This is a genomic window from Metabacillus sp. GQ13, from assembly GCF_059758525.1.
In genome coordinates, this window is record NZ_JCAXET010000015.1 from 57,672 (window position 1) to 115,342 (window position 57,671).

Annotated in this window: 49 protein-coding genes and 2 pseudogenes (1 of these 51 only partly in view); 10 read left to right on the forward strand and 41 right to left on the reverse strand. The window is 34.7% G+C overall.

Annotated features, from left to right (window positions below):
• Window positions 1-230: 230 nt before the first annotated feature.
• A complete protein-coding gene (locus tag AC6CHR_RS18250; protein WP_498250440.1) occupies window positions 231-3,884 on the reverse strand; it encodes an endo-1,4-beta-xylanase in 3,654 nt (1,217 codons plus the stop codon).
• 349 nt (window positions 3,885-4,233) lie between these two features.
• Here AC6CHR_RS18250 and AC6CHR_RS18255 point away from each other — a divergent pair.
• Window positions 4,234-4,347, forward strand: a pseudogene (locus AC6CHR_RS18255) (helix-turn-helix domain-containing protein); the annotation flags it as partial.
• Between the two features lie 290 nt (window positions 4,348-4,637).
• Here AC6CHR_RS18255 and AC6CHR_RS18260 read toward each other — a convergent pair.
• The 5 genes from AC6CHR_RS18260 to AC6CHR_RS18280 all read right to left on the reverse strand — a co-directional run bounded on the left by AC6CHR_RS18260 (window position 4,638) and on the right by AC6CHR_RS18280 (window position 8,654).
• Window positions 4,638-5,552 carry a sensor histidine kinase gene (locus AC6CHR_RS18260; RefSeq protein WP_498250499.1) on the reverse strand — a complete coding sequence of 305 codons (915 nt, stop codon included), beginning with the start codon at window positions 5,550-5,552 and terminating at the stop codon, window positions 4,638-4,640.
• Between the two features lie 23 nt (window positions 5,553-5,575).
• Window positions 5,576-6,343 (reverse strand): ABC transporter permease, encoded by a 768-nt coding sequence (locus AC6CHR_RS18265; protein ID WP_498250441.1) that lies wholly within the window; start codon window positions 6,341-6,343, stop codon window positions 5,576-5,578.
• Window positions 6,336-7,259: an ATP-binding cassette domain-containing protein gene (locus AC6CHR_RS18270; RefSeq protein ID WP_498250442.1), complete on the reverse strand. Its 924-nt coding sequence runs from the start codon at window positions 7,257-7,259 to the stop codon at window positions 6,336-6,338. Before AC6CHR_RS18270 ends, AC6CHR_RS18265 begins: the two co-directional genes overlap by 8 nt.
• An 80-nt stretch (window positions 7,260-7,339) precedes the next feature.
• Window positions 7,340-8,032, reverse strand: a complete 693-nt coding sequence (locus AC6CHR_RS18275) for a response regulator transcription factor (RefSeq protein ID WP_498250443.1) — start codon at window positions 8,030-8,032, stop codon at window positions 7,340-7,342.
• Window positions 8,033-8,075: 43 nt separating this feature from the next.
• The gene (locus AC6CHR_RS18280) at window positions 8,076-8,654 is read right to left on the reverse strand and encodes a hypothetical protein (protein ID WP_498250444.1); all 579 of its coding nucleotides are present in this window, start codon (window positions 8,652-8,654) and stop codon (window positions 8,076-8,078) included.
• A gap of 266 nt (window positions 8,655-8,920) precedes the next feature.
• Here AC6CHR_RS18280 and AC6CHR_RS18285 point away from each other — a divergent pair, with 266 nt between their 5' ends.
• On the forward strand, window positions 8,921-9,139 hold the full coding sequence (locus tag AC6CHR_RS18285; protein WP_498250445.1) for a helix-hairpin-helix domain-containing protein: 219 nt from the start codon (window positions 8,921-8,923) through the stop codon (window positions 9,137-9,139).
• Window positions 9,140-9,314: 175 nt separating this feature from the next.
• Here the strand turns inward: AC6CHR_RS18285 and AC6CHR_RS18290 are convergent, their stop codons facing one another.
• The 4 genes from AC6CHR_RS18290 to AC6CHR_RS18305 all read right to left on the reverse strand — a co-directional run bounded on the left by AC6CHR_RS18290 (window position 9,315) and on the right by AC6CHR_RS18305 (window position 11,233).
• Window positions 9,315-9,950, reverse strand: a complete 636-nt coding sequence (locus tag AC6CHR_RS18290) for a hypothetical protein (protein WP_498250446.1) — start codon at window positions 9,948-9,950, stop codon at window positions 9,315-9,317.
• A 13-nt stretch (window positions 9,951-9,963) separates the two neighbouring features.
• Complete coding sequence (locus AC6CHR_RS18295) at window positions 9,964-10,371, reverse strand: permease prefix domain 1-containing protein (RefSeq protein WP_498250447.1); 408 nt, start codon at window positions 10,369-10,371, stop codon at window positions 9,964-9,966.
• Window positions 10,368-10,694 (reverse strand): PadR family transcriptional regulator, encoded by a 327-nt coding sequence (locus AC6CHR_RS18300; RefSeq protein WP_498250448.1) that lies wholly within the window; start codon window positions 10,692-10,694, stop codon window positions 10,368-10,370. The genes AC6CHR_RS18295 and AC6CHR_RS18300 overlap by 4 nt, the downstream gene beginning before the upstream one ends.
• 386 nt (window positions 10,695-11,080) lie before the next feature.
• Window positions 11,081-11,233 carry a hypothetical protein gene (locus tag AC6CHR_RS18305; protein WP_498250449.1) on the reverse strand — a complete coding sequence of 51 codons (153 nt, stop codon included), beginning with the start codon at window positions 11,231-11,233 and terminating at the stop codon, window positions 11,081-11,083.
• Between the two features lie 149 nt (window positions 11,234-11,382).
• Here AC6CHR_RS18305 and AC6CHR_RS18310 point away from each other — a divergent pair, with 149 nt between their 5' ends.
• Window positions 11,383-12,240, forward strand: a complete 858-nt coding sequence (locus tag AC6CHR_RS18310; protein ID WP_498250450.1) for a dimethylarginine dimethylaminohydrolase family protein — start codon at window positions 11,383-11,385, stop codon at window positions 12,238-12,240.
• Between the two features lie 249 nt (window positions 12,241-12,489).
• Here the strand turns inward: AC6CHR_RS18310 and AC6CHR_RS18315 are convergent, their stop codons facing one another.
• From AC6CHR_RS18315 to AC6CHR_RS18410, 20 genes are all read right to left on the reverse strand, one after another.
• Entirely contained in the window at window positions 12,490-13,284 is a 795-nt protein-coding gene (locus AC6CHR_RS18315; RefSeq protein ID WP_498250451.1) for a hypothetical protein, read from the reverse strand.
• Window positions 13,285-13,420: 136 nt separating this feature from the next.
• Window positions 13,421-20,848 carry a GLUG motif-containing protein gene (locus AC6CHR_RS18320; protein WP_498250452.1) on the reverse strand — a complete coding sequence of 2,476 codons (7,428 nt, stop codon included), beginning with the start codon at window positions 20,846-20,848 and terminating at the stop codon, window positions 13,421-13,423.
• 251 nt (window positions 20,849-21,099) lie between these two features.
• Entirely contained in the window at window positions 21,100-21,909 is an 810-nt protein-coding gene (locus tag AC6CHR_RS18325; RefSeq protein WP_498250453.1) for a helix-turn-helix domain-containing protein, read from the reverse strand.
• Between the two features lie 468 nt (window positions 21,910-22,377).
• On the reverse strand, window positions 22,378-22,872 hold the full coding sequence (locus AC6CHR_RS18330; RefSeq protein ID WP_498250454.1) for a hypothetical protein: 495 nt from the start codon (window positions 22,870-22,872) through the stop codon (window positions 22,378-22,380).
• 31 nt (window positions 22,873-22,903) lie between these two features.
• Window positions 22,904-24,187, reverse strand: a complete 1,284-nt coding sequence (locus AC6CHR_RS18335; protein ID WP_498250455.1) for a hypothetical protein — start codon at window positions 24,185-24,187, stop codon at window positions 22,904-22,906.
• A 156-nt stretch (window positions 24,188-24,343) separates the two neighbouring features.
• Window positions 24,344-24,517, reverse strand: a complete 174-nt coding sequence (locus tag AC6CHR_RS18340; protein ID WP_498250456.1) for a hypothetical protein — start codon at window positions 24,515-24,517, stop codon at window positions 24,344-24,346.
• Window positions 24,518-24,560: 43 nt separating this feature from the next.
• A complete protein-coding gene (locus tag AC6CHR_RS18345; RefSeq protein WP_498250457.1) occupies window positions 24,561-25,007 on the reverse strand; it encodes a hypothetical protein in 447 nt (148 codons plus the stop codon).
• Window positions 25,004-25,336 carry a hypothetical protein gene (locus AC6CHR_RS18350; protein WP_498250458.1) on the reverse strand — a complete coding sequence of 111 codons (333 nt, stop codon included), beginning with the start codon at window positions 25,334-25,336 and terminating at the stop codon, window positions 25,004-25,006. The genes AC6CHR_RS18345 and AC6CHR_RS18350 overlap by 4 nt, the downstream gene beginning before the upstream one ends.
• 30 nt (window positions 25,337-25,366) lie before the next feature.
• A complete protein-coding gene (locus AC6CHR_RS18355; RefSeq protein ID WP_498250459.1) occupies window positions 25,367-25,726 on the reverse strand; it encodes an immunity protein CdiI family protein in 360 nt (119 codons plus the stop codon).
• Window positions 25,727-25,736: 10 nt separating this feature from the next.
• Window positions 25,737-25,874 carry a hypothetical protein gene (locus AC6CHR_RS18360; protein WP_498250460.1) on the reverse strand — a complete coding sequence of 46 codons (138 nt, stop codon included), beginning with the start codon at window positions 25,872-25,874 and terminating at the stop codon, window positions 25,737-25,739.
• Between the two features lie 180 nt (window positions 25,875-26,054).
• On the reverse strand, window positions 26,055-26,714 hold the full coding sequence (locus AC6CHR_RS18365; RefSeq protein ID WP_498250461.1) for a hypothetical protein: 660 nt from the start codon (window positions 26,712-26,714) through the stop codon (window positions 26,055-26,057).
• Between the two features lie 82 nt (window positions 26,715-26,796).
• The gene (locus AC6CHR_RS18370; RefSeq protein WP_498250462.1) at window positions 26,797-27,018 is read right to left on the reverse strand and encodes a hypothetical protein; all 222 of its coding nucleotides are present in this window, start codon (window positions 27,016-27,018) and stop codon (window positions 26,797-26,799) included.
• A gap of 40 nt (window positions 27,019-27,058) precedes the next feature.
• Entirely contained in the window at window positions 27,059-27,469 is a 411-nt protein-coding gene (locus tag AC6CHR_RS18375) for a hypothetical protein (protein ID WP_498250463.1), read from the reverse strand.
• Between the two features lie 163 nt (window positions 27,470-27,632).
• Window positions 27,633-28,019, reverse strand: a complete 387-nt coding sequence (locus AC6CHR_RS18380; RefSeq protein ID WP_498250464.1) for a hypothetical protein — start codon at window positions 28,017-28,019, stop codon at window positions 27,633-27,635.
• A gap of 524 nt (window positions 28,020-28,543) precedes the next feature.
• On the reverse strand, window positions 28,544-29,482 hold the full coding sequence (locus AC6CHR_RS18385) for an alpha/beta hydrolase (protein WP_498250465.1): 939 nt from the start codon (window positions 29,480-29,482) through the stop codon (window positions 28,544-28,546).
• Complete coding sequence (locus tag AC6CHR_RS18390) at window positions 29,475-30,020, reverse strand: helix-turn-helix domain-containing protein (protein ID WP_498250466.1); 546 nt, start codon at window positions 30,018-30,020, stop codon at window positions 29,475-29,477. Before AC6CHR_RS18390 ends, AC6CHR_RS18385 begins: the two co-directional genes overlap by 8 nt.
• A gap of 205 nt (window positions 30,021-30,225) precedes the next feature.
• Complete coding sequence (locus tag AC6CHR_RS18395; RefSeq protein WP_498250467.1) at window positions 30,226-31,023, reverse strand: peptidoglycan-binding protein; 798 nt, start codon at window positions 31,021-31,023, stop codon at window positions 30,226-30,228.
• A 366-nt stretch (window positions 31,024-31,389) separates the two neighbouring features.
• Complete coding sequence (locus tag AC6CHR_RS18400) at window positions 31,390-32,097, reverse strand: hypothetical protein (RefSeq protein ID WP_498250468.1); 708 nt, start codon at window positions 32,095-32,097, stop codon at window positions 31,390-31,392.
• A gap of 271 nt (window positions 32,098-32,368) precedes the next feature.
• Window positions 32,369-32,590, reverse strand: a complete 222-nt coding sequence (locus tag AC6CHR_RS18405; protein ID WP_498250469.1) for a hypothetical protein — start codon at window positions 32,588-32,590, stop codon at window positions 32,369-32,371.
• A gap of 1,063 nt (window positions 32,591-33,653) precedes the next feature.
• The gene (locus AC6CHR_RS18410; protein ID WP_498250500.1) at window positions 33,654-34,391 is read right to left on the reverse strand and encodes a YybI family spore inner coat protein; all 738 of its coding nucleotides are present in this window, start codon (window positions 34,389-34,391) and stop codon (window positions 33,654-33,656) included.
• A gap of 770 nt (window positions 34,392-35,161) precedes the next feature.
• Here AC6CHR_RS18410 and AC6CHR_RS18415 point away from each other — a divergent pair.
• Window positions 35,162-35,947, forward strand: coding sequence for a GGDEF domain-containing protein (locus AC6CHR_RS18415; RefSeq protein ID WP_498250470.1), 786 nt, complete (start codon window positions 35,162-35,164; stop codon window positions 35,945-35,947).
• Between the two features lie 481 nt (window positions 35,948-36,428).
• Here the strand turns inward: AC6CHR_RS18415 and AC6CHR_RS18420 are convergent, their stop codons facing one another.
• From AC6CHR_RS18420 to AC6CHR_RS18430, 3 genes are all read right to left on the reverse strand, one after another.
• Complete coding sequence (locus tag AC6CHR_RS18420; protein ID WP_498250471.1) at window positions 36,429-37,322, reverse strand: carbohydrate ABC transporter permease; 894 nt, start codon at window positions 37,320-37,322, stop codon at window positions 36,429-36,431.
• Window positions 37,323-37,337: 15 nt separating this feature from the next.
• Window positions 37,338-38,192: an ABC transporter permease gene (locus tag AC6CHR_RS18425; RefSeq protein WP_498250501.1), complete on the reverse strand. Its 855-nt coding sequence runs from the start codon at window positions 38,190-38,192 to the stop codon at window positions 37,338-37,340.
• Between the two features lie 150 nt (window positions 38,193-38,342).
• Window positions 38,343-40,025, reverse strand: a complete 1,683-nt coding sequence (locus AC6CHR_RS18430; RefSeq protein WP_498250472.1) for an extracellular solute-binding protein — start codon at window positions 40,023-40,025, stop codon at window positions 38,343-38,345.
• Window positions 40,026-40,219: 194 nt separating this feature from the next.
• Between AC6CHR_RS18430 and AC6CHR_RS18435 the strand changes: the two genes are divergently transcribed.
• Both AC6CHR_RS18435 and AC6CHR_RS18440 read left to right on the forward strand, forming a co-directional pair.
• A complete protein-coding gene (locus AC6CHR_RS18435; RefSeq protein ID WP_498250473.1) occupies window positions 40,220-41,776 on the forward strand; it encodes a response regulator transcription factor in 1,557 nt (518 codons plus the stop codon).
• A 1-nt stretch (window position 41,777) separates the two neighbouring features.
• A complete protein-coding gene (locus AC6CHR_RS18440; protein ID WP_498250474.1) occupies window positions 41,778-43,487 on the forward strand; it encodes a sensor histidine kinase in 1,710 nt (569 codons plus the stop codon).
• A 596-nt stretch (window positions 43,488-44,083) separates the two neighbouring features.
• On the opposite strand, the gene AC6CHR_RS18445 is transcribed toward AC6CHR_RS18440, so the two are convergent.
• The 4 genes from AC6CHR_RS18445 to AC6CHR_RS18460 all read right to left on the reverse strand — a co-directional run bounded on the left by AC6CHR_RS18445 (window position 44,084) and on the right by AC6CHR_RS18460 (window position 46,821).
• Window positions 44,084-44,263, reverse strand: coding sequence for a diguanylate cyclase domain-containing protein (locus tag AC6CHR_RS18445; protein WP_498250475.1), 180 nt, complete (start codon window positions 44,261-44,263; stop codon window positions 44,084-44,086).
• 48 nt (window positions 44,264-44,311) lie between these two features.
• Window positions 44,312-44,806, reverse strand: a complete 495-nt coding sequence (locus AC6CHR_RS18450; RefSeq protein WP_498250502.1) for a general stress protein — start codon at window positions 44,804-44,806, stop codon at window positions 44,312-44,314.
• 198 nt (window positions 44,807-45,004) lie between these two features.
• The gene (locus AC6CHR_RS18455) at window positions 45,005-45,514 is read right to left on the reverse strand and encodes a YcxB family protein (protein ID WP_498250476.1); all 510 of its coding nucleotides are present in this window, start codon (window positions 45,512-45,514) and stop codon (window positions 45,005-45,007) included.
• A 323-nt stretch (window positions 45,515-45,837) separates the two neighbouring features.
• Window positions 45,838-46,821, reverse strand: coding sequence for a tRNA dihydrouridine synthase (locus AC6CHR_RS18460; protein WP_498250477.1), 984 nt, complete (start codon window positions 46,819-46,821; stop codon window positions 45,838-45,840).
• 705 nt (window positions 46,822-47,526) lie between these two features.
• Here AC6CHR_RS18460 and AC6CHR_RS18465 point away from each other — a divergent pair.
• The 3 genes from AC6CHR_RS18465 (at window position 47,527) to AC6CHR_RS18475 (ending at window position 50,014) form a co-directional block, all read left to right on the forward strand.
• On the forward strand, window positions 47,527-48,030 hold the full coding sequence (locus AC6CHR_RS18465; RefSeq protein ID WP_498250478.1) for a hypothetical protein: 504 nt from the start codon (window positions 47,527-47,529) through the stop codon (window positions 48,028-48,030).
• A 108-nt stretch (window positions 48,031-48,138) separates the two neighbouring features.
• Window positions 48,139-48,933, forward strand: coding sequence for a S8 family peptidase (locus AC6CHR_RS18470; RefSeq protein WP_498250479.1), 795 nt, complete (start codon window positions 48,139-48,141; stop codon window positions 48,931-48,933).
• A complete protein-coding gene (locus AC6CHR_RS18475; RefSeq protein WP_498250480.1) occupies window positions 48,920-50,014 on the forward strand; it encodes a hypothetical protein in 1,095 nt (364 codons plus the stop codon). The genes AC6CHR_RS18470 and AC6CHR_RS18475 overlap by 14 nt, the downstream gene beginning before the upstream one ends.
• A 645-nt stretch (window positions 50,015-50,659) precedes the next feature.
• Here the strand turns inward: AC6CHR_RS18475 and AC6CHR_RS18480 are convergent.
• Together AC6CHR_RS18480 and AC6CHR_RS18485 are read right to left on the reverse strand one after the other, a co-directional pair.
• Window positions 50,660-51,511 (reverse strand): DegV family protein, encoded by an 852-nt coding sequence (locus tag AC6CHR_RS18480; protein WP_498250481.1) that lies wholly within the window; start codon window positions 51,509-51,511, stop codon window positions 50,660-50,662.
• Between the two features lie 687 nt (window positions 51,512-52,198).
• Window positions 52,199-55,217 (reverse strand): annotated as a pseudogene (locus AC6CHR_RS18485) (defense-associated sirtuin 2).
• 315 nt (window positions 55,218-55,532) lie between these two features.
• Here AC6CHR_RS18485 and AC6CHR_RS18490 point away from each other — a divergent pair.
• Complete coding sequence (locus tag AC6CHR_RS18490; protein ID WP_498250482.1) at window positions 55,533-55,943, forward strand: hypothetical protein; 411 nt, start codon at window positions 55,533-55,535, stop codon at window positions 55,941-55,943.
• Between the two features lie 162 nt (window positions 55,944-56,105).
• Here AC6CHR_RS18490 and AC6CHR_RS18495 read toward each other — a convergent pair whose 3' ends face one another.
• Complete coding sequence (locus tag AC6CHR_RS18495; RefSeq protein WP_498250483.1) at window positions 56,106-57,464, reverse strand: DUF4179 domain-containing protein; 1,359 nt, start codon at window positions 57,462-57,464, stop codon at window positions 56,106-56,108.
• Window positions 57,433-57,671: the 3' end of a sigma-70 family RNA polymerase sigma factor gene (locus AC6CHR_RS18500; RefSeq protein WP_498250484.1), read on the reverse strand. The gene runs 307 nt beyond the window's last position; the window shows 239 of its 546 coding nt (coding positions 308-546); its start codon lies beyond the right edge, outside the window; it ends in the stop codon at window positions 57,433-57,435. The genes AC6CHR_RS18495 and AC6CHR_RS18500 overlap by 32 nt, the downstream gene beginning before the upstream one ends.

The window sequence follows — 57,671 nt, forward strand, 5'->3', positions numbered from 1 at the left end:
ATATTGATAGTTTCTGTGTGTAGAGTGACTACTTTCTGTTTTGAAAAAAGCCCTATCATTTAAGGTATAAGCAACTAATTTTTTACTACCTCTTGATTAGAAACCCTTATACTATTTCGATTCTAACTTTTTCATACTTTCGATTAGAGAGTACGTACCAACATATGAGTATTGGTAATTATGAATAATAAGAGGCTGTACATATGTCAGCCTCTTATTGGTTTGGATAATTATGCTCTTTTTCTTCTATTAAACAAAATGAAGCCTGCACCAACTACTAGTAAAATGGCACCTAACCCTAACATATTAAATGCATTGGTTGCTGTATCAGGTAAGGTATTTCCTGCTCCATCTACTTGTGGTACCTCATTATCAACTGGTTTAGCTACAACTGTTTCTTTGTCAATTGGTTTTGGTGTTGTTGGTTCTGGATCTGTTGGTTCAATTGGTTCTGGTGTTGTCGGTTCTGGATCTGTTGGTTCAGGGTCTGCCGGCTCTATTGAATCAACTAGAGTCAGAACCCCGAACACAGATGTGTCCTGATATCCAGCACCAGTCATGTCGTTCCATGTGGCAGCGCTTTGACGGGCACCTTCTTGACCATCATTGATCTGTACGTCAAAACCAATTTTCGTGTTGTTTTCCGGTGTGATCGTTGTTAACGGGATCTTCACTTCAATTGTATAGTTAGTTCCGGAAACCTTGGTTGCCGATTCGAAACCATCTGCAATACTTTCAGGGTTGAATGAAGTCTCATTGTCAAAGTTTACTCGATATTGTCCATCTCCATCTTCATATGAGGATGTCTTTGCATTATTCTCGTCCACGAAAACTTCTACCGAATCCTGCTCATATGCATTTATGCTTGATTTATCAAGCTGAGAATCGCTAACTTGAGTCAAAATATACAGGTTTTCATTATCCCAAAGGACTTTTGATACCCCGCTTGCTCCTTGCCAAGCCATTTGAAATCGATTAATCAGTAGTTCCGGTGCTTTGTTCCAAACATCATCTATCGCTCCATCGATCGAAGGTGTGCCAAACATAGCTGTTGCATGATTAGCTTCTTTCTCCTGAGGATCATAATCTGCAATAAATTTATCTGGATCGACCACCGCGTAGTATGCTGGTTTCGCTTGCAAGTCTTTATCGAATAACAATGGACTTTGGGCAGCCCTCCAGCTCGTCGCGTCATTCAATCCCCAGATTGTCACACGTGCGATGTCTTCCGCATGTTCTTTGTAGATTTTAAACAATTGTGCGTATAAATAAGCTTGCTCATTTGCTTGCTGTTCAGTAAGCTCATTGTCACTTCCAGCTGTAATATCAAGCTCAGTCACACTTACTTCATTCGTCACAGAGGCAAACTTCTCTAATGAAGTTCTTACATTATCTGGATTCGTATTTAAATTGTAATGTCCTTGCATACCAATACCATCAATCAGAAGTTCCCCAGCATTCTCTGCTGCATACTTCTCATTGATTTCTTTGACCATCTGGTAAATGGCTTCTGCTTTGTTCTGATTATCATCGTTGTAATCATTGTAATAAAGCTTAACATCCTTACCGTCAAGTGCTTCTTTTGCTGCTAAGAAGGCATGTTCTACGTAATCTGGTCCAATGGCTTTGTACCAACCGGACTGACGTAAAGCGCCTTTCCAATCTGTTGGGTTTGATGGATTATCGTTCATCGCTTCGTTGACTACGTCCCAAGAAATCACTTTATCACCAAAGTGTTGGACTACTGTTTTGACATGTGTTCTCAAATTTCCTAGTGCTTCCTCTCGACTCAAAGGCTCATCGTTTTCATCCGTATGCAGTGATTCCTCAGACTGCTGGTGCCAAACGAGTACGTGCCCAACCATCTCCAGTCCTGATTCTGATACTTGATTAACTAACGCATCTTCCGCAGTAAAATCAAATTGTTTGTCATCGTTATATGCATAACCTGGTTTCATTGCATTCTCTGCTGTGACAACATTGTGATGCATTGTAAGAAGATCAAGTCGATTACCTGCGAATTCATTAGCTGAGACAACGTTTCCAATTAAGAAATCGTCTTTATAAACATCTTTTATCGGTGTTAAATCCTTCTCAATTTCAACAGTTCCTGACTCAGTACGCTCAAAGCTAATATCATCAATATAGAAAGCAGCCGTAGCATTATTTGAGCTTTCCACATAAATGCTCACAAATCCATCGCCTGTACTGCTATAACGGTAAGTACCTTCGAACTGTACCCAACCATCCTCAGTACTAATTGTTTTTCCTTGAAGGTTATTATAGCTTGCACCGTCACCTTCACCAACCTGTGTAGATAGCTGAAGTTGTGAGCTATCCGGTGAATTCAACTTGACCCATGCTGAAATTTTATATTCATGACCCGTTTCAATAAATTCCTCTACACGTAATGATGGACCATTCCATGCGATTTGTCTGTCCTCAACTTTCAATGCATATGAACCATCATCAGTATGATTCTCTTCATCAGTTACAGTCAGTGTTTCCGTATCGCCTCTAGGCTCAAAGCCGGCTAATTCTTGATCCTCAAAATTAATTGTTGTGAATTCTTTAGCTGGTGGTCCTTGTTCCTCTGGCTCTTCTTCGTTACCTCCAGATGATGCTTCCTCAGTGATCAAGATATCCCCGATGTAGAATGGAACCTCTTTCCCTGCTTCGTTAGATTGAATGCGTAGGGCTGAATCTTCTTCGTTATTAACGGTATACTGACCCGTTAAAGTAAAAGCTTGTCCTGCCACATAATCTGCAGCTACATACAAGCCACTATAGCTGTCTACATTCTGAAGTAAAGCTTGTGCACCTACTGGAACACTCGCACTATCATTCACATAACCTGCGACTGTAATCGTATAGGTGTTGCCATTTTCCATGCCGAGATCACTGAATTTGATATCAACGCCATCGTAACCGTTCGTTCTACCGCTTACATGGATAGCTTTTCCCTCCTCATTCCCATCAAAAACGACATCTGAAACAGGTACTAATTGTGAGTTACCTGCATTCTTTGCAACACCTAAGCCACTATTAAAGGTTTCGTGATAAACTACTTCTAACTCTGTTTGGTCTCCTGGTTCAGGTTCTAGAGATGGTGCTGGTCCACCAATCATTTTCGCAATATCCACTAGATCTTGTTCTACTATATAGTGGCGCCCCATAAGATAATCGCCTTCATTAGGGTAACCAACTTTAAATGCATACCTAATGCCATGTTCTTGGTTCACTTCTTGTGTAATATCACTGTAGCTACCATAAGGGTATGCCATCAGAACTGGGTCTTTACCTGTGATACCTTTTAAATATTCATTTGCTTGCGAAATTTGTTCCTCAGCTTGTTCTTTCGTTATTTCACTTCTCTTACTACCATCACTTCCCCAAATAGCAGCGTCGTGATTTTTGGTGTGATTCTCTAGACTAAGATTTGGTTCATCCGCCAGAGTTTTCAATTGTTCTTCTGACATTCTGGTGCCGTCGCCTATCCAGTCACTGACAATAAATAAAACGGCTTTCATGTTATATTCGTTCAATACTGGAAGAGCATTGGTAATGAAGTCAGGAGTACCATCATCAAAGGTTATTAGAATCGGATTTTCAGGAGCCGTTTCTTTTCCTTCCATGATGTTCACGTAATCTTCTGCAGTCAAAGTATTGTAACCATTGTCATCAAGATACTCCATAGTCTGCTCAAACTTTTCAACGCTGGTATCCGTCCATTCATTGGAAGGATTATCGACAATTCGATGATACAGTAGAACTGGAATATCATCGCTCACCGCCGCTTCCGCAACCGGTGTTACCGAGCTAACTGGGACCACCAAAATTGCGACAAGAATGAATGAAAATAATCTTTTAAAACTCCTATTCATTTGCTGTATTCCCCCATAAAAAATAGTTAATATAACTAGTAAAACGCTTACATAAAATAAAAATAGGAACCGTACCCTTCTCTATTATGTTACCTTGTTATCTAAAAGCATTTAACCCTAAAAACTATAGATTATCCTTTGGAAATTAAAGATGTTTTCTAGTTGATTGTGCGTTTTGTACCTTTTTCTAAAGTTGGAGTGATTTGCAATTCTTCAACTTTAGAAAAAGGCTCCCTGAATCGCAGGAAGCCACAAAACCATACTATTAGATACCGGTATGGTTCTTATAGTAAAGGTGCAAGTTAGTAGAACACTTTATAAATTTTATAGTTTTAAGTTTATAGAGCATTTGAAAAATGGAAAAGCAAAAGCGATTCGATTTTCAACTTTAGAGGCAATTTGTAAAGCATTAGAGTGTCAACCTGGAGATATTTTAGAGTACAAAAGCGAAGAAGATACTTAAAGTACTTGAAAAATACGGATTGATTATGACCTGTTATCGGTATTGATATTTTTTAGTCACGGCTATTAAACTAAAAAATTTCCTATTCAACAATAGAAGTTATTGTGCTAACAGGTCAGTTTAATTGAATAATGGAGAATTTAATTATGCAGGAATAACAAGGTGCTGCTATAATAGCAAACCCCCTTTAGATACCGTTAAAGGGGGTTTTAAATAGATTATTATCGAATATATCCAAGTTACTTGTTATCAGCTCAAGCTTGCTTTACTATATCCTCCATCCAAAATTACTATATTTCATTTTTCTCCTCAGCTTTCCATTCACAAACGATGGATACTTGCCCATCATTCAGATGTCCAGTAATTGTCCCATTCATCTTATCCATTAAGCCTTTAACAATTGACAAGCCTAACCCAGTATTTTTACCTGAACGGGATTGATCTGCCATATAAAATCGATCGAAAATGCGGTCGACATCTTTTTCTGTTAATGAGTGTGCATCATTTTTAACAATCAGTCTAGCCATTGCATCTTTTTCCTCAAGACTTATGATGATATGACCATCTGAGTGGGTTATGGCATTGGAAATCAAATTTTCAATGACCCTTGTTACTGCTGATTCATCAGAGATAATGAATATATCGTTTTCTGGCATGTTAATAATTGGTTCCATATTTTTCTCATTAAAACGCTCGTAAGAACTCATTAATACATCTATTGTTAAATTCCTGATGTTCATTCGTTCTGACTTTATGTGAAGGTCGGTGGATTCAATAATGCTTAGCTCAAAAAAGTCACTTAATAAAGCCTCTAATCTTTTTGCTCGATTGTTTGCAATCGATAATAATTTCTTTCTTTCATCCGCTGTTACATCATCCGCTTCAGCCATCTGGATGTACCCTAAAATAGATGTTAATGGTGTTCTCAAATCATGGGACATATTAGCAACTGCCTGTCTCTGCTCATTTTCAAAATAGACTCTCTTTCTATTCTCTCTCACGTACAGATCAATAAGTTTATTAATTTCTACTCCAAGATTTTCAATATCTTTATCGATAAGTGACATATCGATTTTTTTGTTCGTTTTTCGATTGTTATAGATTTGTAACTGCTTGCTTATTTTTTTCACTTCTTTTTTTAGAGCGAATAAGCGAGTGAGCAAGGATACTGTCACAAAAAATATGATTATTACTACATACAACACTGCTCTCACCCGCTTATCTAAAATTATTTCAATTCTTTTCTTTTAAAAATGAATACACCACACAAGGTGATGATGATTATTGTTGTTACCCCAATAAGAATGGACTTTACAATTTCGCCATTTGTCATTTGAATTTTGAATACTTCGCTAAATTGACCAAAGATGGAATGCTCATAAATCATATTAATGAACGTTGACCTAGGAAGTTTTTCGATTGCAAACATAACAATTGTAAATAATATAGAAAAAATGATTGTTTTCCCACTGTCATCCGTAATAATGGCAATTACGATCATAATCGCTGTATAGCCTAGAAATTGAAGTGTAAATAAGCTAAACACTCTTCCTACATACATGATATTAGAAGGATTCAAGATATCACCGTGACCAAATAAGATGACTAAAATGATAGCTGTTACTAATGGAATCAGTATCGTAACAATGATGGAGCCAATTGAAAAAACAAGAAATTTCGCCATAAAAATATGAGATCTTTTATTACCACTTATTATTTGATTTTTGATTACACCGCTTTGTGAAAACTCAGTCGAGATAAAAAAACCGGCCAATGTACTAACAATTAAGTTGAAAAATAATGGCACGGTAAATGTTGATAAAGCATTTAGTTCACTTAACCCTGCACTGTCAAAGGCAGTACCCTCCATCTGCCACCAGCCAATTATGACAAGGTAATGTAATAGTGCACTTATTCCTGTTATCATTCCGGTTAATACCCAAAATGTTTTATTCCGTTGTAATTTATATAATTCCGTCCTGATTAGATTAGTCATTCTCTACACCCCCTACGAGCTTTGAAAAATAACGTTCAAGACTGTCACCTGTTTGTGAGAGATGTTCGATCACAAGACCATTGTCTGTTAAGACACGTGAAACTTTACGCACATCATCAAGATCACTGTAGAGTTTAATGGTGCCATCTGGCATAACCTCAAAATCAGTTGTAAATAGATTCTGTTCCAGTACGGTTGCCCCCATAGTTGGATGATCAACTTTTATTCGCAAATGTTGTTTGCACTTTTCATCCAGCTCTTTTGCTGTAAGCTCTTCAAGCAGTACCCCTTTATGGATTATGCCAAAACTAGTTGCGAGTTGATGGAGTTCACTTAATATATGGCTTGATATTAAAACGGTCAGTCCTTTTTCACGATTTAATTTTTTGATTAATCCCCTCAGCTCAACGATTCCCATTGGATCCAAGCCATTTGTTGGTTCATCTAAAATTAAGAATTCTGGTTCACTTAATAATGCAATTCCAAGTCCAAGCCTTTGCTTCATTCCAAGTGAAAAGTTTTTCGCCTTTTTCTTCCCTGTATCCGTAAGACCTACAAGATCTAGTGTTTTATTGATGCAGTCACTACCTGGAATACCTTTTTGTAATCGGTGGACTTCCAAATTTTCATATGCACTCATATTCGGTAAAAGTGCGGGATTTTCGATAATGGCACCGATTCTTTTCTGTCCATCTGTTAACTCTGATGGGTTATCACTTCCAAATAGTTCGATTGATCCACTTGTTGGGAAGGCAAGCCCCGTTACTAACCGTAGCATTGTTGATTTACCTGCACCATTTTGACCAATGAATCCATAAATTTCACCCTTTTTGATCGTGACATTGATATTTTCAATGGCAAAATCTTTTCCATATTTTTTTGAAAGGTTATTGGTTCTTAAAATATATTCACTCAACTTTTTAGCCTCCTTACTAGCTCTCCATTTAGTATGGGTCATAAATCATAAGAAAACCTAAGGCAAACCTAAAGAAAACCTTAAGATTTAATACGATAGCCCATTCCCCAAATGGTATCTATATAGTCTTCATTTGGATTCGCTTTGGAGAGTTTATTCCTTAAGTTACTCATATGGACATTTACCGTATTTTCATGCCCAAAGAAGGGCTCATTCCATACACTTTCGAATAGATTAGATTTTGAGAAGATTTTTTGTGGGGAGCTCAAGAGAAGGACTAGGATTGTATACTCACGGACTGTCAATGTAAGCCTTGTACCATTCACAATAACGCTTTTCGCTTCTAAATCAAGATGAATATCTTTATGAATTAACTGATCTCTCTTTGGGGCTTCATTGCTTTGTTTGTATCTTCTGAGCAGAGAATCAATACGTGCAGATACTTCTTCAACATCAAAAGGCTTTGAAATAAAATCGTCTGCACCAGATCGTAAATTATCAATTTTTGTCTGCTGTTCGCTTTTGGCGGAAATAATAATGACTGGAGTTGAGCCCTTCGTAGTGATTTCAACAAGAATGTCCTCTCCCTTAAGGCCTGGAAGCATTAAATCTAGTAAAACCAAATCCCACTTCTGTTTTTCTAAATAAATCATCGCCTCTGTTCCGGAATAGGCAGGTTGTGGGAAGTACTTACTTTTTTTTATAATTCTACATAGCAATTGATTAATATCATTATCATCTTCAACGACTAATATGTTTATTTGCTGTTCCATTTATAGTCTCCCTTCAAATATGTTACTAGTAAAATGAACCAAATCACGCACCAATCGATCGCAGTTGGAATGGAAAACGAACTTTATCATCTACCTTTCTATTAGTATAATCCTTTAGTTTCCCTTGATACATTAAATGAAGGTTAGATAATTTCTGCAAGTCATTTGGTGCAATTAGTGAGAGTGGCTTTTCGAAATCGGTGATTTTACCTTCTTCTAGTATTGATGCAACATACTGAGAACAGAAGAAAGCTTTTTTTCTGTTTATTGACTTATTGAATATAAACCCAAATAATCCGATAAAATTATAGCGATACTGTTCTTTTTCTGCTTCTATTTCTTGTATATAATGTTTCATTTTCTGGATTTGAGCCTCGGTTCCTTCAAATGAATAGATTGCACAGTCTGCTTGATTAAACAAACTTGTCTTCATGTCCTCTTTTACAAAACCACCAATAAAGGGGTTTCTTGAAGATTTTCTACCAAAACTATAAACCTCTAATAAATCAGAATCCAATGCGAATGAAGCATGATTATAGGTTTTCTTCGTATATAGCTTTATCAATTTTGTGAATAATGTACCTGTATTCGTTAAAAGAATATATCCCTTTTTGTCAGTCATAATCATCCCTCCCTACAGTTGTCAAAGAATCACTTTCTATTATCAATATACAGACTAAACAATAAGAAAAGCTTAATAGATTCCTTAAGAAAAGCTTAATTTTTCAAAATAAATCGTTTAAATTCAAAAGTTGAACGATATGCTTATATCAGGTTGCCCCTCGCTTATTCCTTGGTAAATAGTTTGACTTACAGGGTTTTTGTTATTGAATTAACAGACTATACTAAAATTAGAATAGAAAATTCAATAATGAGAGGAGTCTAAGCTTGGACATTTTCCATAAAACAGCACCTGAAAGTAACCTACCTAAGATTAGTAAGCCAGCAAATCGTGAGCTCCATAACGCAGGGTTTTACCGACTTGAGCAATTTACCAAAGTTACGGAATCAGATATTCTGAAAATCCATGGGGTTGGGCCGAAAGCGGTGAGAATACTGAATGATGTTCTTAAAGAGAAAGGGCTATCTTTTGCCAAAAAATCATAATACTCAGTTACCTCCTTTATCCATTCCCAATGTCTATAAAAATGACAAAAATCTCTCTATTTTGATTGTAAAACAGAGATTTTTGTCATTTTTATGATCGTGGTTATTTTTACACTCATACAGGTCATTCAGCGTACATTATCCTAACGATTTGCCGATTGTATGCCTCTGTCGATTACGATTCTAATTCCTTTTTATAGACGAAAAAGTACATACTCAATGGCCACCAAAGCACAGCAAAGATTGGATAGATTGCCCAAATTTCCTGTGGCGATGATCGTACATTCACACTAATAAAAAACACACTAACCAATAAGGTTGCATAGATAGAGAATCTAACATATGCTCTTCTTTTCATGTGATAAATTGTAAGTGGCCACCATAACACTGCAAATGCTGAGAAGATCACCCAAGGATACTGAGGGGAAAGAAATATATTTAGAATAAGATAATAAAGAATAATACTTGCACTACCTAACATTGCTACTCTCATTGTTTTTATTCGTTTCCCTAACATCACCATAATTGGACCCATCACAAGTGGGAGGACCACATATAAAACCCATGGATACTCCGGTGTATACATATAATTCTCCACGACCAGATAGATACAAATAAACAAGCTACTAAACATGGAAAGGAAGATGTATTTCTTCCTTGTTATACAGTACAAACCAACCGGAAACAAGAACAGTGCTATAGAGGGATAGATAGACCAAAAATAGCCCGAACTAGTTAAGAAATTAACAAGTAGTAAAAACCCAATAGTCAGCAAACTACCTGCTACAACAAAACCTTGATATGTCTTCATTTATTTCACTCCTCTACTTGATTCGCTTCCAATTGAAATACATCGTTAAAGGCCACCATAGTACAGCAAATGTCGGATAAACAAACCAAATGACACTTGGTGAATAATAGAAATTGATAAAGATAAATAATGATATAATAAGCAAACTTCCCCAGATCGAATACCCTAAGTTTAATTTTGTCATTTTCCTTTTATCAGATTTAACTGATTGAGTTATACCCAATTCATTCTTCAAATCTTCAATATCACCAAACTCTACAATGGCTTTATTAATCGCATCTTCTTCTGCCTTACCTTGCTCGATTAGATCCCACACTTTTTCTTCAAGGTTCTGCATGACCTCTTGCATAATCCCATTTTTTTGCTCACTCTCGGGTACATCATTAAATAACTCATCAACATGCTCTTTTAATTGCTTCAACTTAATCCCTCCATAAATAGATCAATAATCTCTTTTGTTGCCTTCCATTCTTCTACCGTTTCTTTTAAAAATGCTTTTCCAAGTGTTGTAATTTTGTAATACTTCCTCTTTCCACCTTTTGATACGCTCCCAAAGTAAGATTCAATTAAGTCCTTTTTTTCAAGTCTTTGAAACACAGCATATAACGTTGCTTCTTTTATTTGAAACCGATTATCTGTACGGAGGCTGATCTCTTTAGATATTTCATAACCATATCTATCCTCTTCTAAAATTAAACGCAAAATAATCGAATCCAAATGCCCACGAATAATATCACTTCTCATGAAAATGCCACTTCCTTACACTTAACTATTCTATCTGATAGAGTAATCATACAACCAAAGTACTCTATCTGTCAAAGTAATTTTTCAATCGCTACAAATAATTTAAATTGGAGCGAGGATTTCAAATTGAAGATGCACAGTGTTAAAACAATAACATCTCTTATTAACTGGTCGCAGATGTTCTTTTGTGTATACAATGTGTTGAAAACGTGTTAATCAATGGATTAACACGGGTTATCCTTGTTTTAGGTTAATGAAATTATTTTATTACATTTTACAAATTCAGTGGTTTTTCGGATGTAAAAACGACCTAACTCGTGAGCTAAGTCATTGTGTTATCTTTTATTCTCCTCTTCCTCAAACACTTCCACTTTCCAACATTGCAATTATGGAAGCTCCATGTCCTCTTTATCCACTATCATCATATGTTCTATATCCACTTTACCATCTGAAAATCCGTAACCATTTAAAGAGTGTTCTGGAAAGGTTTCTTGATCTTTTTGATCAAATGGAGCATATGCCAGCCCAACCTTCCCCATTTACTGCATATTCCTCTATTTCTTCTATAGATTTTTTACTTTTGTCTCTTTCAAAGGGTGCAAAGGAATTTTCTTAGTGTCTAATTGTAATAATAACGTGTGTTTAGGAAAAAACTAGTTAAAAAAGTGAAGATAGGGTGGCAAAAAAAATGGAAGAACGCGCAAAACCAAACAACGGGGCTTTTTGTATGAGTGAATATGATACATTAAAACGAGTAATCCTTTGTCAGCCTCAATATATGACAATCCGCGAAGTCATTAATGAAACACAAGAGCATTTTAAGAATGAAGGTATCCATATTGAACGCGCGCTTGAGCAGCACACTGAATTTGTCAAAACTCTTAAACAAAATGACATCGATGTGATTTTATTACCTTATCATAAAAAATATCCTGAACAGGTTTTTACTCGGGATATTGGTTTTACACTAGGACAGACAATCTTTGTTGCTAACATGGCCACAGATGTTCGTGTAGGTGAGGAAAACGTTTTAAAACAATGGCTAGAGGATGAAGAAATCTCCTATTATAATTTAGTCAAGGAACGAATTGAAGGTGGAGATATTGTAATAGATCAGGATACAATATACGTAGGACTAAGTAATCGGACGAATCAAAAAGCTGTTGATCAATTACAGCGTCTTTTAAATGAATTTACTGTCGTGCCTATCCCATTTACAGAAAAATACCTGCATTTGGATTGTATATTTAATGTCGTTTCACCTGATGTAGCTCTTATTTACCCGAATGCCTTATCACAAAAAGACATCGAGTTTTTTGCTTCTCGATATGATTTAATTGAAGTATCTGAAGAGGAACAATTTCAATTAGGTACAAATGTATTGTGTATCGGCAACAAACGAGTATTAAGCTTGCCAGTTAATAAGAATGTAAACAAACAACTTCGTGATCGGGGCTTTGAGGTTATTGAAGTTGATATTACAGAAATTATTAAATCTGGTGGATCATTTCGTTGTTGCACTCTACCTTTGCTAAGAGAAAGGTAAAATTAAATATAAAAATGCCCGTATAATGAACTTCATCTTGAAAGTTGTAGGTTGTTTATATGGGTTTTAGAAGAAATCTTATATAGAACGAGGAAATTCAAAAAGGAAAAGACTGCTCGTACTTAAGCAGTCTTTTCTAAACCTTTTACTTTATGCGAATCGTTTTTTAAGCGTAAACAACACTATAGTTCGATAATGATGTAGTCGTTGAAAATGAATATGAACCTTTTTTGTACGTTTGTATGTTCCTTACAAAGTCCTTTTAGCTATTTTTCTAGAAGCCAAAACAAACAATAAACCCATCCCAACTAAGAGAGCACCAAATAACAATATATCTCCGACTGATGTAGCTGTATTTGGTAACGTAACTCCACCTTGATTGTTTTCTCCCTTACCTTCAGAATGATTGTCGCCATTTACATTTTGTAAATTGTCCTCGTTATCGCTGTCTTCTCCTTCATTTCCTTTCATATCATCTGGATTTTCATCATCTACTTTGTCTTTATCCCCATTCGATTTGCCATCATCAGGATTTTCATTATGATCTGGTTCTTCATTATCTGTATTTGTACCACCGTCTGGTTGTTCATTATCAGGTTTTGAATCCTCATCTGGTTTATCCTCATCTGGGATTGTACCGTCATCTGGGTTTTCCTCATCCGGATTTGTACCATCTCCGGGGTCTGTACCTTCGTCTGGTTTATAGTCTGGATGATGAATGACTTCCTCTTCTAGAGTAGTTCCTTCAGATACTACCTTTACATGAAAAGGATCAGTAACTGTTAGTTCTTCCTTTGTTGTAAACGTAATGCTGTAGTTTCCTTTTTCATCTGCTAGAAACTCATCAATATACATTAAATGCTCAGAAGTTTGTTCCTTCACTTTCATAACTGTAATCGTTAACGTTTTATTAGCAATTGATGGAGATTGTCCGCTCACTTTATATGTTCCATCTCCATTATTTACAGTAGCCGCTAGTACTGACATTGGTATACATAAACATAGAAACAATCCTACAACCATCATTGAAATGATTTTTTTCATCCTTTACCTCCAAAACAATCTGTCATTAAAACTTCAACCAGTGGAGTCTGGATTTCTCCAACCTTCCACTGGTAATCTTGCAAAATACAAACCTCTTTAACCCTGTTACGCTGAATAATATAAAATAGAAACTATTTTACAGGGCCTTTTGGCGTAAAACTGGACGCTTCGCTTTTTCATCCCAGATCCAAATTGTTTGGAAGTTCCAAGCAAATGTTTCTTCATAAAAGCGTTGAGTCTCATATATATCCTGACTAACACCAAGTCCTTTTTCATTGCTTTGTGACTCTTCTGTTACCCCTTCTTTATCTACAGTCATAGTAGCCGTTGCATAATTGTTCGTTAAACTAGCTGTATGACCACCCAGTACACGGCCAACGATACGATTAGCACTTGAAGGTGTTGTGACAGATCCATTTAAAGCAATTGTGTTTTTTACGACAGTTTCGTTGTAGGCATAACCAGTAATTCCGCCAGCATTGCTTTTTTCGGCATGAACATTTCCTGCAGCATACGAATTTTCAGTGATGCTTCCAGAGTTTGCAATCCCTACTAATCCACCTGCTTGACTTGCTTTCGATGTTACATCTGCAGCTGAATAGCTATTTAGAATGACTCCTTCGGTATAACCGACTAAACCACCAACTGAATGACTACCAACTACCTTACCTGTTGTATAGCTATTTTCAATTGTTCCGTTGTTGAATTCTGCCAATATACCTGTTTGTGGTGTGCCAGCAATCCCAGTAACCTTCGCATGTTCAATTCCCACATTTTTAATCGTTCCATCATTAAAATGGAAGAGCGCTCCAGTAGCTGAAGTGAAATTCGAAATGACATAACCATTGCCATCAAAGCTACCAGTGAATAGAACCTGTTTAGCAATTGGTTCGATTGTATTGCTCGCTAAGTCTAAATGATTTGCCAGTATATACTTTTCAGTTGGAAAATCATTTATGACCGCTAAATCTTCAGCCGAATCAATGATGTAATGTCCATTTTCATCTTGCTTAAGATTTGGGGTATTAGGTCCTGCAGAGCTTTCAGTATTTTCCGGATTAGCCTTTAATACCGGACGTTCAGCAACTTTATCCCAAGCCCATACCTGATCAAAATCCCAGCCTAGACCAGTTTCAAAAGTTGACTGTGATTTCAATTCCTTACTCGTTTTACCAATTCCTTTTTCATTATCTGGTCCATCCTCTCCTACGCCTTCTTGACTTGCAAGCATGCGTTCATCAGCAATATTATTCTTTAATGTAGCTGTATCACCTGATTTAACACGTCCAACAATTCGATTGGCTGCACTTGTCGTAATCGCATAAGGATTTAATGCCGCATTGTTTTGTATAACAGTCTTTTCATAAGCATAGCCACTTAAGCCACCCGCATTGCTTTCACCTGCACTTACCGTACCAGCTGCATAACTAGTTTCTGTTGTACTACCTTTCTCTGTAATGCCAACTAAACCGCCTGCTTGTTTACCAGTTGCTAAAACCTGTGAGGTCGAGTAACTATCTTTCACAATTCCAGTGGAATAACCAACTAAACCACCAACTGTATTTTTACCTGTTACCCAACCTGTTGAATATGAATTCTCCACAGATCCGTTGTTTGTATTGACGAGAATTCCTACTTTGCTGTTTGATGTCGTGATTTTTGCATCTATCATAGCAAAGTTTTTTATTGTTCCGTTATTTTCTTCAACTATTCCACCTATAGTAGATTGATAATGAACAATAGATTTTCCATTCCCGTCCAACGTTCCACTGAACGTTGGGATTGAAATCGGATTCGTTACCCCTTCAAAGTCAAGGTCAGCTGTTAGAATATACTGTTCTTCAGGATACTGATTGATATTTTGTAAGTCTTCAATCGTTTCGATCATGTAAGAACCACTTTTATCCTTCTCAAGCTTTGGTGCATCAACTGGGTCAGTTGGCACCTGTTCGCCATTGACCTGTAGCTTAGGTCTTTCATTTATAGCATCCCATGCCCAAACGCTATTAAAATCCCAGCCTAGGTCTTCTTCAAATGTACCTTGATTCTTTAAGTCTTCGGCTGTTATCCCAAGACCTTTTTCATTATTTTCCTTCTCCTCCGTTGTCCATTCCTTATTAACAACCATGTCCTCATTGGCAATATTGTTGCTTAATGTAGCTGTTTCTCCAGCTAGCACTCTACCAACAATTCGATTTGCTGCTGTTTCAGTGGTAACCGATGGATTTAATGCTGCATTGTTTTGAATAACAGTTGTATTGTATCCATAGCCGCTAAACCCACCTGCATTACTTATAGCAGAATGGACAGTACCACTTGCAAAGCTTGTCTCAGTCGTACTTCCACGACCTGTGATTCCAATGAGACCACCTGATTGTTTTTGTGTGGCTGTGACATCTGCAGTTGAATAGCTATTTTTCACAAGCCCATAAGAATAGCCGACTAATCCTCCGACGGTACTTTTACCAGTAATTTGCCCCGTTGAATAGGAGGTTTCAACTGTTCCATTGTTTGTATTGACAAGTATTCCGACATTATTCTTTTCTGATTGGATATCTGCATTTTCCATGGCAATGTCTTTAATCGTTCCATTGTTGACTTCAATTAATCCACCATTTTCAGATTTGTAGTTCAATAATGTATTTCCATTTCCGTCGAGAACACCAGAAAAATGACCAATCGTAATCAATTCTGAAGCATCAGCAAAATCTAGATTGTTCATCACTATATATTGTTCTTTTGGATATGCATTTAACTGTTGTAAATCTTCCAATTGATTAATCATATAGAAGCCATTTTCATCCTGCTCCAATGCTGGACCTTCCTCAATAGGCTCTTCAGGGTCTTCAAGCTCACTATGAATTCTTAACACAGGAATTTTATTTTCTTGATCCCAAATCCATACATTGTCAAGATCCCAGCCCAATACTTGACTATAGGTTGTCTGGCTATTAATCTCTTCTTTTGACAATCCTTTTCCTTTTTCAGTTGTCGGAGATTCTTCTGTAATTCGTTCTACATCTACCTCCATCTCAGTACTAGCATAGTTATTATTCAACGTTGCCTTGTTTCCTGCTAATACACGACCTACAACACGATTTGCACTTGTTGGTGTCTTCACTGATGGATTTAAAGCAATGACATTTTGAACAACCGTTCCGTTGTATCCATAGCCGGTAATTCCTCCAGCATTACTTGATTGTGCAACGACAACTCCTGTCGCATAAACATTTTCAGTTGTGCTACCTGTATTCGTGATCCCAACTAAGCCTCCTGCTTGCTTAGAACTAGCTGTTACATCAGCATTCGAATAACTATTTCGAATCATCCCATTGGAATATCCAACTAATCCACCTACAGTATTTTCTCCAACAACGACTCCAGTTGAATAGCTATTTTCGACTATGCCATTATTGACATTAACTAACACACCTGTTTGTGGTGCACCCTTTTCACCTGTTATATCGACGTCGACCATCGCAATATTTTTAATCGTCCCGCCATTCATATGGAACAATGCCCCTGTTGCTGATTTGAAATTGGTTAATTTTTTACCATTCCCATCAAAAATACCCATATACGGGACATCGACAGCTAGTGACGTAAATACATCCCCATTAAAATTCAGGTCATTCATTAATAGATAATTGGCATTAGGGAATTTATTGGTTTCTTTTAAATCTTCAATTGTTGTAATCTTGTAAAAACCATTCTCGTCTTTTTCTAATGCTGGTTGATTTCCTTGATTACTATCTGTGGTTTCTCTATTTTGTTTTAATAGAGGACGTTCGCTCCTCTCATCCCATGTCCAAATTGTTTTAAAATCCCAGCCTGCTTCTTCATAGATCGCTTGATTTTTTAGCTCTTCACTACTCTTACCAAGACCTTTTTCATTATTAGGACCTTCGTTCGTAATCGTTTCTTTACTTACCATCATTTTGTTAGTTGCGATATTGTTTACTAGTGTTGCTTTTTCACCATTTAATACCCGAGCTACAATTCGGTTTGCACTACTTGTCGTAATAACAGACGGATTAAGTGCGAAGCTATTTTGAATGAGTGTATTGTTATACGCATAACCACTAATACCTCCAGCATTGCTGCTTCCTGCCGTTACTGACCCTGTAGCATAGACATTTTCAGTGATACTGTCTCTATTGGTAATACCAACTAAGCCGCCCGCTTGCTTTGAAGATGCTTTAACACTGGCAGTAGAGTAACTATTACGAATCACTCCGTTTGAATAACCAACTAAGCCACTAACGTTGGACACACCATTAATTGAACCAGTTGTGTATGAGTTTTCAACTGTTCCATTATTTAAATCAACGAGTATTCCTGTATCATTTGTAGAAGAATTAATATTTGCATCTAATATGGCAAGATTCTTAATCGTTCCATCATTGACACTAAATAATCCAGCACCACTTTCGGAAGCAATTTGAACGCCTTTAATATGATGGCCATTTCCATCAAACACCCCAGTAAATGGGATTCCATCAGAGCCAATTGCCTGTAACACATCATTATTTCCAATAATATCTTTTGTCAGTTGATAATATTTGTCTGGATAATATTTAATCTTTTCAAAGTCTGATAAATGATCAATTTTGTAAGGTTTCTCCTCTGTTCCTTCGCCATCCATTGCTTCTCTAACAATTTGAGATGGTAGGAGCTGATTTTGACTTTTAAGATTATCCCAAATAAATACTTTCACTGTATTCTGGTCATTGTATGCGAGTGGTTCATCAAAAAGGATGACTTGTTCTCTACCTAAACCTTCTAATTCAACCTCTTTCATTTGCACATCAAGTAATTTTGTTCCTGTTTGGTCATATTTTGCACCAATGACAGTAACATCCTCAGCAGAACCAGGATAATTTAATAATCCAACTCCATTAAACGTGCCATCTTCTAGTTCAAGACTTGTTAATTCCATATGGTTTTCTGGGGGAGTCAATGTTAATTCATCAATGACAGCACCCTTACTGTTATAAACCTTTAATGTTAACGACTCATCATTTGTCTCTAAAATCATTCCAGTTTGGTCATTTTCATCATAGACAATGTTGTCCCAATCAAACGATTGATTTTCATAAAATTTAGGTCCAGATGAACCGATTGTGACAAAGGTTGTTCCCATGTTCATCGCTTCTTGACTATTGTCCATGACATCATTATTAATTGTGTTACGTTTATACACATGGTCATGTCCACCAATGTGAAGGTTCACGCCTAACTGTTGAACAAGTTTTGTCATTTGTGCCCTTTTCGTATTCATTCCAGGGTCATCACTATGACTTCCTCCATAATATGGGAAGTGTTCAACAACAATTTTCCACTTTTTATCTGTCTGACGCATATCTGTTTCAAGCCATTCAAGTTGTTCTTCTGTAAAATCCATCGAATTTAGTACTGCAATGTGAACATCCCCATAATCGAAAGAATAATTACCTTCTGAGTATGTCCCCTCTCCATTTTCAGGTAGATTGAAGAAATTTCGATAAGAACTTACATCAGAATCTTGGACAAGCTCATGGTTTCCAATCACATTTGCAGATAATAGATTTAAATCTTTGTAGACCGTATCAAAAACATCTGTCCAAACATGGGTAAAACCTGCATCATTTACGATGTCCCCTACTTGAACCATAAGTTTACCTTGATCATTTTTTTGTTTAAGAACATCTAACATGTTTGTGAAAAGATCAAAACTTTCCGGATTACGATCTGATACTTGTAGGTCCCCCATAAAATAAACCGTTGTTTCGTCTGACTCAGGAGCTGTTTCAAAAGAATGAACCTCGCTCCATGGACCTTCTGGAGTCATTCCATAACGGTATTCGTACTCTGTGCCTGTTTGTAGACCTGAAAGATCTGCCTCATGGGAAGCTAGTATTCGATATGTACCGCTAGCAATATCATCCCCGTATGCTGATTCAAAGTAGTCTACTTCTGTTTTTGAAACAAGATCACTGCTCCATTCAGATGATGTTGATGGCTTATATTGTACATAAGCTTCATCTAAAGTTTTATCCGTTACTAATGTGATACCTACTTCGTTTTCTGTTGCACCGATATTGACAATCGGCATGAATTCATTTAGCACTTTATCGGCATCAAGCTCGCTACCATCTATCACAATACGAATCAGCTCAACTCCGGAATTCCCTTTCGAATCGGTTGCATAATAACGGACGAAGTATTCACCATATTCTTCTACTGTGAACCGATTATCCGGACTATCAACTAAACCTTTCGTATTGAATACTTCTACTTTTAAATTAGGCGTTTCACCACTATCATCAGATGCAATTGCCCCAGGAACCGTAACGGTTTCACCTAATTTAGCTGTTTTAGGCAGATCACCATCGATTTCAATATCTGGGGAAAAATCTGTACCGTTCGTAACTTCACCGACCCAGATTGGTGCACTAATAACTTCATCCCCGTCATGTTGAATCACTTTTAAGAAGAAATAATCGCCGTCATGACTAGCAATTTTTTCATCCTGCTCAAATTCATTGCTATTAATTTCCGTATACTCTTTGACCATTTCACCTTTGTTTGTGTAAATCGTCACACGTTCAATCAAATCCTCCGCATCAGGATCCTTTAATGAGATGTTCATCTTTAATTCCTTCGTGTCACTTGGAAGAATCGAGCCAAGGATGTTTCCGTTTGCTGAATATCCTAAAACGAAGTTCTCATCAAACGATGCATATGTACGGCGATTTGCCATCGCATCATGAATAGCTTCTCTTGTTAATTCTTCAGTCCATAGCCCTGTTAAGGCAGGGTTGCTCGTTCCCCAATTTACTTGGTGCTCGTCCCCACTATAGGTTGGAGATAGATGCCAGCCTTTATCTAAAGCTTTTACAAAGTTAGTAAAATAACTGGAAACTTTATATTCAAACAAGGTCACATTATCATCAACATCTTTATTAAAATGTCTAAATTCATTAAAATCTCCCCAACCACTTGCACTTGGATGATTTAATTGAGCAATGGCTGTAGGGTCGTCAGCAACACGTCCATAGAACGTTGGAAGATCATATTTTAAATCGCCAATTCCGAATTGTCCTGTTGCCCCTACTCCGTATGTTCTCGGGAACCATTCCGCATTATATATGTTTACATGACCGGACATGTCATACCATGTTAATTCAACACCAGGCACTGTAGCAAAGGTATCTGTAGCATATTGATCGTGTTCCTCTCTCGTGTACTTATACTCTTCTGAATAAGAATCTCGATAGTCTTTAAGAAAATCATTCCCTGAAGTTATATCAAAAGTCACTTCATGCTCTGCTGTTCCAAAGAAATCAAGATTTGTATTTGCTTGAACATATTCAAACGCATCTTTCGGTAATAACTTTCCATCACTTATCGATGTATGTGAATGAAATTCCCCCCTATACAATTTCATTCCTAAATACTCTGACCGCTCTTCTTCACTCTTTTTATCATTTTGACCATTTTCTACCCCAAATGCTTGAATAGGAAGTATTTGAATAATGAATGCAAAAATAATAACTAGAGTCATAACATGTTTAACTCTCATTTACCTTTTAAGCTCCTTTCTTCTCCTAGTATTAAATCCTTTTCATCGTACATGAGTAATATGAAGCAGAAATGAATCCATTATTAAGAAACGTCGAATTGTGTTAATTTTCAGTAAATAATGTGATAATTGTAAAAATAAGGGGTTTGTATGTCGAATCTGGACTATATGTGATTGAATCTAAAGTACTGATTATCATAATCACTCTACTAGTTTTTTGATTCGAATTATGATATATAAAGCACCAACCCTTACTCCCCACTTATAAAGTCATACAACTTATGTCGATTCTCCCGACGTACTTCTATAATCAATATATTCCGCAGTACTTGGTAAAAATATCCTTCAAATGTTTTCCGGATTTTCCCTCTTTTTTTAGCAAATACAGTCTGTTTAAAGGCATGAACGATATCATCAGTAAAATAACCTAATGTTCTTCTTAAATTCAATTTTTGATAGACCATTAATACCCGATTCCAGAGTTTATAAATCTCGATTGCGCTAAAAAAGGGAGATGTGACTTCAATAAAATCTGCCGGGATTGATTCTGGTAGATAGCTTGAATCTAATTCGGTTAATGCTGGTTCTGCTGACCGCTCCTTTACGTTAGTAGGTTTTATTTTTTTCTCACAGAGTGAGCTTTGCTTATTCTCTGTTTTATTAGGTGTGACAGATGGAATGACACCTTGGGGTGACTCATTATTATTTAGCAACGAATCAATAGGCTCATATGCTTGAATTACCAAGAGATTCACACCTTGTTTTCCATTCATTCGAGCTGTTGGTACTTTCTTAAGGATTCCTTTTTCTACTAATACTTTTACTGCCCGAATCACTGTTCTGCGACTTACTTTTACTTGCTCCGCTATGTACTCATATTTGGCAAATGAAACACCGATGACTTTAACAGAATGCCTCCATATTAGCTGAAGTACTGAAAGCGTACCTTCTGACAATTCAGCTTTATACTTGTACAAAAATCCTCGTACAGATTGATCCATTTCTTCTACACTATTAAATGACTGGTATTTTTGGATGGTTTCATAATTTAATTTTTCCACGCTACGTCGCTCCCTACGCTTTGGTTAATGTAAAAGGGGTGATGTACATGTTGAAAACCGCACACTTTTCCCCTTCACTGCTTATATAGGGTTTATTATCGATAGAGTAGCGTTTCACTTTAAGAAATAGCAAACGTTTTTCGCGGGAGGAAAGATTAGTAGTTTTAGTAATAAAAAGAAGAGCATGGATTTTTTAAAAATCTGTTACATGATAATGGTTAGCCCCCCACGCAAATAAAAAAGAGGATACCCCTATTGGAATATCCTTAATTAAATACAAGTACCAGCAAAATAATTATTAATTTATGCACTTAAACTTTTCCTCCACTTTTGCCACAATCTTATTCGTAATAGACTTTAATTTGTATTCTCCATTCTCTTGCCAAATCGTCTTTTTTACGAATATTCCTCTTCCATTTATACTTACCTGACTTATTCATCTATTTTATCAGAAGGGTTTGTGTTTTTTCAGTTATCTCGTAAATAAGGAGAAGCAAACGCCTCAACGAATAACCCAGATCGTATAATAGCGTCTTTTGCCTTCATACAGTCTCTATTTGCCCCAATATACATATAGTAATCGTATCCAAAGTGAACAAAAAATTGATTTTTAATGCCTATTTTGCACCAAATTACATTCCGTAATGTCAACTTTGCTAACTCTTGGACTTCCTGAACCGTTATTGCTTTTCCAATCCAAGTCTTTGATAAAAATTCAGTAGCCTTTTGACATTTCACCTCTTCAGACCATTGCTCCAAGTCAGTTACATAAAGCCTATTTAAACCCATTTCAGCCATAAATGAACTGATTGCATTTATGTAATTTTGCTCTGTTTTTCGATATTCTTCTATCCTAACCTTTGCCCCAACTTCTGAAAAACAAGTCCATTCTTCATCGATCAGATAACTTCCTTCACCATCTCTGTTTAAAGGGTTATATTTTGTTACTCTCCAAGAATACAATGACGAACTTCTCCTCCTAGACTAAATAAAGCTATAAATCATCCAACGAAACGACTTCACCACTTACCGCATTCACTCCATATTGACAATCTAATTTTCCGCATAAAACATATTGTTTTTGTTCAAAATCATATACATAGTAAGGTTTTAGCTCAAACAATTCTTTGATTTTTTCATAGGCTTCATCTTTCGTTATTGTAACTTTATCCGGTGCTGCAAATTGATCAAACATCTCCAACATCGGTTTATTATCCATGAAATTAATGGCTTGAAGACTCGTTGCATCAATCATGACATTCATTTTCCTTTGAAAGACACGACTATCCTGTTTATCCAGTTTCAATGTTGCATGAATGTAACCTTTATCACGATGAAATGTTTTCACTATCCATTTTCCAGTGTCATTCGGATATTCCTGACGTAAAAAGTCCTTGACTGCCATCACACATTTATCTTGCTCGATCTTTGTGATTGGAAATGAATCAGGTGATGCTTCACATAAAAAGACTTGTTCTGCTGTTATATCCTCAACTAAACGAATCTCTTTTCTTTCAAATGGTTTAATAGTTTCTATATTAAATGATTCGTCCCAATAAAGGGTTTTGTCTATCACCAAATATGACCTTTCATCCACAAACACTTCAAATGGAATCGTCAACATTTGCTTATTCGTCACATAAATCTCTTCGACCCCATAGATAGGCGATAACTTTTCCTGTTCATTGGAAGGAAATTCAACCAATTTTAATTGTTCCTTTGCTAAATACTCCACCATTTCAAGGGTAAGCGAATACGTTTCTTCCTTAATCATTTCTTTAGAAGGAAATTGACCATGTATAGAGAACAAGGTGAGATTCCCATCTTGATCGAAATGAACGTCAATAAATCCAGATGGAGAAACCGCAACACCATCCATACATTCCATAAAGTGAAGTTCCCCTTCCTCTTCTTTATGTAGTTGAAATTGAGTCCCATAGGTCAGTCCTGTTTCAAATTCGATCCATTTTATGATTTCACTTGCGTTTAAACTAGAAAACGATACACCATCTTTTGCAAATGTCTTACCCATTACAAAAATAACACTCTCAAACTTACGTGTATCCACATTCATTTCTATAACAGCTGCACCTTCTGGGTTTGAATCATCATCCTCTTGTTCAGTCACATGATTAGGAAACCACTCCATACAAAGTGTATAAACAGTATTTTTGAAGATGTTGACGTTTCGATAAAAACTTTGTCGTTCTAAGTAGTAATTATCTAATCCGAATTTTGTCTTTGTAAAGTCTATTAATCCCTCTAACCTTGATTTCATGTGATTTGACCTCACTTTTAATTTTATTGCGGAAAATTAGAACATCTTAATTGCTATTACTCTACTATTCTTAACAACCTTCAAATCTGTTTATACCAAAATTTTCGGGAAACGTTTATCTTCAGTCGAGAAAAGATCATTAAAAAGTGAATGTGCTTAAACATATACTTGATTAAAATGATCGGAATTCAGCTCGCCTGACCCGCTTTTAACTTGAGAAATCCCTTTAGCTAATTCAAAATCAATCCTTATCTTCGATTGTTGATAAAGGCTTGGCTTAAAAACAAGTCCAGGGAAAGTAGTGCATATATATTCTTTTAATTCCAGCATTTATTGTCTCCGATATAATGCCAATTGTTTAGTTCGATCAGTATTAGTTTCCTGGCCTTTCATTTAAAACCCAAGGAATTCGAGCTTCGAATTGTATTTGCAAAACAGGCCGAGGAAAATCATCGTGTACAAATAGTATCTCTTTTTCAAATCCAAACGTGTAGTTTTTCATTTCATATGTATGATGATCATCCCATTCGGAATCTGTACAAAACTCTCCTTCTACTAATTTACCTACGATATGATAACTCCCTATATATAAACGTACTCCATCTTCCACTTCACCAAATTCAGATAAATGACTTGGTTTTTTAGGATCAATTCCCAACACAGCAAATATCTCCATGACAGTCTGATCTATTTCCGAACACGTATCCATGTAATTTTCGCAGTATAAACAATCGCAAAGCTCAATATTTCCCCTATAGAATTCCTTTGTTTTTTCTACATCAACTTCTACTAACCAGTTCATCAGCCTAATTTGTTTCACTCTATTCCCTCACTCGAAGTCTTATCCTTATTTTGATATGGATACAATACTTCATCAACCCATTTCTGGAACATTGCATACGCTTCTTCATCCGTTTTCACATTACCAATATATCCGCCCTTAAACGTTTCACAATGGTATCCGTTGTTAACAAATAGTTCTTGCCTATCACGATCCGTTACAAAGTCCTCAAAGAATAAATCCATCGAGTCATCCTGCCTTTCCCAAGCAATCGCTTCAACATATGGAGTGTATTCATCCTTATAATTATCTACATGCAAATGATTTCCTGTATAATTTACCGCACCAAAATACAGTTGAGTATTCATGTACTCCGCTCCTATTTCGTTGTTTAGTCGTTACTTAATCCGTTTTGCATTTGTATAATGTTTTGCGCTGGTTGAGGGAATGAATTTAATTTTATATGTATCGTCAATTCCTTGTTTCAATTCTTCCAATAAAACGACTCCAATTTGATTGAATTCAGCTTCCATTTCAAGCCCATTAGGAAGCAATTTATCGCTATCCCAATCGATCCACTCCCCATATTTTGTTGCCCAATTAGACAATTCCTCCGCTAATTCTGCTGGAATTGGAACGTCTTCTATGTCAAGGTTGCAACCACAGCTAGTACACCAAATCGGATCTGCTCCTACGTCTCCCTCTAATTTCAAACTATTTGATACGCCACTATCACAACAACAAATCAAGTGTCTCACCTCTATCCGATTAATTTTCTTTATTAAAATCCCTCATAAGATCCACCATGTAAAGACAATCATCGTCTCTCTTTGATATATTTTTCAAGAGTCCCATACGAGAATCATCCATTCGAATGAATACAGTATCAATCGCCAAGGAATTCAATGATTAATCCACCTTCTTCAACCAAGGCATTCCAACTCATCCTGTATGGTATGCAAAATTAATGTTACTCATTTTCTGAACTTCTATATCCTTCCTTTTCTAGCAGGTGTCTTTCAATTGAACTATTAATCTCCACTTATGCATCTAAATGTCATACATTCGTACTTTTTAATTCCCACCTCATAGTTTTCTGCTTTTTTCTCCTGACTTAATGATTATATTCATGGATGTTGCACTACCACTCTCAACATGGTTTTCTATATTCGAAACATTTATATCGGTCTTGATTTTTACAATTTTTCTCTCATTACCCTTTAGCTTCACCTCTAATGGAGTATTATTGTTCATGAGTGATACCATCTGTACGTCATCTTCGAAATAATACTTTTCATAGAATTCGATAGAGAATTCCACATCATTTCTACTGTAATTTTCAAAAGGTAGCTCACATTCCCCATGTAATATTGATTCATCAATCATATCAAAATGACAATTACTCTGATCACTCTCATAGGAAACAGCGTAAATACCTGTTGCTAATGTTTTTTGAAAAGAACTAGCAATCATCGGTGGTGTGAAAATAGCAACTATAATAGCAAGCAAAACAACACGCCCATGATATTTTTTTACCGATTTGGTAAGGATATATAAACTTGTAATCAATAAAACTAGTGAAGTCATTCCTACATACTGCAATCCATTAGCAGATTGAACAGGTATATTCAATACCGATACTACTGTCTCACCATAAGGACTTTCGTGTGGAAAAGGAAAATTTATTGCCATAGATGCAATAAAAGGAATGAGAGCAAGATATACCATTCTTTTACTTTTTATCATAAAATTCATCCTCATTTATCAATTATCTTGCTATATATTGTGACAATTTTTATTTTCAAGGTTAATAAGAAGGTTTATAAATTCAATCCGTATCTGTATCTGTATCAATCACAAAATCTATCCTTTTATTGTAATCATAGGGTAATTCCTCAAAATTATTTTGCTGACAAATAATTTCTGGAATCTTTCGAATATCAGAAGTGAGTTCTTTTGCTTGTATATACATTTGAATTAATTCCTGTTTAGAACATTTTTTACCTGATAGTAAAACTTGGTGAAAGCAACCATCAATTGCTACTATCATTCATACATTCTCCTTATTAACCGCATAATAGATGTTTCCATTAATATTTCTCAATTCGTACTACCATTTTTTCAGGAATCTCTATTTGGTTGATATCAAATTTATTGAGTTGTAGTGTTAATTCGCCTACTCGCTTATCACCTTCTTCACCTACCCAACAGCTATACAATTCAAAGAAGTCCCCTTTATCAAGATAACTGTCCATGATTTTACAAAGTTCGATTAGCTTCTCTTTCGATTCGGCACAGATTCTATTGTTCGTGTGTTCTGAAATCTCAATTCCCCAATCACTTGATACCTCATAAACAAAAGGCGTAGTGAATTGATACTTCTTTACATTTTGCCGGTTATACACATCCGAGAAACAAGGGCCGATAATAATTAAATATTCTGAATCTTTATCACTTAGCGGTATTTCTACATTACATCCTATATAGCTTGCTAAACTCATTTCAATTTTCTCCTTTTCTCCTTTTCTCCTCTTAATTAAGATGTTTCACTATTCATCTACGAAATACTAACTATTTTGGTCTCACTTTTTTCAACTATTTAACTGATAGCAAAAAAGGTGTCTCCACTTATAGTAGAAACACCAGCTTTATAAGAGGTACTTTTTAAATAATGTTAATAATAAATACGATCGTAACAATGAATAACGCTATAGTAACAGTCCACCATTTTATTTTTACCTTTTTTAACAATCGGTCGATAACAAAAAATAGGATAGCTGTAATAAGACCAAATTCTCTAAACAGTCCACCGAAAAGGCAATGTGCTAAAAAGGATACAATTTCACTGGTACGTGTTGACTTGAAAATCCTTTTACATACCAAATCACTAATGAGAGAAGTAATTACTCCATATGTTACGACAAGCATAAAGTCTAAATAATATAAAGTTAGAAATCCATCAAAGCCCAAAGCTACGGAAATAATTAGTGTAAATAGTAAACTACTAAGAATTGCAGTTAGTATCTTTCTCTTTAAAATATTTGCATTCACCCCATTAAAATAATCGAAAGTAGATAGGCAGGATTCACTTTTGCACTTTCAATTATCTAATTTTTGACATCTATACATATTATAAAGATAGTGAGTATAGATTTGCCAACAAAAAGCGAATATTTTTAATAAAACCTCAAGCCGTTTATTATTAAACAAGTCTACTATGATGCCTGAAGATTAAGGGGTGCTATTACATTATTAATCTCCAAGCTTTAAAGTACTATCCAAAATTAATAAACTCACCTCTTCATACTATAGTGAATTTTTTCAATGTAATTTTTTGCTTCTTAATTATACTCTTCTGTATCCTAAGCTATGACAGACACTATGGGAGTTGATAAACCTTCATATTTTATTGTTTTTTTGAGTCGCTTTTTAAATTGGGTTTGTAGAGGCGATACGATTTTCGGTCTTGCAACAGTAAAAAGGCATAGTTGTTGTTATAATGTCCCTATTGAATTAAGGTATTACCGAATCGGGGTAAGGCTCTCGAATCAGATTGATTTTTCAACTTCTGTATATTACTTAATTTTTTTCAGCCATTTACCGATTTCATCAAGCAAATCACTATCGATGGACTGATTTAATTGTGATTTATATTCTTTCATTTGACCAAGCATTGTGTGTTGACCTTTATATTTTCGTAAAAAATGGTTCATATCAGAAAGAATATACCATTGAACTTCCCCTTTAACCAATTCAGGGATGTGCTCGACGTCCTCTGGTGGTACTTGAACATCTTTTGCCCCTGAAATAGCTAAAATAGGACAGTTCACTTCATTAAAATAATGGCAAACATTATAGGATAAAGTCTCTCTCAAACATTTAGCGTTTATTTTTACACCTTGAACTCTCATTACTGCCTTATCAGATTCGGCAACCTTTGTAAGTATTTTCTCGTTTTGCTTCCTTGCTTTTTCTGCTACTTTGAATGTTCTAAAAAGTAAACCCTTAATACCCCTTGTTTGATTCATTTCAGCATAAGCTTTTTCATTTTGCCTAGCTAACAATTCTCTAGAAGGTTTAGCTGCACCAGCAAGTAAAATCAATCCAGAAACAGGTGCTTTTTTATAAACCGCTGGGGTAATAAGTGCACCTTCACTATGACCTAAGATGAATATCTTTTCGTTATCCACTTTCGGATGGATTTTTAAAAAGTTTACACATTCTGTAGCATCATCGATTAAGTCGTATAACCCGGTTTCAAGGTAGTTTCCTCCACTTTGATAAGTTCCTCTTTTATCATATCTCAGTGTCACAAAACCATTTGATGTTAAAAAATGTGCTAGTTCTTTATATAAATTCATTTCCATTTTATTCATATTACCATCTCGATCCCATTTACCTGATCCTGATATGATTAACACCGCAGGGGAATTCTTTCTAGCTTCGTTGGGGAACGTTAATGTTCCACTTAATGGATAAGTGGCTTGAATGGTTACTTCACTGCTCTTATTCATTTTCGGCTCCCCTTTCGTTTTCGGGTATGATTATATTTGAAATCATTTTCCTTTTTCTCTTTAATGAAGGAGGATTTTTTATGTATTTTCCATACACCTTACCTATATCTTTGGCAAAATCGAGAAACTCTTCATCTGAAAGATGCAATGCAACTTGACTATAGCTAACCCCATCTCGTTGAAAATCAATATCATCCTTTTGCAAATAGTTTTCTAAGTTTTTTGTTAGTTGAGCAGTGAAAATCATAAAATATTGGAGGTGTTCTTCTTTTGTAAGTTCCTTTAATTCATTGTTTGTCATGTTCACAGCAGAAATATTTAAAGAATATTTTTTTTCTACCGTTCCACGAATTGGATTTTCTTCCGTTATGATTAAAACCTCTGCTTTCACAAGTGCATCTAATTGTCTATACAAAGATGCTTGTGGAATATCTTTCAATTCCTTATACAACTTTTTCGCAGTTTTGCTTTGTCCATCAAGGAAAACTTGGATTATTTTAAAACGAACTGGATGAAGAATTGTTTCTAATTTATTCATAATTGCTGACTCCCTTATTATCATTTTTTATAATATTATCAAAAATGATAATAAAGAGCAAACTTATCTTTTATACAATGTTTTCTTCTTGATACAGATATGTTAGGGCTTATAATTATCGCTACCTACTATCTAACTGACAATAAAAATAAGTTAAAACGAAAAAATAGGATTTAGCTTAAACGCTAAAACCCTATTTTAGGAATTATTCGATTACTCTTACTTTCACTTGCTTTTTCCCCCATGTTAAAGCATCCTCTTCATTTGCTATAAACACATCAATTTCATTGCCATCTATAGCTCCACCGGTATCAGCAGCAATAGCTTGTCCGTACCCTTCAACTTCAACTATTGATCCTAAAGGAATAACATTAGGGTCGACTGCAATTACTTTCCCATCATCATATGTATTTAAATTTATTCCCATTCTCGTTGTTCCAGAACATCCCTCACAGCTTGCTGTATAAGCTGTACTAGAAACAGTTAATTCCTTTACATTTTGACTAACTTGATTTTCTCGTTCATACAATTTCGTAAATGTCCTTGGACCAGCAATGCCATCAATGGTTAAACCTTTTTGCTTTTGAAAAGCAGAAACAGCAAGCTTCGTCCCGTTGCCATATATCCCATCAACTGATGAAGTATATACTCCCCATGCCTTTAACAAACGTTGTAAATTCGCGACAGGTTTACCGATATCTCCATTCCGAAGTACCTTTATTTTCTGATTTGTTTGATGACCTGCAATTCCATCGATCTTTATTCTCGATTGTTCCTGAAATTGTTTCACCGATGCTTCTGTAATCGGACCGAAGTAGCCTGTAGCCTCGTGATATGGAAAGACTCCTTTTGCCATTAATAGTTCTTGTAGCTCCTTTACATCACTATGACTCATACCTTTAGCAAGTGTGCGATCACCCACTGTTGCTTCACCTTTGATTGGGATCATAACTCCTATTATGAATACAAGAGCTGTGATCACAGTATACAATTTTCTATTCATGTTTTTTTCCTCCTCGTCTATTACTACCACTAGACTATTCGTGATTCTATTAATCTTGTAGGGATAGAGAAGGAAAACAAATCTAAGGTACTAGATTATTGTAAGGTTATGTAATATATCGTTGCAATTGTTAAATCCTTCCTTTTTTATAGTGGTTTTGGTGCAAATTCTACTAGACACCTTGCAATTAATCTCTAAAATCGAATACAAGAATACCTGGATCTTGTTTATAACAATGAACAAGTATCGGTTATGCAAGGGAATAAACAGGGAAAAGAATCGAATTTTGCTACTGGCCTCCATATAAAATGTTAAAAACTGAAAAATAAACACAAGTAAACAAAAAAGGAGCCTCAAATAGGCACCTTATTTACGGAATATGGAGAAAAGCCTCCCCCAATTTTCTTTAGGCTTTTGTATCGTTTCTTCTAATCGATTATTAAAATCATTTTGTGAACGCCATTCTTTTTTCTGTTCGTCTCGCATATTTTGTATTTCTTTTTGTAAGAATTCACTTTTTTGCTTTTCTTGTTGTAACAATGTTTCGTAATGGACCTTTTGTTGTTCAGTTATCTTTTCAAGTTTAGCATGAGTTTTTTGCGCTGAATTTCCAATACTAGATCCTATAATATGATGATCTTGCTGGAGCCGGGAAACCGTTGTTTTAAGCTGAGATATATCGTTTGTCAGTTGGACATTCATTTCACGTGTGGCTGCAAGTTCATTGGATAAAAATGTTAAAAACTCTTTTAATTGATTAGGATCGCGGGGTAAATTGTCATATGTATCGGATGTCGCAATCTCTGTTTCATTGGATCCTTCTAATCTTTCCTTTTGTAGATACACAAGGTCTTTAGCTGTATCGTCTAGGGGCTTGTCCGTATCGCGTAACGCTATAAGCGCTTTGATGTCGGATTGAACAAAGATACGCCTATCACCATCTTTTAAAAATTCATATCCATTTCGCTCTAGAATTTGGCCATACTTTCGAACAGTGGGTGTCGCAATCCCCACTTCTTCTGCCACTTCCTTTGAAGTAAAAGCTCGTTCATTTGTTTGTATATCATTTCGCATATCGGACCTCCTTTCTATTAAATATGAAGGTTTTTTCATAAATTCGCAAGATATATCGCCCCACGATACGAAACACTTCTAACATGACGATCTTGTTGGAGCTTAAAACCGTTGTTTTAAGCTGAGATATATCGGTTATCAGTTGGACATTCATTTCATCTCACTACGAGTTCATTAGATAAAAATGTTAAGAGCTCTTTTATTAGATTGGGATTGTGGGGTGAATTGTCATATGTATCGGATATCGCTATCTCTGTTTTATTGGTTCCTTTTAATCTTTCCTTTTGATGATACACATGGTCTCTATGTATCGCGTGACGCTATAAGCACTTAGCAATTCGATGTCGGATTGAACAGATAGCCTATCGTCATCTAATTTCATATTCCATTTCTCTCTTAGATTTGGATATACTTTCGAATAGTGTGTGTTGCATGCAAACTCCACTTCTTTGGAAGAGAAAGCTCGTTCATTTGATTGTAGATCTTTTCGCATATCGGACCTCCTTTTCTATTAAATATGAATTTTTTTATGAATTCGGAAGCTATATCGCCTGGCGATACGAAACGATACACTTAAACTTGATGATCTTGCTGGGGCTGACACACACCATTTGTTGTCAGTTGGATATTTATTCCATTTTCCTATGAGCATCATTAGCTAAAAACGTTAAGATCTCTCTTAACAGATTGAGATTGTGGGGTGAATTGTCGTATGTATCAGGTATCGCTACCTCTGTTTCATTTGTTCCTTCGGATCTTAAGCTGTATCGCCTATGGGCTTGTCCGTATCGCGTGACGCTATATGCGCTTCGATGTCGGATTGAACAAAAAGATGACCTATCCCCATCTTTTTAAAACTCATATTCGATTTCTCTATTAGATTTACCCAACTTCTCGAACAGTAAGGTTTCATGCAAACACCACTTCTTCTGCAACTTCCTTGGAAGAGAAGCTCGTTCATTTGATTGTATATCATTTCGCATATCCATATCGCATATCCGACCTCCTATTCTATTTAATATGGAATTTTTCAATGCATACGGAAGCTATATCGCCCAGTGATACACTCACAAAAAAGCCCTCAGCCTCTTTCTTAACGAATTCTATTAAGGATGACGCTTATTTTTGATCGAGGTTGCCAAGTTCCTTAACTCCCATCTAATCCAGCATGCCTTTTTGTCTTGTTTGATAGTTGGGATTTTGACGGTTGTCCTTCTTGGACAATCGTTCAAACTGCAGGGTAATATTCAAGGTATCAAATTATGTAGTTACCTCTCCTGCTTTCTTTTTCCCAGCTAATCCAAATTCAAGTATCGATCTACCTTCAGGAAGAGGCAGACATTAAATCAAGTTGTCACTTCCTTAATCAGCAGATGATAACCTAAAAGCCTTACTCAAGATCACAGCAAAAAAACCATCTATTCTACCCTCGACGTTTCATAAAAGGAAAGAAGGATATTCTCATAAAATAGGAAAAAAGAACAACCACACAATCTGGTTGCTCAGGAGCTACACGCATTTCGAAAAATTTGGTTGGTAACATAGGCACCCTACAGCTACACCTTCCCTCCAACAACAGCAACATTCTGCCTTTCAACACCAAAACCCTGCCCATTCCACTTCAATACAGTCTCGACAAATCCAAGTCCATCAGCATTATACCTCCCCGCTATCCGCTGATAGGCTTCAAGCTCATACGTCCCATCCCGATTAAAGTCAATTGGATACAAGCCAGATAAAGGATTCACCCATCCTTGGATCGGTTCCTTCAACTGACCGTTCGCATTATAAATTTCAGATAAATACTCCTTCCCCTTATAAGTAAGATCAAGAACATACTTTTCTCTTAAGTTATGACTGATAACATTTGCTTTGTAGTCATTTTCGTAGTTCACATCATATTGATATTTTTCATTAAATTGATCTGAAGTAAAAATCTCCTTCAACTCACCACTTATAGAAGTAAAGATAAACGCATAAATTGCACCGCCACTTCCGCCTGTATCAATGACTACTAAGATATCATCCACTTTGTCCCCAGTGAAATCACCAAGGAACAGGGTCGGGTTATAGCCTGCGTTTTCCTTCAATGGTGTTTCCATGTATTGGCCCGTTTTCCCATTTTGGCTGACAAGCGTGATATTTTGCCAAAAAGGACTATCAGGTGTTTTGTTTGCGGTAAGAAACACCTTGTCGATGATTCCGTCACCGTCAATATCACCATGCTCTAAAGCCACAATTGTTTTCTGTTGAGATGTTTCTCGATACACATGAGACTGAAGCCATGCTTGCATAGTTAAAAGTTGTTGTTTTGAAGAGTCTCTATTTGGTAATGATAATGCCTTAGAAATTGTGTGAAGTGCTTCTTGTGTATATCCCGCTCTTGCTTGTGTATCCGCTAATTGGTACCAATAGAAGGGATCATTTGTTTCCTGAATTTTCACCTTGTAGTAATCCATTGCATGACTAAAATAATTTGAGTTCACTATCCTCACCTGCCTCTTTCCATTATCTACAATATAGAATTATATGCAGCGAGGATTTTGTACCATGACAGGGGACAGGTTTTTGTCCCTCTGAAAGCCTAATAATAATTGAGTCAAAATACATAAGTTAGACAGTTTAATTGATTCTTAAAATATCAATAACCTAACCATTTAAAAAGCTTCAGGGAAAAAAATAGCATGACAATACAATAGGAATATCCTCGTGTTAGTCAAATGGCGAGTTTCTACCTCGTGAGATGTTAAGCAGAGTTCTTCAAAGCAGGTTCCGTATCAAATACGGCACACTAATTTTATTCAAGTATAGTGGATTTGCATCCCAATTCTTTCAAACCAATAAGACAACCTGATTTTCGATTTGTTGTTATGGTGGACCTGTTTTACTATAGGCTAGAGAACGCCTTCCAGAATCCTTTTATTTAGTGTGGTCAAAAAAATCTCAACAGTTATCGATAATACCCAAAAAATACAAGTGCCTTTTTACTTATCATCACTATAACTTTTAGGCTAATTAACTTATAATTATAGTACAAAGGATTTATCGAAAAGGTTGGAGATAAATGTTTCTTCTGAAAGATGAACTTGATATTAATGACATAGCTTTTGAATCGATATTATTATTGGCAGTTGGCGTAATTATGATTTTCTTTTGGAAATTGTATTTCGTAAATCGCGGAGAAAGAAAATGGTTAATAGCATTTATAGGAATAAACATTTTCTCTCTTGGTTCCTTTTTTGACTTATTGAGTGAATTTTTTAATGTTCCTGATGCATTTGATAATCTCCTAAGTAAAGGTTTGATAGTAGTGGGAATATCTATGTTTTCATATGGTATGGTCAATATCATCCGCTATCTTATTCAGACGACTAATACAGATACCCAAACTCAACTTTTCACAAAACAATATTTCCTTACTATCCTTGAACAAGAGCTTAAAATTGCTAAACAAGATAACCATTCTTTTTCTATTATATTCTTGGATTTAAATGGGTTTAAGCAAATTAATGATACCCTTGGGCATAAGATTGGAGACATTGTATTGCGTGAAGTCGCAATGCAAATTAAAGGTCAAACAAGAATGAGTGATGTAGTAGCAAGATATGGTGGGGATGAATTTATCATTTTGTTACCGCAAACTGATAAATTTCATTCAGAGCATATGTTAAAAAGGATAAAAAAGGCTGTATCTAACACAGAAATACATCTCGGTTATCAACTAGGTATTAGTGGAGGTATATCCATGTTTCCGAAAGACAGCCATTCTCTTTTAGAATTAATTAATCTTGCAGATAAAAGAATGTATCAAGATAAAGCAGAAATAAAGTTAAAGGTATTTAGTAAATAAGCGAAAATGCAATTTTTTTACAAATGAGGATTAGCTTGAACCCTCTCATCATGTTTATTGTTTGTTCCTTAAGCTAAAAAACGAATGCGCGATGGTGTAGTTGTAGAATTAGATTAAATTGCTACTTAAACTTTTGAAATTCCTCATATCATTTAATTTCTTTAAGTGACAACTGCTAATAAGCGAAATGAACGCTCAAGAAAGCATGCCTTTTTCTTATTACTTATATAGATTCTACGGTCAAAATTAATTATTTTCATTATAAACGGGTTTTTCTTCTAAGAATATAAAAAAACCGAATATTGGTCACTTTTTTATAAGTGTCCAATATTCGGGTTATAGTTCAAATAGTGTAGATTCTTTTCTACATACTTATTTTTTATAGTTATCACCAGTAGACGAAATCACCCCTGTTTACTCTTAATGAATGAATAATACATAGCGAGGTTTTTAATTGGACCCAAGCACTAACTACATGTCACTATTCCTTTACGGAACCGACCACAATACCTGTGATAAAATATTTCTGTAATATTGGATAGATTAATAATAATGGAATAGTAGAAATGACGATTTTTGCAGCGTTTAAATTTTTATTTGAAACTTCCATTATATTTTCCAATTGATTTGAGTTTGCACCTGCTTTTAACATATCTTGAATATCAATTGATAATGACTGAATATAAGTCATTAAAGGGTAATTGCTAACCTTCGTCATGTAAATTAATCCTGAAAAAAAGTCATTCCAGTTTCCAACAATACTAAATAAGGCAACCGTAGCTAGTGCTGGTAATGCGATAGGAATATAAACCTTTATTAATACTTGCCATGGGTTAGCACCGTCCATAATAGCTGCTTCTTCTAACGATTTGGGTACACCTATGAAGAAATTCATTACCAAAATAATGCTAAAAATCTGGACTGCTCCGGGTAATACCAAGGACCATATTGTATTTAGGAGATCTAAGTTTTTCACGACTAAATAAGTAGGAATCATGCCTCCATTAAACAACATCGCAAAAATAATAAGATTCATATATATATTTCTACCTCTAAAATTTCTTTTAGATTTAGAAAGTGGATATGCCATTAAGACAATTATTATCATATTAATAATAAGTGAAAGAATCACTCGTTGAATGGATATAGAAAATGAGCGCCAAAATTGTCCATCTTCCATGATCATCGTATATGCCTTTGTTGTAAAATTTATAGGTGTTAAACCTACGGCATTTGCCGCAACCGCCTCACTACTACTAAAAGAAATAGCAACAATGTTCCACAATGGCAGGAGACAGATTAATCCTAATAATATAACGATTGCATATATGAATACCTTACCTAATCTACCCGAAAATGTTTTATCCTGTACCACAACCCCTCTACCTCCTTAGAATAACTTTCGATCTGTGTATTTTTTAGCAGCATTGTTTGCTGATAATATTAAAACTAATCCTATTAATGATTTAAATAAACCAACTGCTGTACCAAAGCTATATTCACGGCCAATTAACCCAATTCGATATACATAGGTATCCAGTATGTCTCCTGTCTCATAAACCATGGGTGAATACAGGTTGTAGATTTGATCAAAACCAGCATTCAAGATATTAGGGAGACTTAGAATAGCCAATAGAAGGATTATAGGCAACATGCCAGGTAGTGTTATGTGCAAAACTCTTTTCCACCAATTGGCTCCATCAATCCCTGCTGCTTCATGAAGCCCTGGGTCTATCGCAGTTATTGCAGCTAAGTATACAATGGAATTAAATCCAAATTCCTTCCAAACATCTGTACCAATAATTAACGGTTGAAATAGCTTATTACTTCCAAGAAAGTTCAGCTTTTCAAACCCTAAAAAGGTTAAAATTTGATTCACAGTTCCATCAAGATTAAACATATTCAACACAACAGATGCCAATACAACCCATGATAAAAAATGAGGTAAATAGACAACGGTTTGAATTGATTTTTTTAACAGTTTAATCCTAACTTCATTTAATAAAATTGAGAATACAATTGCCATTAAAGTTCCTAAGACTATTTTCCCAAGTGCGATTACAATTGTATTTGAAAATATTTGACCGATATCAGGTAATGAGAACATATAAGTAAAATGATCAAATCCAACAAATTCAGAACCTAACAATCCTTTAGCGGGAATATAATCTTGAAAAGCCATGATGATCCCAAACATTGGGATATAACTGAAAATGAATAGAAAGATCATCCCAGGCAACAGCATAAGATGATACGAGGCTTCAATTTTAGTCAACTTTCTTCCTTTTATCTTTTGATGGATGGGCTCTATACTTGTATTTGCATGATCTATCGGTTTCATAATGAATGATTTTCCCTCCTTAATGAATAAGGACTGCTAAGCAGCCCTTATTCATTACTCCTCTTCTGCAATTATTGCTTCGATTTCAGCGATGATTTCATCTCCACCTTGACTTTTCCAATTTGATACAAAGGTATCAAAATATTCTAGAGGCTCAGCACCTGTTACAATTTTAATGAAGTCTTCTTCTTCTAATTTAAGAAGGTTCGCTCCTTTTTTCTCTAATGTCTCCGTATTTCCAAAGTACACTGGATTTACCCAATTAAATTTATTCTCTTTTGTAAGTTTATCGATCAAACCCATCCCTTTCACTCGAGAGTGATATTTTGACCAATCTGATGTATCAGCATCATTAGGATTTTCGGTATATTTTATTATACTGGTTGCTGCATCTCTTGCTTCAGATGAAGCGATTTCCCCCATCTCAATCTCACCGTTTACTGCACCCTTTATATTCGAATAGTCAAATAATAAATTATCTGATTTTAACACTTCGATATTAAACGGTCTCGTTGAACCATCAACACCAAGTTCTTTGTATTCTGCAACTTCTGGATAATCAGTTTCTAAGTCTTTTGAATTTGCTAACTCGTCATAGAAGAGATTCAAAATCTCAATAGCTAATTCTGGATGTTCATAGTCTTTTCTGACAACGATAAAGGCACCAGTTGGGTTCGAGTGAGCAACGTTTACTTTTCCATTTTCATCTTCTAATGCATAAGCTTCGAAAACTGCATTCTTATCCATTTCTCTTACAGTTGATAATCCCCAGTCCGGAATATGCCATGGACCAGTAACTATACCTGTTTGTCCATTTGTTACAAGGGCCATTATGTCATCCCACGTTCTAGTTCCAAACTGTGGATCAAGAATCCCTTCCTTATACCAATCAGTCAAGACACCTAGTGCTTGCTTAGTTCCCTCTGTTATTGAGCCATTCGTAATATTTCCATTTTCATCTTCTAACCAAAATCGAGGATAAGCATTAAATATTCCAGCAATTGATGTCATATTAAGGGCAGAGCCTCCATAGCTTCCAGAATTTAACCAGTAAGCCATAGGGATTCCGATAGGATTGCCCGTTTCCCCAGGATCATTTTCTATGAAAGCCTTTGCAGTTTTTTCTAATTCATCTAATGTGATGAGACGATCACCATCACTATCAATTTCTAATCCTAACTTTTCCGTCCAGTCTTTTCTAATCCAAATCATATTAGGAGCTTCATCTCCAATTGTTGCTGGTAGCGCCATTAGTCGCTCGTCGAATGATGCATCTTCTAAACTTCGTCCATCATAAGAATCATATATGTCTTTGATGTAATCGCTGCCATTTTTATCATAAACATCCGTCAAATCTGCTATTAAGCCATTCTCAACTAACTCTTTCAATTCTTCTCTTGAATCGACTCGCATCATATCAGGTAGTTCTCCAGAAGAGATAGCAAGTGCAACCTGTCTCGTATAATCTTCTCCTTCACCTTCAAATGCATTTTCTATTTTCGCACCTAATTTCTCTTCTACAAGACGGATATAGGCATTATCCTCATAGGTATCACCTTCAGGTAATTTTGAATTAGCTGACGTTACTCGCCCCATTTTAATGATCTTTTCTCCATTCTCTGATGCCGAATCCGCTGCATTGGATGGCTCTTTTTCTACACATGCCACTAAAGAAAATGTCATAATAGATGCCATAGATAGCATGGTAATCCTCTTAAATAATGAGTTGTTCTTCATTGTTCTCCCCCTCGTATATCCCTTTTTGTTTAAACCATGTCATTGGCACACTTTAATTGTAATTGTTTTAGCGTTTTTCAAAAATATTAAATAAACCGTTTTCATGTACTTTTTTCCGGAACATTTATCTCTAATTGTTTTAAAAAAACCTCTAATGATATAATGAACAAATATTATATCTTGGAGGCAAAAATATGTATCGAATTTTAATTGTAGATGACGAAAAAGATGAACGAAACGTCATTCGTTTTCTTCTATCTAAATACCGTTTTCAACTTGATATAATTGAAGCAAACAATGGAAAAGAGGCTCTTATTCAGTTAGGAAAACAACCTATAAATATTTTATTTACAGATATTAAAATGCCTTTTATAGATGGGATTGAGTTAGCTACAAAAGCAAGAGAACTTTATCCTACTATTCAAACGATCTTTTTTAGTGGTCATGATGATTTTAACTTTATAAAAAAAGCTCTTTCATTAAGAGCTGTTGATTATATTTTGAAACCAGTAAAACCTGATGAATTTCAACAAACACTTTGTTCAGTCATCCAAAATATCAAAACTCAGGAGAAAGAACGAGCACAAATAGAAACAAATAATGAGCTTCTTAAAACCCATATTCTCTATCGTCTTATAAATAGGACTCCTTTGGAAAAGCTTAAAAATGAATACCCTTCCATAAATTTCGCCTATTTAAGTGAATATTCTCAAATGATTTTAATACAGTTTGATGAACCTTTTTTCGATCGACTTCCTAAGGAAAAAGACACTCTTTTCTTTTACCAACAAATCGAGAAAGCTATACCAAACTTTTCTTGCGACTTTTTAAATCTTAATCCTTTTCAGATTATATTATTAATAAAGAAAAATCGGGATAACTCATTAAACACTCAACAGATCGCAACAAAAATACAAAAAAAAATCCATTTAGAGTATCGTATAAACTGTTTTATATCAATCAGTAATGAACTCTCAGCTCCATATGAAATGCCTGGATTATACGAGGAGATGGAAAAATATATAGAGGACCGCTTTTTCTATTCTGACATCTATGTATATCCAAAAGAAGCAACATCAATCGAAAGTAAAAAATATCCCGAAACAGATGATGACCTACTGCATGCCATACAAAATGCCATTAAATTTGCAGATATCGCTAGTTTTAGACAAAATATGAATTTTTTGTTCGAAAAGTACCGTTCAAATTTAGATATATCCCATATATATGTGCGTTTTTTATTTTCAAAGCTATTACAAATGCTTTGTCATGATCTACCCTTATACGATAAAAGAACAATTAATAAAACAATGGAAGCTATATATTCTTGTCATCATTTTTCTAATATAGAAGAAATTTTGATTCCGATTCAAAATGAAATCACCAACAGATTACATCAAGAAAAAAAATCTCCAAAACATGTTATCCAAATCGTAAAACAATATATACACGAACATTATCAAGAAGACCTAAGCTTGAATTTATTGTCTGAACAAGTGTACTTATCACCTGGATATTTAAGTGAAATATTCATTCAAGAAACAGGTTACGGACTCAATAAATATATTAAAAATCTAAGGATGGAAATAGCAAAAGATCTACTCCATAGTACGAATATGAAAGTGAATGATATATGTCATCTTGTAGGCTATCAAAATCTTTCATACTTCGTTCGTAGTTTTCGTGAACATTTCGGAGCAAGTCCAGAAAAATACCGTCAAATGGATCGAAACATGAAAGAGAATTCTTAATATGCTCAAAATAAAAGTCTGGTTCGAGAACTTAAAATTCAGAAATAAAATTTTATTTATCTGTTTACTAGCAAGTCTACTCCCAGTCATTACATTGGGAAGCTTTTGGTATAATCAAATTCAACATTTATTCATTACACGCGAAAATGAAGTGTTAGATGAATCTCTTAATCAGGCAATCTCCAGTCTTGATTATAAAGTAAATTCTTACTTTGATGCTATGAATCATATAGTTTGGAATGAAGATGTAAAAAGAGGAGTTACATCTAATTATGACAATAACTATGAAATGTTTTTATTCTATCACTATACACTAGATCCTCTATTAAATACTTCAAAATTTCTACAAACGGACATCAATAGAATTACGATATATAGTAATAATAAAATGCATTCACACGGTGAGAGCCTTCGTCCCTTATCAAATATTGAACAATACAGTTGGTTTGAAAGTATTACGAAAGCGACCACACCCAAATTAATAGTATCTGCTAAAAAGGAGACATTCGAGGTTGCTAGCCAATTATTTGATCGTCATCATAATACGACTAATATTGTTTACATGGATATCGATTATGGAAATGTGTTTGAATCAATGTCCAACTTATATGAAAACAACTACGGATTAATTATTCTTGATGAAAATGATCTGCCTGTGTTCCAAATAAATAAATTTTCACAAAAGAATATCTCTTTTGCGCTAACAGAAAACGAATTGCTAAAACGATTAAGCGAATATTCCTTAGAAGAACAGTACATATATAAGAAAGCTGAACTTACACCCTATAACTGGACAGCATATCTATATCGTCCGAAAGGTACAGTCTCTGCCTCTTCTTATGAACTTGAACTCACATTTTTCATCGTCGTACTTTCTTCAATTGTAATCTTGTTTCTATCAATCTATTTTCTATCAAAAGTGGTAGTCCGGCCGTTAATCATGCTATCAAAAAATATGGAACAGATTGAAAAAGGGGAATTGGTCGTAACTGTAACCAACACTGCCTCTGACGAAATCGGTAACTTAATTCAAAAATTTGGAAATATGGTTCATAAATTACAAACCATGATTAATGAAGTATACAAAAGTAAAATCGCTCGTCAAGAATATGAGATGAAAGCATTACAAGCCCAAATTAACCCTCATTTTTTCTATAACAGTCTGTCTCTGATCAACAGCAAGGCAATTATGGCCGATCAAGAGGATATTAGTCAAATGGCTCAATACCTTTCATCATTTTACCGTACGACGTTGAATCAAGGAAAAAGTATCATCTCTGTCAAAGATGAACTCGAAAATACAACTTCTTATATTCAAATTCAACGAATGATGCATTCCTATTCATTTGAAATTCATTGCGAAGTAGAGAAGGATATCCTTGATTACACGATGATTAATCTTCTTTTACAGCCGTTAGTAGAAAATGCCATCAATCATGGGATTGACCACAAAGAAACGCCCGGTAAAGGGGTTTTAATGATATCAGGCAAACAAAATGAGGATAACTTGATTTTCACAGTATCTGATAATGGTTGTGGAATAGACCCTGAGAAGCTAAAAACAATTTTAACCAACAAAACAAAAGGATATGGAGTACGGAATGTCCACCACCGCGTACAACTTTCTTACGGTCAAAAGTTTGGTTTAGCTTATCAGAGCAAAATAAATGTAGGAACAACAGTAATCCTCACCATTCCTAAAAGACGGTAAGAACTATTGATTAGATGCCTTACGATATTTTTTCAGCTTGTAAAAAGGACCTCTCACTTTTGTTTAGTGTGACCCGTAAAATGAGATAAAACATCTCCTGAATCGTTTATTAGATATCTAATCGATTTTGGAGGTGTTTTTCCTTCTGAACACAAGAGTCAACAACGCTAGAACGCTAGCTATTGTGATGATTGTGGAAAAGAAATGCATTTCCCACTGAATGTAAGCTGATGTTCAATTAATATTTTCCCCTCTTTTAACGAAAGTTCCAAAGCCATTGGTCCACTCATTTTCAAACACACAATCCCCGTATCAATTGCAATTAAACTTAATACAGTGATGAAACTTCTATTTATTCTTGTTTATAAATTTTTCTAGTTAAGTGAGATTCAAATCGAAAGAAAGGAAATCTCACTAGAGATACCTATTCCTTTCCTTAAATAACTTTTTATCGCTTTTTTCACAAAAAAACGATAAAAATTATTGGATACTCCAAATTTCACTCGTGTTAGGAAACATATTATTTTACAAGAGGCCGATTATTTTTAGCGAATCTATCACTCTTTTTCCATGCAAATAAGCCCAAAAGTCCTTTTCTATTTATAAAATTGAAAGTTTCTTTTCCCGTTCTTTTTAGCTTGATAAAGTGCAATATCAGCATGACGTAACAAAGTTTCTATATCTTCTCCATCATGGTAAACAAATACTCCCAGTATTACGAAAAGGTGTGCAATTGTTATAGTAAATAAATTCGTGATAGTAAAAAAGATGATCATAGCGTTAATATCAGTCCATTTGCGACAGTCACTTGCTTCAATCTCATCTTACTTAACTCCTTCGGTTCCTTTACTTCCCTCCACTCTCTCAAAGTCTTTACTTAAACATGCCTGTTTTAACCTTTTTGACTTTAGAAGATACCTGATATCAGAAGAATTATCGTATGAAAGCTGAATATGAAAATAGTTAATATATTCAAGTATCGCAAATAGGTAAATAAATCCTGAAATAGTCAATCCACCTATGGGCAGTGAAGGATACCATTTAAGAAAGTCGATTACGAACATAAAAGGCGGGACAATTATTAAGCCAATATTCCACTTCTGTCCTTTTTTTAATCGCTGAACCATTCGTATTGGCGTTACAGATGTCTTTTCACTTTTTAATCGTCTCCATTTTGAATACCAATAGATACTTCCTTGCACTAAAAGAAGCTCCAAAAGAAAAAATGAAAGCCAAAAAGAAGCAAGTAAGTATAATTGTAATTGTGGATAAGCCTTATTAACCAAAAAACTGACAATAATAAAGCTGACAACCGCCATTGATTCACCTGTATATAAATAGGAAAGCCTCTTCTCTACATGCTTTCTCAACTCTGATCTCCTCTCATCAATAAATAATCTACCTCATAGTTTGGCTAAACTCACTTTATACTTGTTCCTTTTTCTCATTTGCAACGATAGCAAAAATGCATCCTCACAAAGAAATGCACTTTTAGCAATACAAGAAAATTAATCTATTTATCTCAATTTTGATTTAAGGTAAGTTTTTATTTCCTCAACATCATCTAACTCTTTTTTTGGAAGTATGTATGCACTTACTGAGCTGTTATAAAGATAGATGTTATATTTATCCTCACTTAAAGATTGAATACCCGACCAAGTTACTTTTGTTTCACCATTAGAAGTCGAATCAACTATCCCCTCTTCTGACAAAATCATATGATGTTCACCTAATAAGCCATCGTTCTTTCCCTCTTTTATCATTTTCTTCGTATTTCGGATAACGTAAGAATAGAAATATCTTGGATAGAAAATCATCCACAGAATACCCACTACTAAAAATGTAATAAATAATCCAAGAATAGACATGTTCCCGACTTTTGAAAGGATAAAAGATGCCAAGATAAAGAGGATAGGCGTTAAGAATCTTTGCATATTCAATGCTCTTTTAACCGTTTTTGAATTTTTAACGTGAAACATATTAAAGTTTAAATAATCTTCTTCTGTTAAGCTGTATCTTATATCCATTGATATCTCCTTATTAAATTACTATGTAGATTTAAGAATATGTGTATAACCTGTGGATTTCTTTCTTATTGTTAAAAAGAACGAGGAAGGGTAAGACATACAGACCTTCCTCGTTCATCATGATGATTATTTATGTACATTTTATTCAAAAGCGATTTATCGAAATCGATGGTTCACTCTGTTCTAGTTGCCAGTTACCTTATAATATGTAGGGCTTGATGTTTTTTTCTCACACTTTCATCCACAATTTCTATTTTAACTGTGGATGAATGGTTAAGAAATTTAATTTTAACATGTAGGATTTCTATTTTTTATCTACAAAATCATTTCACTGTCCCCGTCCCATCAACATTCTTTCCAAAGTTATCAAGCAATGCACGCACTTCATCTGTTGATTTCGTGTTCATCAGTTGATTTCTTAATTCACCAGCTCCAGGGAATCCTTTGACATAAATTTTGAAAAAGCGATGAAGCCCTGTGATTGAACGTGGCAGTACTTTAGCATATTGATCTTGAAGATCAAGCTGCAGTCTTAAAAGATCAAGGTATTCTTTACTGCTATGCTCTTTTGGCTCTTTTTCAAAAGCAAACGGATTTTTAAAAATACCTCGTCCGATCATAACACCATCAATACCATATTGGTCAGCAAGCTGCAGCCCAGTTTGACGGTCAGGAATGTCTCCATTAATTGTTAGTAGTGTATTTGGTGCAATACGGTCACGTAATTTTTTGATTTCAGGAATTAGCTCCCAATGCGCATCGACTTGGCTCATTTCCTTTCTTGTACGTAAATGAATAGAAAGATTCGCAATATCCTGTTTTAAAATATGAGTTAGCCACTCCTCCCACTCATTTACATCATTATTGCCAAGTCGTGTTTTCACGCTGACAGGCAGTCCGCCCACTTTTGCTGCTTGAATTAGTTCTGCCGCAACGTCTGGACGTAGAATAAGGCCACTACCTTTCCCTCTCGATGCCACATTCGGTACAGGGCAGCCCATATTAATATCGATACCTTTAAATCCTAGCTCTGCCATGCCAATACTCATTTGACGGAAATATTCGGGATTATCCCCCCAAATATGTGCCACCATTGGCTGTTCATCTTCTGTAAAAGTCAAACGTCCACGCACACTTTTCTTGCCCTCTGGATGACAATAGCTATCCGAGTTTGTAAACTCTGTGAAAAATACATCCGGTCGACCGGCTTCACTTACTACGTGACGAAAAACAACATCTGTCACATCTTCCATTGGTGCAAGTACAAAAAATGGTCGTGGTAAATCACGCCAAAAATTATCTATCATTTCAAACTCAAATCCTCTCTCACTATGGATACAACTTCTAACTCTCGGTAAAAAAATATAAAGCCAAATGTTCCACTTCTATTACACTTATATTTAATACCTTATTATCAAACAACACAAGTACACTTGGACATTTATAATTTTTGAAATAACGATTATGAAAATCCGTAATGTTTATTTTAACGAAAATCGGTCCTGAATGGTACTTTTATAAATAAAAAAGCAGATGGTAAATCACATACGCAATAACCCCCGATGGAATCACATAGCATCGGGGGTTATTGTTTTAACAAATCAGTGCCTTCATTATTTTATTAAACTAGACATTAAGTTTTGAACGTTGTGGAGTTGGGTGCCTTACCTCCAGTACGGTGACGCTTTAATTTACTGGGGGTCAGGCACACTGGCCTTAATCCTTTAACTTATTAAGATAGATTTCATGGTTCTGTGGCAATTGTTAATAGATTTAAAAAATGCAAATAATACATAAGTCATATACTGTAATTTGTTTCTTATTTTACCAGTAAGTATTATAATTACATTTGTCTGTTTGTGTTCTCATGGATAACTTTATAGTAGTTTTTTTCAAAGTATTCTAAAAAATGTTCTCTAGATTTGTTTGTTGAAATTGACGAGTTTGAATAGCGGGTTATAGATACAGATAGTTAAAACGGGTAAACATACTATTTCAAAAGGTGATGTGTGATGAGTATATGTAATTTTTTTGCAACAAATGATAGACTGCCTGTAACGAATGATAATGAAATAAAATCGTTTAACGACTTACTAAATAGTGGATATACCGAAAATGAAATATATAAGCTATTTGATGGTATTATAAAAAACTTGTCTATAGATAAAAACGAAAAAATATTTGTATTAGATAATAGCGACGAGGAAAGATCCCTAGTTATTAATGAAGAAACCGAAAATGATTTCATCAAATATTACTCACAAAAAAGCAACGTTTATATAATAGAAAATAGTAATAGTAAATCATTAGTCTCTAATATAATAAGCTTCTTAAAAGACAGCAATGTTCCTTATAAGGAAATAGAGTTATGGCATACATGGGAAGGTAAATACGAAAAAGAGGATCTGGAATTTACTAAAATCAATATTAATAAATTGACTGTGAAAGTTTTAGAAGATTTTTTTGATGATTATACGTATCTAAATCCAAAATTAATGCTTATATATAGGGATTAAAATGAAAAAAGCTCTTTTTTTTTACCTACAATTTTAGGCATAATTATCATTCTATTTAATTACAATTATCTTAACTTTAAAATCAAAGAATTTATTGTTCTTAATGATATGACCGATAAATACGAAGTTAAAAATTGGTTTCATCATTCCTTTAATGAAAATGGAGATAATGGAAACGTAGTTAAAATAGGGGTAATTGATGGAGAAATAGACACCAACCATGAAGATCTAAAACAGACAGCGATATATAAAAAAAGATTTGTGTCTACCGTACAGGAAAATGATATTATTCATGGTACATCTGTTTCTGGTGTAATCGTGGGAAATAATAATAAGTTTGGAATCCGCGGTCTTTCAACTAATAATGTAGAAATATACAATGCTGTAGTGATGAGTAACGGCATCGTTTCTCAAAAAGATGTTGTATCAGGAATCTATTATTGTATAGATAACAACGTTGATCTTATTAATATAAGTATAGAGTTTATTACCTATAAAGACGAATTAAAGAAAGCTTTAAAAGAGGCATCGGCAAATAATATTATTGTTTTAATGGCAAACGGAAATGGAATCTTCAGATCTTCCAATAAAGAAGCTGATTTATTGGCTATTAATAATGTTTATTTGGTTGGGGCTTTGAACTTAAAGAGTAAAAAATCAAAGTTCAACCTAGAAAGTAGAATTCCAAATGTGTATTTCCCAGGTGAAAAAATAATATCGACAAGTAATAACAATTCATACGACATATTTAATGGCACTTCGTATTCAACAGCAATAGCGACAGGTTTTCTATCAAACTATATCAAAGAGAATGGTAAAGGAATAGACAAACAAGATATTATAAAAATGGTACAGAATGTATTAAATAAATATGGGGAGGAACATATAAATGAAGAAGAATAGTTTAATTTATATCTTGGTTTTCAGCTTGTTTATCGGAATTACTACAAATTTTAGTCCTGCTTCTGCGAATGAAGTAAATTTAGAAAGTGATATAGAAAAACAATTAGAGAGTCAACTAGAAGAAATTGATCCTAAAAATTCAGAAATTGAAGACTTAAACATAGATGTAACTTCAGGAAAAGTAGAATTAACTGCTGTGTCTGATGATACAGAGATAAATGTAAGTATAGATACGGATATTACAAATCTGGCAACAACAGAAAATAGTATTCTAATTACTGAATCAAACGGTGATGAAAGTAAGGAGTATTCTTTATTCTTTGGTACAAAGGAAGATAAAGCTAAAATGGATTCAGCTTTATCTGAGGATGAGGAGTTATTAAATAAATTAGAAGAACAAATTATCCCAGAAGAAGAAGTACAAATTGACCCGAGTGAATTATTGATTACAGGTGATGTTACAGATGAAAACAGTGACGATTTTATAGAAGATGAGTTTAAACTCCAAAGTGAAATATTATTAGCCGAATCTAAAAATGTCATAACGACTGAAGAAGGATTAGCTAATTCTCCAATCGTTATAACGGATAATGCAACTGGGGAGACTCAAGAACTATCATTATCAGATGGTATCGGTTCGTTCGTTTTTGCTATACCTCCTGGGATTATACTCGGAACGGCGTTGATCAGCCATTTAATCGCTGCGGGTACAGCAATTATAATTAGTGGTGTAATAGGACTTACTTTAGATTATGTTGCTAAAAATTCGAAAGTAAGAGATAAAAAGTATAACCATTATGGCGTTACTAAGAAAAACAACAAATTTATTGTTACAACTGGCGGTCTATCATATAAGAAGGCGGTTGCTAGATTGACAGCAAGTGCTGATATTTGGTCAGTAACGCAAAATTTAGCACTCAAAGCTTCTAAAGGATCTAGCCCAATCGGAAAGTCTACAAGTGTTGAGTTACATGGAAAAAGGGGATCTGGTTATTTCAATCATTACCACCCAGCTATAAAGAAAGTGAATGGAAAATATAAATATAGAGGTAGTCATTCACTTTTCGGAAGCCCTGTATAATAAAATAAAAAAAAGATAGTCGTATAAATATAATCAATCTATTGATGACAGTCCCTTACTCACGAAGTGAAAAGTAGGGGCTGTTCACAATGAGTGGAGTGTATGCGGCAACACAGAGATGTTGTTGGTGGGTTTATTAATCTTTAGCTGGGTATGTTTCTACTCTCTTCGTAATTCTCTTACAAGCTAAACATTTTTCTTTAGTCGAGTTGAACACCGATTTAAAATGGTTCACGCGCATCTTCTAATACGCAATCAAAACGACGTAAAACCTCTGCGGTTGACCAGATGAAACTTACTTTATCTTGAAAAGCAACCATGGTTAGTGTCCCCTTAAATGATCATGCAATTTATCTACTTAAAAAAAGACAAAGCAAAAAAAGGTGCCTGATCCCCGATCTATCCGTACTGGGGTTAGGCACACTCACTGATTTAGACTTCTTAAAATTTACCTTTTTCAATAATAAAAAAACGTTTGATATATTCAGAACCATTTTTCTCACTGAGCATAGCAAATGTCTCCAGGCATTACTACACTTGTTAAAACCAATTGCGACATATTAATCCAATATTTTCTGAGTAAACAACATGACCGCTAATTGTAAAACGTTTTAGTCTATCAAGGCGGTTTTTTTAAGAATCGTTCTAATATTCAAGTCCCGCAATCCCGAAGCCCCCAGGTCCAGAATGAGTAGAAATCATAGCACCTGCTTGAATCCACTTTACATTTTCAAAACCTGTTCGATTTGCGATTTCATTCATCTGCTGCTTGATACTTTCACTGAGTCCGATTGAGTATATAAAATAAAGCTGTTCTTTATCAATATCATATTGATTTAAATAATCTCGCATGAGTTTTTCCGCGACTACACTCATTTGCCCACGGTATTTTTTAGTTGAAACAAGATTTCCTTCTATTAATTCAATGCATGGCTTTATTTTTAATAATGCCCCTCCGAGATAAGCCATATTACCTACACGTCCACCTGCCCTTAAAAATTCTAAGCTGCCGGGAACGAAAGCCAGTCTTGATTTAGGAACCTTTGATTTTATTTTTTCTATGAATTGAACAGGTTCAATTTCAGGTTCTTTTTCTAGCAAAGTAACAGCATACATCACGATTGCAGTTAATCCACCTGTAACATTCAAAGCATCGATTAGGAAAAGATCCTTAAATTCTTCTGCTGCAATTAACGCATTTTGAAAGGAAGAAGATGCTTTTGACGTATAGCCAATGTGAATAATGATGCTATCAGGAAAATCTTTTTTAATTCGCGTAAAAAAATCCTGATATTCATAAACATTAGTGGCCGTTGTAGATGGTATCTTTTTTGTGCGATCATGATAGTCATAAATTTCTGTTACGGATAGATCACCATCTAAATGGTCTTGTCCATCCATGATGACGTGCATCGGTACCACTTGAATAGCATGTTTGTCAGCTAAATCTTTTGGTACATCCGCTCCACTCTCAGTCGATAAAATAATTCTACTCAATTATACATCCCTCCAACTAACACAGCCACCTTAATCCTATCGGTGCATAGTTATTATGATTTACTCCAACTATACACTAAAAGAGAACATCATTCGTTAAATATTCAGAAAATTATGTATGACCCCGGCATATAAAAGCACCTAAGTCTGAGGGTCAGGCACACTCATTCAAAGGGGTGATGAGATAAATGTGTGGTTATCTTTCCATCCATGAGGCGGCATTCCAACTCTTGTGTCGTTTATTTACTTCATCGAGATGAAACAAGGCTTGATCGTAAAGGCTTCCAGCTACTTTGAGGGAAAACCCTTATAAATCGAAAAACTCTAGATAGAAAGTATGAAAGGAGGACACTGCTCAAGAATACGTGTTTTTCTTTTATTCACCGGTGAACATATGCATAATTAATTGTTCACTTAAATGTGTAATTCAATACGTCATTACTACGTTTTGAAAACAATTCTTGTCAAGACCCTGATTTTCTCATTTACACACCTGTTTATAAATTACCTTAATATCACCATCAATATTTGCTTGCAAGTTTCTACTATATAAAATCAGGCTCTCCCATACTATTTTAAAGTTATTTTCGCAACGCACTCCACATGCGTAGAGTGCTATGTGTAGACAAACCATAGCAAATTTCCTTGAGCAGTGGAATTCACCCTTAGTAAGATTTACAACGAGTTTTAGATAAAGTGGTTCATTAAAATTTCCAAATACCTCTTATCATTTGAGTTTTCAACTCTTTCTTTTAGTACCTCAATCACATGATGTTTCATATGTTTATTACCAGCGATATTACCAAGTAATTTTTCATTATAATTTTTTAGCCACGATGGTATAAACTTTTTGTAATCAAAATTCTCCGGGTCTACAAAAAAGTCATACTGATCATCCATTCCAATAAACTTTTCCATTTTTGAATTATTTATTTCCTCAAGAAAATACCAGATACCAAAGGTACTCATATAGTCGTTAGAAGAAAAAGTTTGTATTCCCTTGTCCTTCTCAACAATATAATCTATCTTTCGTGTCTCCAGATATTCAATAATTAATTCTTCATGCTCCGGAGTGAAATCATCAATTAAGCCTATTCTAATTCCATTCATTAAATCATTTATATTTTCAACTTTTTTAAAACTAAATAGATGACTTTTTGCATTAGTGGAAAGTAAGCGAAATAATTTAAACAAAAAATCAATTTGTTTTTGCTTATCTTGTGTTAAACATAAAGTGATTTCTGATAGTCTTTTTGAAATAAAATTCTTCTCAAAATGCTTAATTAAAGCACCATAGTCCCTGGAATATAAACCATTTGATGATACCTCTGAATGATTTTGATCAATATGTTTTTCTGCCTGTAACACTAGAAAATCATCAATAATTGAAATTATTGACTCGGGTAATCCATTACATTTAGTTAATCTCTCTAACCATATATAGCGTTTTCCTATATCCAAATCTCTCTCAGGAAAATAAAACAACAACGCTTTCACTATTTTCCCAAGTCCCTCTTCAGATAGTTTTACATATTTAGCAAAATAGAGTGCTGCCTTTGCTTCCGAAATAAACTGAGTATAAAAAATGACGTTCATTCCATTAGCAGAAAATTGCTTAGTAATTTCTTCTGCTATACCAACTAAGTATTCTTCGATTTTTTCCTGTTCACCAAACCTAATTTTATCAATTGAGCAACTTCTCTCAAGGTTCTTTATGTCATCAATTTTAAAGTTTCTCGATATATTAACAAAATCGTAATAATCAATAAAAAAACCTGTTTTTCTTCCCCCAAAAGAGAATCCAAATTCATCTATATCCCTCGTTCGCTCATATTCAGCCTTTTCAATTAGTAGGCTCATTGAGTTTCGCATATATTGATGAAATTCATGAAAAGAAACAGACCATAAGCAATTTTCATATAAAAACCGTAAATTATCATAAAGCCGAAGAAGAACAACAATATCAGATGACATTCCAAAAGAATAAGACCCTTTACTTATTTCAGAACGCACTTTATTAGTCAACTCAAAAAGTTTTACAGTATCATCATATAAAAACTGATTATCACTTAAAAACTCAAGTATCTTATATTTCTTTTGAAACTCAAATGGCATACCGCTAAATAAATCATCAATAATAAAATTTGTCATTTCCCTTTCGATCCTAGCAAGAAATTCATCAGTAAATGGTTTATAATGCCTTCCAAATGTTAATAAACCAAGACTATTGAACTGTGTTACAGCTTGTGTTATAGATTGAAAAATCCTATATCTATTTATTTGTGATAGATAATGTACACACCAATTTGATTCATCTATAGAATTTAAGATGATATTTGAATAAAGGTTATAGGATTCTTCCCACCTACCTAGACACGCAAGAAAAAATGCTTTTTTATAATCATCCTCAATATTTACCGATTGTTCTTCAATAAATTTCCTCATTTCATCATATTTGCCGTGATATGCCAAACTATTAATCTCTATCGAGGTATTCAGAGTACCTGCATCTTTCACCATACAGATAACTCCATTCTTCTCAAAGAAATTAGAAAGAGCATTAAACCTTTCACATTGTTTTTTGGAAAGTTTACTTCTCTCATCGCAGCTCTCTCTTAATTCAAAAAAACGCTCCATATAACCAAAGCCCTTATTCTTAAGCCGAACAACAGTACCATTGACTTCAAAGTGATAATCGTATTCAAAGACATGTTTGAGATCAATTTTACGAATATACTGAAGGGCAAATAATGGGCTTATTTTTCCGTATATATAATCAATTACTTCGTCGTCTTTTGTGATAAATTTATTTTCTTTTGATTCGATAAGAAGATCCATTACTGCTGAATAACGTTCTAAATAATCAGATTCACTACTATCTATCAAACTAGCTGCATCAATTATTCGTAATCCTTTATTTTCGTAATAGATTGAAGTCTCATTTTCAATGGGCGAAGGATCTGTTCTAATAAAAAACGGTTTATGAAAACTGTCCTTTTGTAACTTTCTTACCCAATTTAACAACATATTAATATTATAATCTCCTAAACCATAACCTATGAAAACAATGGTATGCGTTGCAATTATTGTCTTCATGAGATTACTGATAAGAGGATAATTCTGATCATAATTCAGATAGTCATCTTCCTTTAAAACTACATTTCCCCCTTTATAACCCCGTCTAAAATCCCCATGAACCTTTAGTAAATACCTTGATGAAGTGGCATTAGCAACGTCTTCTTCAGCACTTATTACACTAAAATATTTCCCTCTCTTCCAACAAGCAGTATCAATCAGATTATCATAATTAGTTGTAATTACATGTGCTGGGTTCATAGCTAATATCTTGTCATGTATTGGGTTCGTAGGCTTATCTACCTGAAAAAAACCTTTTAGTATACCATCAAATGCCATTTCACCTTTGACATTATAAAATATTTGAGGAATTCGAAGATATTCATCAGAAGAATAGTTTCCTTTCTTTGGACTCCCATAGAGCTCTTCATGATACTTATCTACCAACCTCCACCATTGAGGATAATCTGAAAGTGTTGAAACTCCCGCACCAACAAAAAAGACGAGTTTTCCATTCTTTGAGGATTCTGTGATTTCTTTTATGCATTCAACTACATTATTGTCAAATATGAGAAACACCTCTTTTTATTTTTCTGAATACCTTTTTACTTTCCAAATCCACCTTCACCATCAACAATTCCAGTATCGTGCTACCTTCTATAGTTGAGATGTTTAAATAAGTTACTTGTGCAAACCCATCCTCTATTACTTCCAATAAGTCAATAACAATCTTTTGGTTTAGATAGGTAGTAATAGGTAATACAAATTCTCTCTCAATTTCTTACATTGCATTTCCTACTCATATGGAATAAAAGAATCTCTTTCTTTCTATAATACTATATCTTCATTAAAGTAAAGGGGTTGTGCCTATGGACAAAGACACATTCTTTCAACGAAACCATCTATTCGAATAAAAGAGGTAAACCAACTATTACAAAAATATGACTTGAAGAAAGTATCCGAACTCATCGGTATCCCATACAGCACTTTCACGAAAGAAATGAGAGTTGGTAATTATTTTTATCACCAGTCGGACAAGCAATATTACCCATTCGTGAGGTCAGAAGAAGAACGGTTAAAAGCGGAACAGAAGGATGAAACAGATGAACTATCCTTTATAAAGGAACACTTTGATACTTTAAAAAGTTTGCTTTTAATGTACCACTCAAATAGATTGTTGGTGCTTGATGAAAGGATTTACAGTAAGGAAGCCAAGTATGAAAACAAAAGTGTTAAAATGAACACCGATCTTTATGATGAGTTTAAGAAATTCTGTGAGGAATACTATCCTCAATACAAAATCCAAGATTTGATTTGTCAATCTTTGTTAGATTTGCAAACCAAATATAGACGATAACAAGAAAAGAGCCAAACCATGGCTCTTTTTCTATTGGGTTCAGTTTTGAGATATTCATTTTAAATATAGAGTGTAAAATAACAACAATTTTATCCACTAAGTTGACAATATCAAAGTCCAACCATAGTTAAATAAAGATTGTCTTTTTAAAAAAATTCCTATTTATTTCAAATCAATTTTAACCTTTTCTAACTCAACAGGAATATTGGAACTTAATGAACCCATATTAATTCTTATTACATAGTCATTTAAGTTAAAATCACTGATTTTACTAATATCGAATGTACTTCTAAAGCGTAAGTTATCTTTGTTAATTACTTCAACTGAGTGTTTAATCGCCTCTTTATAAATATCCTTTTCTGATTCTTTAACCAGTGTGACATCATTACGAGCAAAGTCACTGTAAAACAAAAAATCCTGATTCATGTCGTTACCCTTATTTATTTGAAAATCAAGAGTAACAGCCTTATTCTTAACAGTAACATTTTCCATTTCAACAACAAAATCTTGCCTTGCAGCATTGATTTCAACTGGAGTTGCATCATTTAATTCAATAAAATAATCTGATTCACTCAAGGCCACTTTAGGTTGAACTACAATATAACTTGTTTCTCCCTTTAATGACTGTGGAATAATACTTCTTCCTTTAACAACAATTTTATTATTCTCTGTTATCGTATCTAGGTCTATTCCGTCTGTCGATATATTAATCTCTCTACCTTGGTCATCATATGCCTCTAATCGTACTTGATCATGTTTACCTTCAATTGGAAAGGTAGCTGTATAGTTAATAGCAGTTGATGCTTTTCCTTCAATAATTGAATCAAAATGAACATTTATTTCTGCATCCTCATCTTTCGTTCCTTTGTCAACATTTACTGTCTCATAAGGTAATTGGTTTATAGGTACATCGAATCTCCAACTACCTTCTTTTTCACCTATCCTCTTGAATTCAAGTGGAAAAGAAGTTTCTGGTGGTAATTCTGTTTTCGGATAGCTTAATTGTATATGACCTATATAGCCACTATCTGTTGGCTCAATGTATACTATTTCTTTACTATCAGAAATACCACCTTTACCATCAAATATTTCATAAAACCCTTGGATTCTACCATCTTCCTCTGTCCTTACATTTCCTTTAACGGAAAATGTAACTCCAATTACAGCTCCTTCATAATAAGCATTTGTAATAGTTACATCCACTCCTTTGGAGCTATAGGTTTGATTCAATTCTGTAATCAAATCTTGAGATTGTAAACTCCTACCTACCAAATCATTAAAAGTACCATACACATCACCTAACAACGGTACTTTTGCCATTACGTGGGATAGTGAAGGAGAAATGAAACTTGAAGAAACAATAATCGTTGCAGCAGCAACTGTGGACCATATAATTTTTCTAGGGCCCATCTTATTTTTAGGATGACTAGCACGTTCCTTTCCAGCCTTTATTGCATCTAAAATTCCATCTTTGGGTATTTCGATTTTCTCATATACTTCTTGCAATGACTTTTTCTCCATTATTGTTCATTCCTCCTAACAACTTTTTTAATCGTTCTTTCCCTCTACTTAAATAGGTTTTTACGGTATTTTCCGGTATGTTCATTACTTTAGCCACTTCACTTATAGGTAAATCATGGAAATAAAAAAGAATAATAGCATTTTTATGTTTTTCATTTAACCCACTAACCGCCTCTAATAAATCTAGGTACTCTACTCCTTTTTCTC

Excerpts from the sequence above, each read along its gene's own strand:
- AC6CHR_RS18250 (WP_498250440.1), bottom strand. The coding sequence starts at position 3,884 with ATGAATAGGAGTTTTAAAAGATTATTTTCATTCATTCTTGTCGCAATT.
- AC6CHR_RS18265 (WP_498250441.1), bottom strand. The coding sequence starts at position 6,343 with ATGACTAATCTAATCAGGACGGAATTATATAAATTACAACGGAATAAA.
- AC6CHR_RS18275 (WP_498250443.1), bottom strand. The coding sequence starts at position 8,032 with ATGGAACAGCAAATAAACATATTAGTCGTTGAAGATGATAATGATATT.
- AC6CHR_RS18280 (WP_498250444.1), bottom strand. The coding sequence starts at position 8,654 with ATGACTGACAAAAAGGGATATATTCTTTTAACGAATACAGGTACATTA.
- AC6CHR_RS18290 (WP_498250446.1), bottom strand. The coding sequence starts at position 9,950 with ATGAAGACATATCAAGGTTTTGTTGTAGCAGGTAGTTTGCTGACTATT.
- AC6CHR_RS18300 (WP_498250448.1), bottom strand. The coding sequence starts at position 10,694 with ATGAGAAGTGATATTATTCGTGGGCATTTGGATTCGATTATTTTGCGT.
- AC6CHR_RS18305 (WP_498250449.1), bottom strand. The coding sequence starts at position 11,233 with ATGGGGAAGGTTGGGCTGGCATATGCTCCATTTGATCAAAAAGATCAA.
- AC6CHR_RS18310 (WP_498250450.1), top strand. The coding sequence starts at position 11,383 with ATGGAAGAACGCGCAAAACCAAACAACGGGGCTTTTTGTATGAGTGAA.
- AC6CHR_RS18315 (WP_498250451.1), bottom strand. The coding sequence starts at position 13,284 with ATGAAAAAAATCATTTCAATGATGGTTGTAGGATTGTTTCTATGTTTA.
- AC6CHR_RS18320 (WP_498250452.1), bottom strand. The coding sequence starts at position 20,848 with ATGAGAGTTAAACATGTTATGACTCTAGTTATTATTTTTGCATTCATT.
- AC6CHR_RS18335 (WP_498250455.1), bottom strand. The coding sequence starts at position 24,187 with ATGAAATCAAGGTTAGAGGGATTAATAGACTTTACAAAGACAAAATTC.
- AC6CHR_RS18340 (WP_498250456.1), bottom strand. The coding sequence starts at position 24,517 with ATGCTGGAATTAAAAGAATATATATGCACTACTTTCCCTGGACTTGTT.
- AC6CHR_RS18350 (WP_498250458.1), bottom strand. The coding sequence starts at position 25,336 with ATGAATACTCAACTGTATTTTGGTGCGGTAAATTATACAGGAAATCAT.
- AC6CHR_RS18365 (WP_498250461.1), bottom strand. The coding sequence starts at position 26,714 with ATGATAAAAAGTAAAAGAATGGTATATCTTGCTCTCATTCCTTTTATT.
- AC6CHR_RS18370 (WP_498250462.1), bottom strand. The coding sequence starts at position 27,018 with ATGATAGTAGCAATTGATGGTTGCTTTCACCAAGTTTTACTATCAGGT.
- AC6CHR_RS18375 (WP_498250463.1), bottom strand. The coding sequence starts at position 27,469 with ATGAGTTTAGCAAGCTATATAGGATGTAATGTAGAAATACCGCTAAGT.
- AC6CHR_RS18385 (WP_498250465.1), bottom strand. The coding sequence starts at position 29,482 with ATGAATAAGAGCAGTGAAGTAACCATTCAAGCCACTTATCCATTAAGT.
- AC6CHR_RS18390 (WP_498250466.1), bottom strand. The coding sequence starts at position 30,020 with ATGAATAAATTAGAAACAATTCTTCATCCAGTTCGTTTTAAAATAATC.
- AC6CHR_RS18395 (WP_498250467.1), bottom strand. The coding sequence starts at position 31,023 with ATGAATAGAAAATTGTATACTGTGATCACAGCTCTTGTATTCATAATA.
- AC6CHR_RS18400 (WP_498250468.1), bottom strand. The coding sequence starts at position 32,097 with ATGCGAAATGATATACAAACAAATGAACGAGCTTTTACTTCAAAGGAA.
- AC6CHR_RS18405 (WP_498250469.1), bottom strand. The coding sequence starts at position 32,590 with ATGCGAAAAGATCTACAATCAAATGAACGAGCTTTCTCTTCCAAAGAA.
- AC6CHR_RS18410 (WP_498250500.1), bottom strand. The coding sequence starts at position 34,391 with ATGCAAGCATGGCTTCAGTCTCATGTGTATCGAGAAACATCTCAACAG.
- AC6CHR_RS18415 (WP_498250470.1), top strand. The coding sequence starts at position 35,162 with ATGTTTCTTCTGAAAGATGAACTTGATATTAATGACATAGCTTTTGAA.
- AC6CHR_RS18425 (WP_498250501.1), bottom strand. The coding sequence starts at position 38,192 with ATGCTGTTGCCTGGGATGATCTTTCTATTCATTTTCAGTTATATCCCA.
- AC6CHR_RS18430 (WP_498250472.1), bottom strand. The coding sequence starts at position 40,025 with ATGAAGAACAACTCATTATTTAAGAGGATTACCATGCTATCTATGGCA.
- AC6CHR_RS18435 (WP_498250473.1), top strand. The coding sequence starts at position 40,220 with ATGTATCGAATTTTAATTGTAGATGACGAAAAAGATGAACGAAACGTC.
- AC6CHR_RS18440 (WP_498250474.1), top strand. The coding sequence starts at position 41,778 with ATGCTCAAAATAAAAGTCTGGTTCGAGAACTTAAAATTCAGAAATAAA.
- AC6CHR_RS18445 (WP_498250475.1), bottom strand. The coding sequence starts at position 44,263 with ATGATCATCTTTTTTACTATCACGAATTTATTTACTATAACAATTGCA.
- AC6CHR_RS18450 (WP_498250502.1), bottom strand. The coding sequence starts at position 44,806 with ATGGCGGTTGTCAGCTTTATTATTGTCAGTTTTTTGGTTAATAAGGCT.
- AC6CHR_RS18455 (WP_498250476.1), bottom strand. The coding sequence starts at position 45,514 with ATGGATATAAGATACAGCTTAACAGAAGAAGATTATTTAAACTTTAAT.
- AC6CHR_RS18460 (WP_498250477.1), bottom strand. The coding sequence starts at position 46,821 with ATGATAGATAATTTTTGGCGTGATTTACCACGACCATTTTTTGTACTT.
- AC6CHR_RS18465 (WP_498250478.1), top strand. The coding sequence starts at position 47,527 with ATGAGTATATGTAATTTTTTTGCAACAAATGATAGACTGCCTGTAACG.
- AC6CHR_RS18470 (WP_498250479.1), top strand. The coding sequence starts at position 48,139 with ATGACCGATAAATACGAAGTTAAAAATTGGTTTCATCATTCCTTTAAT.
- AC6CHR_RS18475 (WP_498250480.1), top strand. The coding sequence starts at position 48,920 with ATGAAGAAGAATAGTTTAATTTATATCTTGGTTTTCAGCTTGTTTATC.
- AC6CHR_RS18495 (WP_498250483.1), bottom strand. The coding sequence starts at position 57,464 with ATGGAGAAAAAGTCATTGCAAGAAGTATATGAGAAAATCGAAATACCC.